Genomic DNA, 55,991 nt, shown 5'->3' with positions numbered 1-55,991 from the left:
GAAGAAGCTGAAAAGTACGGTATTGAGATGATACCTTTATGTATTAACATTGATAATGAAACGTATTTAGATCGCGTGGAATTAACGCCGACAGATTTTATTGAAAAAATGAAAAATTCAAAAGAATTACCAAAAAGCTCTCAGCCAGCTATTGGTTCTTTTGTTGAAGTATATGAACGATTGGTTAGTGAAGGGTATGACGTCATTTCGATTCATATGACTGGGGGAATGAGCGGAACTGTTCGAGCAGCTGAAAGCGCGGCTCAAATGGTAGAAGGAAACATCACCGTTGTTGATTCTATGTACATTACAAAAGCTCTTTCGTTTCAAGTCTTTGAAGCGGTGAAAATGATTGAAGATGGGCATACAGTAGAAGAAATTATCACACGCTTGGAAGAGGTGCGTCAAAATACGAATCTTTTTGTCGTAGTTGATACGCTTGAAAATTTGGTTAAAGGTGGACGTATTGGACGAGGAAAAGGATTGATCGGTTCTCTTTTAAATATTAAGCCGATTGCTTCTCTAGCTGACGGAGTATATACTCCTGTTGCTAAAGTGCGCAGCCATTCTCAAATTGTTAAGTTTTTAACGAAACAGTTCGAAGAGCATACAGAAGGAAAAAGTATTAAAGGAGTAGGGCTTGTACATGCAGATGGATTTGGACTCGCCTCTAAGTTAAAAGAATCAATTGTGAAGGCAAGGGGCTATACGCAATTTTCGATTGAAGATACGACGCCTATTATCTCGACGCATACAGGTATTGGTGCAATTGGTTTTATGTATTTTGCTGAATAAAGTGGGTTGCTTTTTGCAAGTCACTTTTTTGGCTTTCTCTTTTTTGGAAAAAGGGGAAAGAGAAGTGGACGAACGTGTGATATAATAGAATCAACTTTCTACCAGCGAATGCTGTGCTGGTTACTATTCTTTTGAATCCGGAGTATACCGATGAAAAAATATATTCGAAATTTGAGTGTGTTTAACAAAACGGTTTTATTTTCTACTTTAATTGTAGTTGCCCTTGGAGTCATTTCTTTAGCCATTAGCTATCAAGTTCAAAAAAAGATGGCAAAAGAGACACTAACGCAGCACGCGTTAATTATGGCTGATTTATGGAGGGAGTCTTTATCTAAACAAGACGTAATAGCAGCAGTGGATTCAAGGAACGGGACGATTCCTGAAAAAGACGAGCTAGAAAAGCAGTTTAGAAAGATTTATGAATTGCATCCGTCGTACTTGCAGGGATATATTATGACGACCGAAAAATTCAAGTCGCATGGAAATAAGATTATCGTAACAGCGAATAAGAAAATTAAGCAATCACTAGAGCCGTCCATGATTTATTATGGAGGAGAAGAATTTTACAAATCATTTAAGCAAGCAGAACAAGAAAAGAAGAATATCGTAACATCTACATACAAAGACGAATTCGGGACGTGGATCACCGTTTTATCGCCTATTACAAACAGCTCCGGAAAAGTCGTGGCTATGCTTGGTGTAGATATAGATGCGAGCGCTATCTATATCTACCAAAAACGTTTAATTGTGGCTTTGATCGTTGCATTTACGATTTTGTTTACCTTCATTATTGTTATTCAAGACTGGGGACTAAGGCGATTAATGTCGCCCCTAGGGGAATTAATAGAAGGAATTCAAGCAGTAAGTCAAGGTAAGTTTGATGTGAAGCTGACACATGAAAATGATTCTGAGTTAGGGAATGTACACACAAGATTTAATGAAATGACCGAGCGGCTTCAGCAGCTTTTTCAACAAGTGTCAGCAACAAAAGAACAGCTGAACGTAGAAACGAATTTCAGTCATTCAAAAGATGGAATTGCTAAAGCGATTGATGAATTAGAAGTTATTATGGAAAAAACGAGGATGCAAAAGGAATTGCAGCGAGCAGAGAAAATGAATGCAATTGGTCAATTAGCTGCTTCTGTAGCCCATGAAATTCGAAATCCTATGACGGTGGTAAAAGGGTTTTTACAGCTGTTTCAAGATAACACAAAGCTTTCAAACACTGAATTAAGTTACATTCATCTTATGATTAACGAAATGGACCGAGCGGAAGCGATTATTCATGACTATTTATCTTTAGCCAAGCCGGATGTTCATCAGCATCGTTTTATTAACTGCTTAGAGTGTGTTACAAGCTTAGTAGACTTATTATCTTCTTATGCTTTGTTAACAAACAATATACTCATAGAATTAGACGCAAAAGAAGAGATGTATGTTCGCGGCAGCCGAAACGAATTGAATCAAGTTCTGCTTAATATTATGAAAAATGGAATTGAAGCCATGAGAAATGGAGGAACGCTTCGAGTAGGGCTTTACAAGCGAGAAGGGCATGTACATATTCAAATTGAAGATACTGGTATAGGCATGACCAGTGAACAAGTGAACCGGCTGGGAACAGCGTTTTATTCTTTAAAAGAAAAAGGAACAGGGATTGGTCTGATGGTGTCTTATCAACTGGTCGAACAAATGAATGGAAGAATTGAAGTGGAAAGCATACCAGGAAAAGGTTCAACGTTTACCTTGATTTTCCCTAGCTATGACTAAACTTTAACCGTGCAGGAGGAACATATGAAAAGCTGGTCTTATAAATTGTTTTTTTTACTGCTCATTAGTTGTATGATGTTAACAGCCTGTGGTTCCAAAATAGAAAATCCGCTTAATTGGAAGATGGACTCTTTTTCTTATGTTAACCAAGATCAAAAGAAAGTAGGGCTAAGTCAGCTGAAAGGGAACGTTTGGGTAGCTAACTTTATCTTCACAAGCTGCGAAACCGTATGTCCCCCAATGACGGCTCATATGGCTAAATTACAAAAAATGGCCAAGGATGAAGGGCTGGACGTTCGCTTTGTTTCATTTAGCGTAGACCCTGAAGTGGATACTCCACTGAAAATGAAGGACTATGCGACTAAATTTGGCGCTGATTTTTCGAATTGGGATTTCTTAACGGGTTATAAACAAGCGGAAATTGAAAAGTTTGCGCTGGACCAATTTAAAACGATTGTGAAAAAGCCGCAAGAAAATCCGCAGGTTATTCACGGTACGGATTTTTTTCTAATTGACAAAGATGGAGTCGTTCAAAAATCTTATCAAGGAGTGACTGATCCTCCTTATGAAGATATGTTAAAAGATATCAAAACCCTTCAGTAAGAGCTATAAATCCGTCAAAACTATCCGCCAAACACAGCTATCTTTATAGTGATGTGTTAGCGGATATTTTTATGAAAGAAACATGCTTATCCTTTTTTTTACATATACTATATATAAGAAACGTAGTAAAATATCAACTTGACATAGTATGATAAGATATAAAGATATAGTTATTCAGAGCGGTAAGCAGTATTGCTTGTGACAGCGAGAATACAGCATAGTTAGTAGGTGTTATGATGAGAAAATGGAAAAGTATAGTGATAAGCAGTATGAGTGCGGTGGTGTTAGCGAGCTGTTCGACGACGACTTTTTTGCCAACGGACAATAAAGAAGAAGCCGTTCAGAAAGAAGTGGATTTAACACCTAAAAAGCATATTCCGAAAGGCTTTTTTCCTGTAGATTTAGATATTGTAGCCATTGGCGACTCATTAACAGAAGGAGTAGGAGATGAGTCTAAAAAAGGCGGTTATGTACCATACTTAACTAAATACCTTTCTAAACAAAATGAAGTGCAAAATGTACGAACAGAGAATTTAGGTAAAAGAGGAAACCGGACGGATCAGCTATTAGCGAGGTTAAATCAGCCGGGAGTAGCAGCTGAAGTATCAAGAGCAGACATCGTTTTCTTGACGATTGGCGGCAATGACGTGATGAAAGTGGTAAGAGATTACTTTTACAATATCTCAATTAAGACGTTTGAATCACAGCAGTCAAAATATGAAAAACGTCTAAATGACGTGTTTTCACGTATACGTAAGCTTAATCCTAATGCTCATATTTATTTAATTGGTTTTTATAATCCATTCTTTAAATCGTTAAGTGATGTGAAAGAAATTAATGTCGTTATTAATGAATGGAATGCGGCAAGCGAGAAAATTGCTTCTCAATATGATAATGTAAGTTATGTAAAAATTGATGATATTTTTTATGATTCTGACGTAAATTTATTAGGGAAAGACGAGTTTCACCCTAATAAAAAAGGGTACAAACTAATGGCTGAGCGCATTAGTAAATCAATGGAGGAAGAAGATCCTCTCGTTGGAGACCAGAAAAAGGAAACAGCAGAAGAAGTTACATCTGATGAAAAAGAGAAAAACACGAAAGAGAGTGGGAACGAGTAAGGAGATTGTTATATGAAGAAGTGGAAAACCCTATTTATCGCGTTATTAGGGATTAATGTTCTAGGGGCTATCCTTATTATTGCGTTTATTTTTCAACCGGTTGACAAGGCCAATCCAACTCCCTCTGAAAAAGTAGAAGGAGACGCAGAACTAACTATTTTGGCTAAAAAAGCGGACTTAAATGTACTGATTGATAAATATTTAAAAAAAGAGTTTAAGAATCAGCCGCTTAACTACAAAATTACTCTTACCGATGTAGTAAGAGTAGATGGTACGATTCAAGTATTCGGCGATGATATTAATATTCGAATGACATTTGATCCAATCGTACAAAAAAATGGAGATATTGTGCTTGAACAGCAGTCACTTTCTGTTGGAAAGCTGCAGCTTCCTGTCCGCACAGTGCTTCGATACGTGAATAATAACTTTGCGCTACCAGAATGGGTAACGATTGATCCAAAGAATGAATCAGTATACGTAGCGTTACAGCAGATGAAGTTAGAGAGTGATTTTGCTGTAAAAGTACAAAAGTTTGATTTAAAAAATGATGATATTCGCGTACGTTTAATTTCGCGCAGTGAATAAAAAAACCTTCCAATTTGGAAGGTTTTTTTGTTAACGATCTTGGGAAATCAGCGCTTCTAACGCAGGACGGTTCTTAGCAAATCCGACGGCATATACCGTATATGTTCGATTCGGACGAAGGTTCAGTGCCGGGATTTCGAGTACTACATTTTTGGTTCCCGCTATGCGCACACTAAGTTGAACATGCATGGGGGATAAAGGCAAATATTTTGTGACTTCTTTAAACTGCACTCCAGAAAAAATGACGTCTCCGCCTCTAGCTGCAATATCCACAGCAGGAGCATCAGGAGAAAGATGCACAAACCGAAGCTTTGTTTCTCCACTTGGTACATCCGTATTGTCATAGATAAATAATAAATCAAGCTTATTTAGCTCATCTACCGCCGCTACCGTGTAATTTTGGTTTCCTTCAAATGTAAATGATTCCGTTAAAACAGGTCTTCCCGTTTCTCCAGCGGGATAAATAGAAATTGTATATCTTCCAGGTTCTTGTAATTCAATATAATCTGTTTCTTGTTTATAAGTTAAATTGCGAATCACTCGTTTGTTGTTAATATAAATATCTACAGATGGAGAATCTGGAGAAGCGTGAAGTATACGAATTTGCGGTGGATTTACGCGTAAATTCGTATTTTCAGAAGAAGTTAAGATGGCCTGCTGGATATAGTACAAATGCTTTTGATAATAATGAATATGCTTAGATGGATCACTATACTTATAGTAGTTAGCTAGAAAATCGTATTTCATTGCTTTTTTGATATATTGATCAAAGGAATAATTAGCCATATGTTCAGCTCCCTTATTGTCGGAGTATAAAAACATTTCCATACGTAACCAAACATATGCTAAAACTCATAATTTATGCCGATCACTGATCACTCCCGAGACCTCCAAGAAGAAACAATGAGCCAAATGCCCTCTATGTGCATATACTGAATCAAATTATTGACTGAAGGCTTATTGTACGACCGAATTTAGTATAGAAAAAAGGAGTGAGAGCATGCGCGATTTTTATGCTCGGATGCTACGGTTAATTATGTTAAGTTTTTTACTGCTGCTACTTTTGATTCAATTTACAGGGCGCTCTACTTCATTTAATCACATTACCCCCGCGCTAAATAAAGTAACCGAGCGAATTGAGCTGATTACCTATGATCAATAAATGTATGTTTTCTGCGTTTCGATATGTACTTGTTCTTTATGCTATCTGCTTTACATTTTTATTTGTTAGTACAGTTCCAAGCCTATTTGGTTTCACTGTGACCGTTCAAGAAACGGATTATCACCACCTGCATCGCGGAGATATAGTTGTCTTTAGAGACGAATCATCTTCTTCAAAGAATGAACTTGTACTGGCCCATAATCAAGAGCTAGATGTACTGGTTACAGCTCAAAGAGATTCTTTGTCTGCCTCTTTTAAAGTGATTGGAAGCTACGCATACCATCTCCCGTATATAGGGGTCATTATTGAGTTTATGAAAGATTTTACTACGTTACTGGTGATGGGAAGTATTTTACTTTTGTTGTTTTCGTATACGCTGCAGCCCAAAAGGCGAATATGGCGTAAGAGAAAGTAAAAAATGGGCGAATGCACATACAGGACAATCAACTAACGCATATAAAGTACAGTGTACGAAATGAATAAAAAAAACAAGAGGAGAGATTGCTATGTATAACTACGATTGTTACGATCCATGCCATCACGGAGGCTATCACCACCTATATGATACTTGCCACTATCCAATTAGCTATCCAATTGGCGGTTATCATCATTGCGGAACGGGCCAGTCATTTGCATTGATTGTTGTGCTATTTATTTTATTAATCATCATTGGCTGCACCTGTTTTTGCTGATTAGATCTCATTTGCTCGCATGTGCGAGCTTTTTATAACAGATGGAAAAGGACAAACTTACATATAAATTGTTTAAATAATAAAAAAATTTTGCCAAATCAACATTTACCATATTATACTATAGCTAGTAACTCAATAAGCGAAGGTGAATATATGGAAAAGGAAAAAGTATTTCAACAGCTATTTTCAATGTCATTTACACCAATGCTCGTAATGAATATGGATGGAGATATTCAAATTTTAAATGAAGCGTGCTGCCACCTTTTTAAAACAACGGAGGAACGACTTCTTTCCTGTAATGTATTTGAAGAGCCAAATCGCTTTTTTATTGAAAAGCATGAAGTGGAACCGTTAAGAAAGCAAGAGGAAGAAGTTGTTTTACTTAAGAAAAAAGTAGATCAGCAGTTTCCGATGCACATCCATATTCAGCGCACGGAAGGGGATATTCCGCTCTTAGTTGTTCAGTGGAAAGAGTTTTCCTCAAGTATTGAAAAGCAAGAGGAAGTCATTCGAAAAATGAAGCAATATAAGCAGTTTGTCCAGCAAAGCCAAGATGCATTTATTGTAACAAGAGAAGGCAGAATTCAATATTTGAATCCCGCTGGTGTTAAACTTCTTGGCGGCGAGAAAAAAGAAGAGTATATCGGGCGTCCTTGGCTTCATTTTATTCACCCCGAACATTTAGAAATCGTAAAAGAACGAATGGTTCAGCTAATGAATGGAATGTCCGTGAGGCCGCGTGTTGATGTGAAACTATTGACTAAAAAAGGAGTCGTCATTATTGAATCTTCGGCAACCAAAATTAAGTTTGAAGGACAGGATGCCATTCAGTATATTATTCGCGACGTAACGGATCGAAAAAAATATGATGAAATGGCAAGCAAATCTGAAAAGCTTACAATGGTGAGCAAGTTAGCGGCAGGAGTAGCACATGAAATTCGTAATCCAATGACGGCGATTAAAGGGTTTATTCAGCTGTTAAAAGCATCGAAACAGTACAACGAAGAATACAATGATATTATGCTTGAAGAATTGAATCGCGTCGAATCCATTATTCAAGAATTTTTAACGCTGGCCAAGCCTAAAATTGAAAATTCATACCACCCCAAAAGTCTCAATCAAATCATACGTCATGTGACATTACTATTAGATACACACGCCAATTATAAAAACTGTCGTATTATTAATGAGATTAGTGATGAGATTACAATCTTTTGTGAAGAAAATGCGCTTAAACAAGTTTTTATTAATTTAATTCAAAATGCGCTTGAGTCAATGAGCAAAGGGACAGTTAAAGTCACCGTTGAGAAAAGAAATGAATACGGCATGGTCATTATCGAGGATGAAGGCTGTGGAATTGATGAGCAATCTTTAGCTCGGCTAGGTGAACCGTTTTATTCCACTAAACAAACAGGAACGGGGCTAGGGTTAATGATTAGCTACCGAATAATCGAACAGCATCAAGGGCATATTTCATTTGCGAGTAAAGTAGGAGTAGGAACAAAAGTAGAAATTGCTCTTCCGTACATTAAAGAACCAGTGAACATTTCATAGCGCTTGCTATTCGTTCACTGGTTTTTATTTGTTTGGAATAAAAACGAATGTTTTTTAAATATTTTATTTTAATGTTCGTGTATATTGTTGACTAAAGGGTTTGTTTTTGATATATTATCAAATGGCTAGAAAATAACCGAATTATAATAAAAAAAGAAAATTCGGTCAATAACTTTTATCTTTTACCCAAAGAAAAAAGATGATGGGAGAATGTACAATGAACTCAAATTATGATGTTATTGTGGTAGGGGCAGGACCCGCTGGGATTTTTACTTGCTATGAGTTAACGTTAAAATTACCGGAAGCAACTATTTTATTAATCGATAAAGGACACGATATCTATCGACGTAATTGTCCGATTCTTCAGAAAAAAATTGAAAAATGTCCGCCTGCGGTTGGCAAAAAAGAGTTTGCTGGCTGTTTGCCTGCTTGTTCTATCACAAATGGTTTCGGTGGAGCCGGCGCATATTCAGACGGGAAGTTTAATATCACCAGTGAATTTGGAGGCTGGATGACGGATTATCTGTCTGAATCACAGGTGGTAGATTTAATTAAATATGTGGATGAAATTAATTTAAAACACGGAGCAACCGATACAATTACGGATCCGTTAACTGATAAAGTTCGTGAAATTGAAAAACGCGGATACGCAGCAGGATTAAAGCTATTACGTGCCCAGGTGCGTCATTTAGGAACAGAGCAAAATTTAGAAATTTTAAAAAGCATTTATGAATACTTAAAAGAAAAAATTGATATGCAGTATAAAACGGAAGTAGCCGATTTAATAACAGAAAAAGAAGATGGTCAGCATATCGTGCGCGGTATCGAATTGAAGAATGGTGAAAGAATTACAGCTGATAAAGTGGTTGTTTCACCAGGTCGAGACGGCTCGAAGTGGATGAGTGACTTACTAAAAAAACGTCGTTTAAAAATGATTAACAATCAAGTGGACATCGGCGTTCGAGTCGAAACATCCAACGTTGTTATGGAAGAAATCAACAAGCACTTGTACGAAGGGAAATTCATTTACAATACGTCTGTAGGTACAAGAGTCAGAACGTTCTGCAGCAATCCTTCAGGACATGTGGTAGTAGAGAATCATTCAGGTATTATGTTAGCAAATGGACACGCATACAAAGATCCGAAGCTTGGAAGTCAAAATACGAACTTTGCGCTGCTTGTTTCCCATAAATTTTCGGATCCATTTGATCAGCCGAATGAATATGCGCACGAAGTATCAAGGTTAGCTAATATGCTGTCAAACGGGGGTTTAGTTGTTCAAAAGTATGGAGATATTTTAAAGGGCCGTCGTTCAACAGCGACTCGAATTAAAGAAGGCTTTTTAGAACCAACGTTAAAAGAAGCTGTACCTGGTGACTTGGGCTTAGTGCTTCCTTACAATACGATGAAAAGCTTAATTGAAATGACAGAAGCACTGGATCACGTAACGCCTGGATTAGCATCTGAACATACGCTATTTTACGGTGTGGAAGCGAAATTTTACTCCGCCCGTCCGAAGTTAAACGATAAGTTTGAAACTGAAATTTCTGGTTTATACGTGGGAGGAGACGGAGCTGGTATTACGCGAGGGCTCGCGCAGGCAAGTGCGTGCGGTGTGTGGGTAGCGCGTGACATTGTTGAAAAATTAAAGAATCGCAAAGCAAGTTCTGAACCTGTTACTGTATAAAAAAAAAGAGGCCGTCACGGCCTCTTTTTTTTTATGTGTTAAATAACGAGAGCGAATAAGTAAAAAGTAAAGAACTTGTACCGCTCCAACTCCGATAGTTTTATATGATAATTACCCGCTCCTTTTTTAAAAGATATTACGGAATCCATACTTCTATCGTGAGCAGAATTAAATAGAATAAGGCGAATTGATAATGTCCATTTCTTTCCATCAATAAATTCAGTGAAATTTTAAGAGGGTTATATCAAGCAGTACAATAAGGATAAAATCAACAGCTGGAAAGAGTTATTTTTTGATGAGTAAAATATTTATGAAAGCAGTAAAGTACGCGGTTATTAGAATAATTATTCATATTTATGAATGGTGGTTTATGAAACCACGATATTCTCATGGTTTTTTATATAGCTGAAAAATATTAATCTGAAAATTTTTAATATATTGTATATTTTGAGTGTTACCGTTCTCAATGCATGGTAAAATAAGTATGGTAGTTAGAATCATTCTAATATAATTTATTTACGGCAGGTAAATCTATGAAGCTATCGACAAAGATCATTATCGCGCTAATTGCTGGTGCTGTTGTAGGAGTGTTGATTAATGCTTTTGCTCCAAGTGCTTTTGCTCCGCTGGACAAGTACTTGTTTACACCGCTTGGCCAAATTTTCTTAAGCTTAATTAAAATGCTTGTTGTACCAATTGTGTTTTTCTCTATCACGTTAGGCGTAGCAGGTTTAGGAGATCCTAAAAAACTAGGAAGAATCGGGGCTAAAACAGTTTCCTACTTCCTAGTTACAACAACCATTGCTATTATTATTGGTTTAATTTTAGCGTATGCAATTAAACCGGGTACGTTTGGATCTTTTGATACAAAAAACGCTTCTTTTGAAGCCGAAAAAGCACCGCCGGTTGGAGAGACATTCTTAAATATGATTCCAGTCAACCCAATTCAAGCGATGGCTGAAGGGAATATGCTTCAACTTATCGTTTTCTCTATCTTTATCGGTTTTGGTATTACGATGCTTGGAAGTAAAACAAAAGGGCTTTACAATTTACTCGAGCAAGGCAATGAATTGATGATGTATCTTGTAAATCTAGTGATGAAGTTTGCTCCTTACGGAACATTTGGGCTTCTTGCAACCGCGGTTGGAAGTCAAGGCTGGGAGGCAATTAAAGCGATGGGGCTGTACATGATTGTAGTCGTGCTCGCGCTGTTTATCCATTCGATCGTAACATATGGGGGATCAGTCGCGCTTATGGCCAGACGTAACCCTATTGAATTTTTTAAAGGTTTTGCTCCTGCGATGACAGTTGGATTCAGTACATCAAGCAGTAATGCAACGCTTCCGATTTCAATGAATGTGGCTCAAAAAAATCTTCGTGTCCCGGAGTCCATCAGCAGTTTTGTTCAGCCGTTAGGTGCTACCATTAACATGGATGGAACGGCAATTATGCAAGGTGTAGCGACTATTTTTATTGCACAAGTATACGGCGTTGACCTGTCGCTAGGTGCTCTTGTGACGGTTGTATTGACAGCGGTGCTTGCTAGTATTGGTACAGCAGGTGTGCCGGGAGTTGGTCTCATTATGCTAGCAATGGTACTGAGTTCGGTTGGACTGCCTGTAGCAGGTATCGGATTAATTATTGGAATTGATCGCTTGCTTGATATGCTTCGTACATCTGTAAATATTACGGGAGACGCTGCGTGTGCCGTTATTGTGGCTGAGTCAGAAGCAAAGCGTATCGATAAATCTGTAACGCAATCAGCTTAATAAGCGCAAAAGCTCTAGCTATATGCTAGGGCTTTTTTTATTGGCAAGAAACTCTTCGTTTCAGCATACAGTTTAATAAGAGTGTATGTTTGAAAGGAGAGTGCGGAAATGAATAAAACTCATGTAATAAAGCCGCTGCTCGACGATGACTACCCAGTTATTTCATATGGAAAAGGAATTTATTTGTACGACCAAGATGGAAAAAGGTACATAGATGCTTCGTCGGGGGCAGTTACAGCAAGTATCGGACACGGCGTAAAAGAAATTATTGATGCGATGACCGATCAGGCACAGAAAGTTGCGTTTGTATATCGGTCGCAGTTTACAAGTGACTCAACAGAAGCCTTAGCTAAGAAACTATGTGAATTAAGCAGCAATCATTTCCAGTGGAGTTTTTTTGTTAACAGCGGGACAGAAGCGACTGAAACGGCTATGAAAACGGCAATTCAGCATTTTCAAGAGCAAGGAAAGCCAACCAAAACAAAGGTTTTGTCACGCTGGATGAGCTATCACGGTATTACAATAGGAGCTCTGTCTATGTCAGGGCACGTTGGAAGACGAAAACGCTTCTCATCTTTGCTTGAAGATTATCCTTCGGTTTCACCTCCTTATTGCTATCGATGTCCGTTTCATCAAACCTATCCATCCTGTAATCTTGCTTGTGCACACGAATTGGAAACAGTTATCAAACGAACTGGCCCTGAACATATTGCTGGTTTTATTACAGAGCCCATTGTAGGAGCAGCCGGAGCAGCGCTTACACCTCCTCCCGGTTATTATGAAGTGATAAGAGAAATTTGTGATAAATATGATGTGTTATGGATTGCGGATGAAGTCATGACTGGGGTTGGGCGTACAGGCGTGATGTTTGCGTATGAGCACTGGGGAGTTAAACCAGACATCATGACGCTTGGAAAAGGAGTGGGAGCAGGATATACACCAATAGCCGTTACGTTGGCTAGCAGCAAAACGATTGAACCTATTATGAACGGATCCAAATTAATTATGAGCGGACATACGCTAAGCGCTAATCCGCTGTCATCGGCTGTAGGGCTAGCTGTTTTAACCTATATTGAAAAGCATGATCTCGTTCAAGAAGCAGCGCTGAAAGGAGACTACTTAGTAGAAAAATTGAAGAAGCTTCAGCTTCTTTATCCTATCATTGGTGATATACGCGGCAAAGGCTTACTAATTGGTCTTGAGCTTGTGCAAAATCCAAAAACGAAGGAGCCTTTTTCATCCTCGGAAAATATGACGGCACGCCTAATAAGTAAAGCCCAAAAAAATGGTCTTCTTCTTTACCCTTCACAAGCAGGAACAGACGGAGTCGAAGGAGACGGCATTATTATTGCCCCACCATTTACAATTACTCATCGTCAGCTTGATGAAACGGTCGATCTGCTTTCAAAAACATTGCATGAAGTACAAAATGAAAAACAGAGAAATGAGGTGAAATAAGTGACAAAGGTCGAAAACTCATTTCAAAAGATTACAACTGTGGAACAAGCGATTGGATATGTCGATCATGCTGCTACGCTAATGATAGGAGGGTTTGGAGGAGTAGGCAGCCCGCCTTCTCTCATTGACGGTCTGATTGAAAGCGGAAAATCAAATTTTACATTGATATGTAATGATTCAGGCTTTCCTCATATTGGCGCCGGAAAATTGGTAAGCCAAGGAAAAATTCAAAAGCTGATCGCTTCTCATATTGGGTCGAACCCAGTGGCTGGGACGCTCATGACAGAAGAAAAGCTAAAAGTTGAGTTTTCTCCTCAAGGAACGCTTGCTGAACGTATTCGAGCGGGAGGAGTTGGACTTGGAGGAATACTGGTTGATGTAGGAATAGAAAATGACATTATTCAATTTGGAAAAGAAAAAGTAGAAGTAGACGGCAAGACATTTTTAGTGGAAAAGCCGCTCACAGCCGACGTTGCTTTTGTGTATGCAAAAAAAGCCGATCCATTCGGCAACTTGCTTTATGATAAAAGCGCTCGAAACACTAATCCGTTAATGGCAATGGCAGGTCGTATAACTATCGCTGAAGTGGATGAAATTGTTCCTCTTGGCGACATTGACCCAGAGAACGTGATGACGTCAGGTGTATTTGTGGATTATATTGTTCCTTCAAAAGGAGTGAATTGGAAATGGGTTTGGGAATAGATATGCGTCATCGTATTGCAAAACGTGCTGCGGCTGAAATCAAAAACGGCATGATTGTTAATTTAGGGATTGGCATTCCTTCTCTTATTCCTAATTATGTACCAAGTACTGTTCATGTGATGTTTCATGCTGAAAACGGAATTTTAGGGTTAGGATCTTCGCCTCCTTTAGGTGAAGAAGATGAGAATGTCTGCAATGCAGCAGGCTATCCAACAACTACCGTTCAAGGGGCTTCATACTGTGACAGTGCTACAGCCTTCGCGATGATTCGAAAAGGGTACGTCGATATGACCATTCTTGGTGCGTTAGAAGTGAGTGAAAAAGGGGATTTAGCTAATTGGATTGTGCCAGGTAAGCGAGTTCCTGGGATGGGAGGAGCGATGGAATTAGCTCAAAAAGCGAAAAAAGTCATTGTGCTAATGAATCATACGAGCAAGACAGGAGAACCGAAGCTGGTTAAGACGTGCTCTTTACCTCTGACTGCTTCGGGCTGCGTGGGATTAGTTATTACAGATCGGGCGGTTTTTAAAGTGGAAAAAGATGCGCTTCTTCTAACAGAGTTAATGTCTCCTTATACCGTAGAGGATATTTTGAGTTCAACAGAAGCGACAGTTCGCCTGAGTGATCAATTGATTACGATACCATAAGGAGGACCATTACATGAACATACAGCAATCTATTCATAACTGGATGACAGAGCATCGTCAAAGTGCAGTGCGTTTACTCAAGCGTTTCGTAGAAGAAGCAAGCGTACAAGGTTCTGAAAAGCATGCGCAGGCAATTGTCATTGAACGCCTTCGACAGTTGCAGTTAGATATTGATATATGGGAACCGGACGAAAAAATACTTCGTAGCCATGAAGCTTTTGCCTCCAACCGTTCTACTTTTCGAGACAGTCCGAATGTGGTAGGCGTGTTAAAAGGGAAAGGCGGAGGGAAATCCATCATTTTGAATGGGCACATTGATGTAGTGCCACCCGGAGATCTTTCACAGTGGACGGAAGACCCTTATACGGCTGTTGTAAAAGATGGAAACTTATATGGGCGCGGAGCAACGGATATGAAAGGAGGAAATGTGTCGTTACTTTTAGCTATTCAAGCGTTGAAAGAGCTAGATATTTCACTAAAAGGAGATGTTATTTTTCAAAGCGTAGTAGAAGAGGAAAGCGGAGGTGCAGGAACACTTTCCTGCGTACTTAGAGGGTATAAAGCAGATGGTGCCATTATTCCGGAACCAACCAACATGAAGATCTTTCCTAAGCAGCAAGGCTCCATGTGGTTTCGAGTGACCGTGCATGGAGTAGCAGCACATGGAGGGACTCGGTATGAAGGCGTGAGTGCGATTGAAAAAGCGGCTGTTGTGCTTAAACATATTGAGGGTCTTGAAAAAGAGAGAAACAGTCGAATTACAGATCCGCTCTATAATAAAATTCCCATTCCCGTGCCGATTAATATCGGAAATATACAAGGAGGAACGTGGCCTTCTTCAGTCGCTGATCAAGTAATATTAGAAGGCAGGATAGGAGTTGCTCCGCATGAAAAAATGAAAAATGTCAGAGCAGAAATGAAAGCCTGGCTTGAACTTTTGCCTCAGTGTGATGAGTGGTTTGCTGAGCATCCTGTCGACCTGGAATGGTTTGGGGCCCACTGGCTTCCCGGTGAAATTGAATTGGAGCATCCGCTTATGACCTCTCTTTCGTCCTCTTTTTATCAAGTGAAACAGAAACAGCCGATCATTGAAGCATCTCCTTGGGGAACGGACGGAGGGATACTGTCACAAGTAGGGGATATTCCAACAGTTGTTTTTGGACCGGGAGTAACAGAAGTGGCCCACTTTCCGAATGAGTATATTTGTATTCAAACGATGCTTGACGCAGCAGAAATTATTGCTCTCACGGTAGCAGACTGGTGCAGTATTGCGGACTAAGCTAAAAAGGGAGAGGATACAAACAAATGGCGAAACAAGAAAATATTTGTCAACCAACCTTTGCTATGACTCTTTTTTTAGATGAATGTAACAAGCGTCTGAGAATAGATGATTACCGGGGAAATATGAACGATATTTACAGCTATATATATAAAGAAGTTGATAAGGCAACGTACGAAAAGTGGATTATAAAAGCACGTGCTGAACATCTGTTGGACTGGATGAGCTTGGGATTTTCTTTAGAAGCAACTGTTCCCTACTATTTTAACGGAAGCGACGCGTATCTTTTATGCTACTATACGTCTCAATCCCGCCGAGACAGCGGGGAGACGTTAAAAGAAACAGAGCTGCTTCAAGATGTTTTGAATTTGCCGACATCTGATTATTCTCCTTTATCAAATCAACTGATCATGCGCCGAGCCATTTCATCTGACGCTAAACAACTTTCTCAGCTCTATCGTCAAATCTTCACAGTGTATCCTACTCCCCTTTACGAAGAAGAGTATCTCTCTAGTTTGCTTCAAGAAGATAGTTTGTTTTATATCATAGTTGACAAGAACGATATCGTTAGCGCTGCTTCTGCTGAAATTGACTATGTTTATCATAATGCTGAACTAACGGATTGTGCGACTCTCCCTGCTTACCGAAAGTATGGATTCATGAAGCATTTATTAAGCGCACTAGAGGCGGAGCTAAAACAGCGGCATATTTTTTGTGCATACACAATAGCGAGAGCGCTTTCATTTGGAATGAATGCCGCTTTTCATCAGCTTGGGTATATCTATACGGGACGATTAACGAATAATTGCTACATTTATAAATCGTTAGAAGATATGAACGTATGGGTGAAGGATCTGTCAAAAAGTAAAGGGTGAGAAATAATTAACCAATTTATGGGCTGTAACATATAACAATAGTAAATCTTCATAAAGGAGCGATTGTATGTTATATGATTTATATAAGCCGTCCCGACATTGGAAAGATATTGAGTTATGGAAAGATGTTCCTGAAGAAAAATGGAATGACTGGATTTGGCAATTAACAAACACAATTCGAACGTTAGATGATTTAAAAAAGGTTATTAACTTAACTCCTGAAGAAGAAGAAGGAGTACGCATTTCAACCAAAACAATTCCGCTCAATATTACGCCTTACTATGCATCTTTAATGAATCCAGATGATCCTCGCTGCCCCGTCCGTATGCAGTCTGTTCCGGTTGGCAAAGAACTTCATAAAACAAAATACGATCTAGAAGATCCCCTAGATGAAGACGAAGATTCTCCCGTGCCAGGGTTGACTCATCGCTATCCTGATCGCGTTTTGTTCTTAGTTACCAATCAATGCTCCATGTACTGCAGATACTGTACTCGAAGAAGGTTTTCAGGACAAATCGGAATGGGCGTTCCAAAAAAGCAGTTAGATGCTGCGATTGCTTATATCGCCAAAACACCCGAAGTACGAGATGTACTCATTTCAGGCGGTGATGGCTTGCTGATTAATGACAACATTTTAGAATATATTTTGAAGAATTTACGAGCTATTCCCCATGTGGAAATTATTCGAATTGGCACAAGAGCACCCGTTGTGTTTCCGCAGCGAATAACGGAAAATTTATGTGCCATTTTAAGAAAATATCATCCAGTATGGTTAAATACTCACTTTAATACATCCATTGAAATTACGGAAGAGACAAAAAAAGCATGTGAAATGCTTGTCGATGCAGGCGTTCCAGTTGGCAATCAAGCCGTTATTTTAGCTGGGATTAATGACAGCGTAGCTATCATGAAAAAGCTTATGCACGACTTAGTGAAAATACGCGTTCGTCCTTACTATATTTATCAATGTGATTTATCAGAAGGAATTGGGCATTTCCGTGCACCTGTTTCCAAAGGGCTTGAAATTATGGAAGGGCTGCGAGGTCACACGTCTGGCTATGCTGTTCCAACGTTTGTTATTGATGCGCCAGGAGGAGGAGGAAAGATTGCGGTTCAGCCAAACTATATTATTAGTCAAAGCGCAAGTAAAGTTGTTCTGCGAAACTTTGAAGGAGTGATTACGACGTATCCGGAGCCAGAAAGCTATGTGCCTGGGGGTGCAGATGATTATTTTCGAGCTGTTTATCCAGCATCGGATACTAAAGATTCTTCCATCGGCATCTCGGGTCTTATGAATGATGCTCAATTCAACCTTGTACCGGAAGGGTTAGGGAGAGTAAAAAGACGTAAAACATATGAAAGTGACAGTGCTCACGAAAGCCTAAAAGACAAACGTGAAAAAAGAGATGAATTAAAAGATAAAAAGTTTAAAGCACAATTGAAAAAAGACGGTAAAAGCGACGATGCTCCATCATCTTAAGGAGGTCCTGTAATATGACTGTTCAATGCGCATGGTGCGAAGAAGAAAAAGCGGTAGAAACAACCAATACCGCATACTGGGAATTGCCAGACGGAACGAGAAGTATTGAAATTACTCATATGCCATGTATCAGCTGTTCAGGTTGCGGGATGTCATATCAAGAAGAAGAGATCATAGAAGAAGTGGAAACACAGCTGCTTCTTGTCGATACAAAAAAACTTGATGAATCCATTCGGTATGATGAGCTATTGAAAGTGCCGAGATTATTAAAGCGCAACTACTTTAAATTCTAAAAAGCCGCCCCTTATTTTGTAAGGGGCGGCTTTGCTTATTGATAAGCCTTTGTTCCAGCAGTGCGCAGGCTGTAGGCGTGTTTTAAAGCCACTGTAACAGGACGGAAAGTTGGAAGTTCGACTTCGTCTATTTTTGAAACGGGCAAGAGACCAACAGATGTGCTCGTAATAAAAACTTCATCAGCGTCTTTTAAAAAGGAAGGAGTCATATTTTGTTCTCGGATTTGAATGGCTTGTTCCTGCGCACATTCGAGTACGTTAGCGCGCGTAATACCGGATAGAATTTTTCTTGTGGCAGGAGTCGTGAACAAGACGTTGTCTTTTATCGCAAATACATTGCTGCTCGACCCTTCGGTTATGTATCCGTCTTTTACTAAAATAGCTTCTTTACATCCTTTAGAAGCCGCAGCTTGTTTGGCCAGAAGGTTAGGAAGTAAGTTCAATGATTTGATATAGCAATTAGCCCATCGCTCGTCTTCCAAAAGAAGCGTAGAAATGCCTTTTTCATAGGCTTCTTCAGGTGTTTGGCGAGGGTGGCGTATTGTGAGTGCTAATTGTGCAGGTACATCGGGAAATAAATGATTTCGAGGAGCAATCCCGCGCGTAACTTGAATATAAATATCAGCGTCTTTTAACGTTGATTTTTCCATTGCTTGGTGAATGATGTCCTTTAGCTCTTGTCTTGAAACCGGCAGTTCGATAAAGATTGCCTTTGCACTTCTTTCTAAGCGGTCTAAGTGACGTTCAATCGAAAACGGAACTCCTTTGTATACGCGAATAAATTCATAAACACCGTCTCCGAACTGGTGACCGCGTTCATCAATTGGAATAACAGCCTCATTAATATCTCTAAACTCTCCAGCATAATATGCTAATTCCATCTTGAAAAACTCCCTTCCTTTAGATATTAAAACGTTAACATAAAATTCAGCAAAATGAAATTATTTACTTGGTTTCTTCGAAGAAAATGAAAAAAGTCATACTCCTTTAGGAGTATGACTTTTATGAAAACGTACGTTTGAATGCTAGTGAAAATTTCTGAATGGCTTTTTTAGGTGTAACAAACTGAACAATGAGCTTGGTACCGGTGATGAACCAATCGACAATACGGCTGCCGAGAAGCATCGTTACTAAAATGGACAGGGCGATTAAGACGATAATACCCCATGATGTTGGCTCTAGACTTTTTGAGAAGTCAGTTGTAAAGAACCATTTTAAAATGAAGCCGTGCAATAAATACACGTATAGGGATCGCTGTCCAATGCTTGTTAAAGCAAAACCGCGCGTTGGAATTAAAGCCATAAAGGCAAAAGATACAAGAAAAGCAATTCCATAGTGAGAAACGCGCATTAAAAATTCGGCCACATTGTCGTACGTGTTCGTTCCATACAGCATATCTGTGTAAGCCGTGTCGTCTAAGAAAGAATAGCTTCCGATTAATGTCACTAGTAATACGATGGATGCAATGATTCGATTTCGCGCTGTCAAAAGATTTGTAAAAGGCTCTTGTCGCTGTGACAAATAGTAGCCTAAAAGGAAAAACGGGAAGAAGACAAACATTCGGCTAATGCTTAGAATTTTATCAAATCCGTCAATATCAATGAAGCCCATTGCAAGTCCAAGCGAAATAGAGACAGTTAAGCTAATCCACATCGGGAATTTCGCAAAGAAAGGAAGCATTAATTTCCAAAAAATTAAGCTCAGTAGAAACCACATTGCCCATCTAGGAACCAAATATTGAAGCGTGTACGTTTCATCTGTATAAAGCACACTATAATAAAGGGTATAGATAGTTTGGAAAGCTAAGTAAGGAAGAGCCACCTTTGTAAATATTTTTTTGTAATAGCCTTTTTTATGAAAATTTTTTGAGAAATAACCTGCTAGTAAAATAAAGACAGGCATATGGAAAATAAAGATAAAGTGATAAATGGACAGCATTCCGCTGCTATCTGTTCGGTACGGAGAAATCATGTGTCCAAATACAACTAAAAAAATTAATACAAATTTAGCATTATCAAAGTAAGCATTTCGAGTATTCATAGTATTATTTTTCCTCAACATATGCTGATGTAAACCTCCCACCAACAAGATTTATTTAAATGGCGATTATTGTTAGAATAACCTTTCACTACGGAATTAAAACATGAATTCTTCTTTTTTGCAATTACATAAAGGCTTGAGAAACCTGTCGAATCAACGCTTTTGTTATAAAAACGATGTGTTTTTGTTACAAATGTCTTTTTGAAAAAAGAAAAATATTGATATAACAATATTTATTCGTTACGCTAATAGTGAAATTTGTTTTGCAACTGTAACATGAATTTAATATTTTTTGTCCGGTAAACCACTTATATTGCAGTGTTCGACATCTACATAACACAGAAGAAAGTTGTAGATTTCTTGAAAAAATGATAGAAAAGATACACATACCGCTGGAGGGGGAGTACGATGAAATCCTTTTATCACTATATAATGAAATTCCGATCAAATAAAAAACATGATCGAATGGGAGAGTTTGCGCGAAGTGCTTATGATGATCACAGCTTCCCGAAATCTTCAACAAATTATGACGAACTGAGTTCTTATTTAGAGCTCAACGGACATTATTTATCAAGTATGACCGTATTTGATGAAGCATGGGAGCTTTATCAAAATAATGCGTGAGAAATAAAAAAGCAGGCTGATGGATATCCATCAGCCTGCTTTTTTATTTTCTTTAGCTCATGCAATAAGCAGGGGTGAAAATGATAGAGGGCAATAGATAATAAAGGCTTGGTTCTAAAGATGTTATACTTCCCCTTTTTTAGTTACTGCATATAATATTGTAACTTTTCAGTAGGTGTATGTTTACTAAGGAGGTGCGACGATGGCAGGGAAGAAAAAACCTAAATACGGAATTGGTGAAACAGTCGTTGTAACAATATACGGGACCGTTGGCACTATAACCGATATAAAAGTAATGGATGGGATTTTTGTATACGAAATCAACCATAGTGAAGGTCTTTTTTTAGAAGATACAATTGAGCTTCTAGAAGAATATGAAGGTCAAATATTAGTACAGGAAAGAGTAGAGCTTGAATATAAATTTTTCTTCGGCGATATCGTCCAGGTTTTTAATTATGGAAAAGAGTTATTTAAAATCATTGGTATTCGAACAGAAATATGGCGTTATAAAGAGGATTCATGGGAAGATATTGTCTATGAATTGTCACGTGTAACAGATGGAGAATGGCTTGAGGCTAGTGAAGAAGAACTCATTCTCGTAACTCCTCATGAGGAAACAGAAAATTATGCTCAAAGTGTTGATATGTTGTATTTAGGTAAAGAAATTAAAAAGACGGAGTTGCTACCAAAGATGAAAAAACAAAACGGTTCTGAAAAAGAAGAAGTGAGGTTAACTAAAGAAAAGCATGAGATTATAAACGGTCTTTTAGATGTGTACAATGATTATAAATTTTTGTATGAGCTTTTTGAAGATGAAGAATACGCTGAAGTCATGAACTTAGTGCTGAAACATTTAAAAAAGATAGCAAAATCCGAACAAGGAAAATAGCAGGTAGATGCCTAATAAATAAAAGATAGCCGAGATAGATCATCACATCTCTCTTAGCTATCTTTTATTGTGTATACGGCGATGGTAATGAAAAAAGAATGGGGATAATTACCTTTCTATTTAAACTGCTGAAATTTTAGACATACTATTGCTGAATTGTTCATAAATGTGTATAAGGTAAAACTTCAAGCAGAAGATGGAGTGAACCTATTTTTAAGAAAAATAAGGTACGCTAATCCGTTCAAACGGGATAAGGAGTGATATTGTGAAAGAAATCGAAGTGGTCATTGATACGGAAGAAATTGCGGAGTTCTTTTACAATGAACTAGTCAAGCGAGGCTATGTTCCCGCTGAAGAAGAGCTAGGCGAATTAGCGGATATAACTTTTGATTATCTCATTGATAAATGTATTATTGATGAGCAAGATGAAGAATAAAAAGATAGATACATCTGTAACGACGGGGAAACTCGTCGTTTTGTTTATGAGACAGCGGCTATGAAAAAGGGTTAGCAGCTTTAATAGCGGATTGCACTTTTATATGATGCTGAATGGGAATTTTTTTAACTGAAGAAGCGGGAATAGACTCAAGGAGAGAAAATATGCTTTCGTCTTCAAACCACTCATCTTTTCTTAAAAAAAGGTGTACGCGGTCTCCCCAGCTCATATTTAAAGTCGGGCTATACAGCTTTTTGGAATGAGTTCGATTCTTTGTAAATATATCCGTATTATAATCGCTTCGAGACCCTGTGTGGGGGTGTTTAAGGCTAAATGTATAGATAGAATCATGCAAGTTTGAATAAAAAAGAAGAACGTATAAAGTTTTTCCCACTTCAATCCGTTTTAAGACAGACTCGAAATGATACACTTTTGTTCCACATAAATCAATGTTATTACCTGAATAATAGGGAAAGACGATTTGAGTCATACCGAGAAAGTTTTGAGTGTGAAACTGCCAAGAGTGAAGAACATCCCGCTGAAACTCTTTTTTAAAGAGAACATTTTTTTCGATATGATACTGTTCGTTCACAATCAGGGCTATTGATAAGAGCGTTTTGTTTCTATGCTGCCAAAAGTCATTCCAAACAGTTTTCATAAAAAAAGATATGTGAAAAGCGGGTAGTAAATGAAACAGATTGCTGTTTTGCTCTTTGCTTTTTTCATAGAGTAACAGCTGAGCGTAAGCATCATGAAAAATGGCGGAATTGGAATGTTCTAAAAACAAGAAGTACGCGTGCTGTTTTTCTGGAGAAAGCAGGGATTTTATTAAGGTAGTGGAGAGATCTGTCATGTAATAGCCGCCGTTCCGTGAAACCAAGTGTGCTAAAAAAGCCCAGTGAATTTCGGGGTGTTTTTGATAATAGTCTAAATAAGCTTGGGTACGTGTAACATTGTTTTGATTAGCTTTTTTTACTTTTTTTCGAATCTCTTGAATCAATTTTACGTCTTCTCCGATAAAAGACAGCGGGAGGGTAGCAGGAGGTTTGAGCTGCATCATCTGCTGCAGGCGAAGAACATCCTCCAATTTAATGAGAGAATTTGTGTCAGTAGAAGTCATGTTAAGCCTCCTTTGAAACGTTTAACTATATAAAAAAAGGGTAAGGGATTTTTTGAAACCTTTATAACATTTCGTACGTATAAAGGGTAACAAATGTTAAGAAAAGAGGTTTTCTTTATGTTCAGAAAAATTTTTGAATCATTAACTGGATCTAAACATCGACGCTACAGCAGCAGCGATCGACACTATCGACGTCCTCGTCACTACAGCAGCAGTGATCAGCATTACAGACGTCCTCGTCACCATAGCAGCAGTAGCGATTATAAACGAAGCAAATATTATGACAGCCACAGTCATTCAAAATATGGCCACCACCACTACAAGCGCAAACGTAAAAGTGGAAGCTTCTTCTCAAGCTTTTTCTCAAGTTGATTTATGATGAAAAATCGAATGTTCAAACACCTTCATCGCTGGTTAGTTGACCGCCCTTTTAAAAAAGGAAAAGTCATTTGCGGGCGCTATGAAATCATAGATGTACTGGGAATGGGAAGCTATGGTATAACATATGTTGCTAACGATATTGTGCAACAAAAAGAGGTAGTAGTAAAACAGCTCCGTAAAACAAAGCAGCGCACGTCTCAGGGGCTGAAGTCTTATCATTATGAAGCGAAACTGCTGTCTCAATTAAATCATCCTCAAATTCCTTCACTGTATGAAGCTATCGAAACAGATGAAGGCTGTTTCTTAGTGATGGAATTGATTCAAGGGAAAACGTTTGAAGGTTTAATTTTTGAAGAGAAGTGCGTGTATACGGAAGAACAAGCGCTTGACATTTTACTTAATATTCTAGACGTAGTTTCTGCTATTCATGAGCAAGGAATCATTCACCGTGATCTTCGTATTCCAAATATTATTGATGTTAACGGAACCATCTATGTTATTGACTTTGGTCTTGCTAGATTTTTAGGGGACCATGAAGAAACAAGCACCCTTATAGAAGAACAGCAGTTTATGAGACAAACATCCGCTGCAAGCGATATCTATGCACTTGGTCATTTTCTTTTATTTTTATTATACTCTGGTTATGAGCCGACGGAAAAACAAGAAAGAAGCTGGGAACAAGAGCTAAGTTTGTCGACACCTATTAAGATCATCATTCAAAAAATGCTGAGAGCAGATGAATCGTATGAAAGCATTAAAAGTTTACAAAAAGATATTTATGACTATATAAATAGTAAGAACTCAGGGAGGGGAAAGTATGGCGCTATTTAATAAAGCGTTAGCCCGCATTGGAATTGGTGCAGCGCGAGTGGACGCTAAGCTTGTCAATGATGAATTTCGTGCTGGTGAAAAGATTGAAGGGATTGTTGAAGTGTACGGAGGCAATGTTGAGCAGAAAATTGACAGCATCTATCTGCGTCTATTCACAACTTATGTAAAAGAAAGAGACGATAAAAAATACAAGCAGGATATTGAGCTCAATACGTTTAAGATTAACGACCCGTTCACAATTCAACCAGCTGAAACGAAATCTATTCCTTTTACCTTTCAGCTGCCTGATGATACGCCTGTTACATTAGGGAGAACCCGGGTTTGGGTGGCGACGAGCCTCGATATTAAAGATGCCGTTGATCCGTCAGATATTGATCATGTAAAAGTGCTTCCTAACCTTATGGTAACAAGCGCAATTGAAGCTATGGAACAGCTTGGCTTTCGCTTGCGCCAAGTCGAGTGCGAAGAAGCCCCTCGCCGGATGAGAAAAAGACTTCCTTTTGTTCAAGAATTTGAATTTGTTCCAAGCGGTGGATTGTACGCTGGGAAAGTAGATGAAATTGAAATCATCGTACAGCCGAGCGGCTTACATGACTACGATTTATTTATAGAAGTAGATCGACGTGCCAGAGGGTTTGGCGGCTTTCTATCTGAAATGCTGGATGCAGATGAGTCGCTCGTTCATGTTCATGTTTCTGAAAAAGAAATTCCTCAGTTAAAAAATATATTAACCAATATTATTTCACGCTATAGCTAACGTGCATAGCTCTCCTTTATTTTTCGTATATTAAAGACAGTAAAAAGAAAGGAGAGAGGTATATGCCGCAATCAAAGCAAACGAAAAAAATAAATGCAAAAGAGGAATTTTCGGCTGAATTTGTCGTTCATCAAGCTCCTAAGCCGGAAGACTATATTCAGCCAAAACGTGTGAATAAGTAAAGCATGTAGAACGCTACATGCTTTTTCTTTTAATAGGTTGGAGGAAATAAAAAATGGTAAATCGCACTACAAAATATTCTCTATTTATTGTATCGCTTTTAGCTTTCTTTTTACTCATTTTATTTACGTTTAATACACCTTGGGTGAAACAGCTTGACTTTAATGTACTTCATACCATTGAAGGATGGAGGACGGACACGTTAACACCCATCATCATATTTATAACAACCGTAGGATCTTGGTATGTCACTGCGCCAATATGGTTTGCAATTATAGTATTTCTTCTTTATAAACGAAAAGGGTTGCTCGCTTTATATATCACGCTCGTTTTTTGGGGAGTTCGCGCTTTAAATTGGGGATTGAAGGAGATTTTTGCAAGACCAAGACCTGATTGGAGTCAAGTCGTTCCCGCCTCTCACTATAGTTTTCCGAGCGGACATGCCATGAACTCAATGGCGTTTTACAGCGGAGTACTTTTGTTAATATGGATGTATACAAGAAGCAGGGCTGTTAAAACGGCAGCTGCATGCGTAATAGCTATTGTTATTTTATTAATTGGATTTAGCCGTTTGTATTTAGGCGTACACTTTTTAACGGATATACTAGCAGGATATTGTTTAGGACTTGCTTGGTCCTTAGGAGTCTATCTCCTTTCTAAACGCCTATATAACCAAAAATAGGAGCAATGGTTACATTTTTTTCGTTAATATTTCATTTTGTTTAAGTAGGCCTATTGATTCATCCATTCAAAAACAACTAATGATAAAATGGGAAACAAATATTTTATGTACATGTTTAATAAGAAAAAACTAGTAATTTCGACAAAAAACGTTTTGATTCGATAAAGGATTTTCGGATTTTATCACTAATTATATAAGAATACATGACGTAAAAGAGTAAATACTTGCTTTTGGGTGGAGGGAAGAATGTTGAGTGTGTGGACCACAATAAAAAAACAATTTAATATTAGCACAGAATATGATGTAACCATTATGCAAACAGAAGAAAAAGGCGAAAAGCGCGGATATAAGCCTGTCCATCGTCTAACGATTACAGCATTCGATCATCAAGACGCAGCAACACAAGTATTTCAAATGTTTAATATTGCTGATAATTTGCCAAAAGATTGTGATGCGAGGTTTATCAGCACAGGCGATATTTTGTTAATTGATGAAGGTACTCGAGGAAAGTATTACTACAAGTTATGGACAGACGGCTGGCAAAAAGTGAACCGCCTGCACGTACGCTAAACATAAGGTAAAAGCGACCTATCTGGCCGCTTTTTATTTATATGTTGACCCTTAGTAATCACGAGTATGATGGCCAGGGCCATTTTTTCGGTTTGTTGCTGAATATTCATCTCCATGGGCTTCATGTTCTGCTATAATTGCTTCTTTTGGAATATGATTATTCTTTTTAGGCGAATTAATTCGATTGCGATGTTTTTTTCCCATACATATCACCTCAGCTAACGTTAGTAAATCCCTTGCGCTATTAGCGTACCCTTATATAAAAAGACATACTACGCCATTTTTTGGGCTGTATGTCTTTTTATTTTTGACGCATAATGTTAGAAGTAAATAGACAAGCAAGGGATACAATATGGTATAGTGAAAGCGTAAGATTTTTTACATATAGGAGGTACGAAATGAGCGTACATATTGGGGCAAAACAAGGTGATATTGCAGAAACGATTTTACTTCCAGGTGATCCACTTCGTGCAAAATACATTGCAGAAACGTTTTTAGAAGATGTAACTTGCTATAACGAAGTGCGCGGTATGCTTGGATTCACAGGAACATATAAAGGAAAGCGCGTTTCTGTTCAAGGAACAGGAATGGGTGTACCATCAATTGCTATTTATGTAAATGAACTAATGAATGAATATGGTGTTCAAAACCTAATTCGCGTTGGTACATGCGGAGCAATTCAAAAAGATGTAAAAGTACGTGACGTTATTTTAGCCATGTCTTCGTCAAGTGATTCACAAATGAACCGCGTTAAATTTGGTCCTATTGACTATGCACCGACAGCTAACTTTGATTTATTAAAGCGCGCTTACGATGCAGGTGTTGAAAAAGGCCTTCAGTTAAAAGTAGGAAGTGTATTTACATCTGATCAATTTTACAATGAAGACGGCCAGCTAGAAAAATTGGCAGCTCACGGCGTATTGGCAGTTGAAATGGAAACAACGGCTTTGTATACCCTAGCCGCTAAATACGGCCGTAATGCTTTATCGGTTTTAACAGTAAGTGATCACATTTTTACTGGTGAAGAAACAACGTCAGAAGAGCGTCAAACGACGTTTAACGATATGATTGTTGTTGCGCTTGAAGCAGCAATTAATGAATGAACATAATTTCATTTCGTTTATTTGCTGAATGGCAGCGAAATGCTGCGGCGTAACAAATAAAAAGGCGAGAAGCAATCAAGCTTCTCGCCTTTTTATTTGTGAAAATTAATTGTTTCCAAACGGGAAATTGTATGGTACGATTTGATACGTTAAAAACGGCTTTGATTTTCGTGAAAGTCGAAAATTGTATAAAAAATTCATAAGAGGTGATCAACCATCATGATGGCAAGTATTAAACAGCAGTGGTTTTCAAACGTTCGAGCAGATATTTTGTCTGGGATGACAGTTGCTCTTGCGCTTATTCCAGAAGCCCTTGCTTTTTCCATTATCGCCGGTGTCGATCCCATGGTTGGCCTGTATGCATCTTTTTGTATGGCAATTGTGATTGCTTTTACAGGCGGAAGACCAGCTATGATTTCAGCTGCAACAGGAGCAATGTCTTTATTGATGATTGACTTAGTCAAAGATCACGGCATTGAGTATTTATTTGCAGCTACTGTTTTAACCGGAATTATTCAAATTTTACTTGGTGTTTTGAAAGTAGGAAGGTTTTTATCATTTCTTCCTCAAACAGTTATGATTGGATTTGTAAATGCGCTAGGTATTTTAATTTTTACAGCACAGCTTCCCCATTTTCAAGGAGCAAATTGGATGATGTACGCAATGGTAGCCGGAACGCTGCTCATCGTCTATTTGTTTCCGCTCATGACCAAAGCAATACCATCTCCGCTTGTTGCCATTGTCTTGATGACGATTGTAGCGATTGTCTTTCATTTAGATTTAAAAACGGTAGGAGATATGGGGAATATTACGCGTTCGCTTCCGGTTCTTCACTTTCCAAAGGTTGATTTATCAGTGGAGACACTGCTTATCATTTTACCTTATTCGCTTCCTTTAGCGATTGTAGGCCTACTTGAATCTATGCTAACGGCAACGGTGCTGGACGAAATTACAGATACGCCTTCGAATAAAAATAAAGAAGCGCGCGGTCAAGGCATCGCTAATATTGTAACAGGTTTCTTTGGAGGAATGGCTGGCTGTGCCATGATTGGACAATCTATGATTAATGTAAAATCAGGGGGACGTGGAAGGCTATCTACCTTAGTGGCCGGAGTCTTTTTATTGTTCTTAATTATGGTGCTTGGCGATGTTGTTAAACAGATTCCAATGGCTGCTCTTGTAGGCGTTATGTTTATGGTAGCTGCCGGTACATTTGATTGGCAGTCCCTTAAAGACTTAACGAAATATCCACTATCGGATGCCATTGTAATGGTTGTTACGGTGGTTATCGTATTGTTTACACATAACTTAGCATTAGGAGTAATGGTAGGTATTGTTTTAAGTACGATTGTATTTGGCTGGAAGATGGCTAAAATCAAAACAACTTCACAAACAGAAGGCAATATGAAGCAATACAGGGTTTCAGGGCAATTATTTTTTGCTACCATCAGCTTCTTCATGGATGAATTTCAGTATGAAACAGACCCGGATACCATCATTATTGATTTTAGTTCTTCTCATATATGGGATCAATCGGCCGTGATCGGCATCTCAAAAATTATCGATAAATATGAGCGATTGAATAAAAAGGTTATTGTAAAAGGATTAAATGAAGACAGTAAAAAAATTGTAAGGCAAATTGGCATAACGTCGCTGTCGAACAAATAAAAGGTGTGCAGTAGCACACCTTTTTTACTTGTTTCGTTTTAGTAGCTGTATGAGCCAGGTGGAAAAAGAAGTTGTAGATGAGGGTACGGATGTCTGTTTTAACAAAATAGCATAGGCTTTGCGCCGATATTGGTAATCAAGCATGCATATCCACTCCTTTTAAAACAGGATTTGGAAACGTTTTCTTCATTGTAGCATGCTTAATAGGGAGATAAAAGAAAAAAGAGAGACCATCGTCTCTCTTTAATCATTTCCAAACATATAGCGTTTATGATGCCATGAGATTCCAAACATCAGACCCATTGCAAACATGTTCCCCATCAGTGAACTACCTCCATATGAAATAAAAGGAAGTGGAATTCCGGTAATAGGCAAGACTTGAATGGTCATACCGATATTTTGAAATACGTGGAACGTAAGCATTGAAATAACGCCTACACATAAGTAAGAATTGAATTCATTTTTTGTTTCAAGGCCTAGCTTGATCAAGTAATAAACGAGTACGAAGAAAAGACTAATAACAATGCTGGCGCCTATAAAGCCAAACTCTTCTCCAATAACCGCAAAAATAAAGTCGGTCTGTCCCTCTGGCAAATAGACAACTCCATTTCCGATTCCTTTACCGTTTACCATTCCTGATCCAATTGCATCTAACGATTTCTTTAAATGATAGCCCTCTCCCGAACTATATGACTCAGGATCAAGCCAAGAATAAATACGTCCAAATTGGTATTGCTTAACCCCTAGATACTTTTCTAATAGGTTAGGTGCATAAACAACAAGTCCCAAAATGACAGAACCAACCGCCGTAATACCTAAAAATGCAGGCGCGATGATTTTCCAGCTTACGCCTGAAACAAATACAAGTCCGATCGTGATTGCTAAGAACACAAGAGCGGTACCTAAGTCAGGCTGCTGCATAATTAATAATAAAGGTAAAGCAAGTACAGCACCCAGTTTACCAAGCAGTAAAAAGTCTTCTCTTACTGTCCGGATACGATATTTTTCATTGTGTTTAACAATGACCGTACTCAGTGTGATAATCAAAAACACTTTCATAAACTCTGATGGCTGTAACGAAAAGCCGGGAAGTGTGAACCAACTTTTTGCCCCGTTAATTTCTCTGGCAATGCTTGACGGAGCCACTAGTAAAAGAAGTAATAAAAAGTTCCCAAATCCATAAAAAACCCACGTTAGCTTTTGAAGCTGATCGGAGTCAAAACGCATGATAAACCCTATAATCACCATTCCGATTATATAAAACACAACTTGTTGCGCTACGAAGTTCTTATCATACTGCCCAATTTTTTCAGCACTATGGATTGCCACAACGCTTACGCAAAACAATAGGAAGATTAGGAAAGCCAAGTTCCAGTCAAATCTACTAACATTTCTTTGATTTTCACCCATATTATTCACCTGTCACTATTAAATCTCATTCTTTCTTTATGATAAAAGAAAAATGTTGGTTTTTAATGCAAAGTCGATTAATGAAGAGTCGCACTAACCCCACTTTGCAGTTTTTGCTTTGAATATAGACTTGCTAAAAGTAAGAAAAGATATGTCGCAAGCTGCGTTACCATACAGCCTTTTATTATACATGAATTATTCTATAACATAAATAGGAGAAATGATAACAATTTCTTTTTTTCTAAAAACTCTATTTGCAGGGATTTATTCAATTCATCTTCTTTATCTCCTTAAAGGTTAATATGAAAACATATTATAGGAATTCATCTTTTTTTGCACGTGAAAAGATAAAGAAACGTGTATATATATAACGAAAGAAAGGGCAAATAGTTTCATATGAACGACTGAAAAATTCTAAACTGCGAGGACTAAATCTAGCAAGCTATACATATGAATAATAGTAAAGATAAGAGAAAGTGCTCTATACTATCTTTTTCTACATGCAGACATTCAACTTCTTAGCACTCCCACGAGTAAACAGTTGAGACAAGAATACAGTTATATTCTACTTTCTTGCTGATGAACGAATGTATAGAAGGTATACGGATAGATTAACGAATAAGAGACACAGGATATTAGGAAAATAATAGATAGAGATTAATAGAATCATAACGTAGAGAGGTGTGTTTATGATTATAGGGGCAAGTGTGATAGCATTTTTATTATTATGGTGGACAATTTTTTATAGCGGGCGCTACTATCATTATGTTTCAGAGCCTGTTGGCAAAAGAATTTCCCTTCACGTAGGAATACATGTCACCTTAGTGGTTGGAGTGAATGCATGTCTCTGGCTTGAGCAGCCGCTGCTTTTTTCTAGCATTTTAGCAGGGTGTGCAGGACTAGGAGCTGGATGGTTTGTAGGGATTCCTTTTTCGGTAAAAAGTATTTTAAGCGGAATAATGGGGGGCATAGGAACAGGTGTTAGTTTTTATATCTCTATGAGCATGTGGATGGATCAATTTAACTGGCTATCTTTTTTATTGATAGGAACGAGCGTTATTTTTAGCGGAAGCTCGTTATTTCAAGTGTTAAAATCGATTCCGTCATTTGAAAAGGTACTGGTAAAAATGTGGGTTCAACATCCTTTTCTAATAGCTCCTATTTTGATTACCGTATTTTGGCTGTATAATTTTATTGAAAAATATTTCCCGCAAGCAGATCCAACACGCAAGTAGTTTCCGTGTTGGATTTATTATTTCCTCCGGTAAGGCTCCCCTTTGAGCTCATCAAGTTTGACACGTACAATTAGTCTATAGAAGGTAAAAGTAGACATTCACCTATCTTCATTATGATGCATATTGTAACGTAGCAAGCATTATAAAGGGGGAGTGCGTATGTATCCATATCAATACGATCCACGTTTTCAAAATTTGTTTCCACCTGGAGGAGGTCAAGGGTTTCCATCGTTTCCACCTGGAGGAGGCCAAGGATTTCCGCCACCGCCACCTGGAGGAGGAGGCCAAGGATTTCCGCCACCGCCACCTGGAGGAGGAGGTCAAGGGTTTCCACCGCCACCACCTGGAGGAGGGGGCCAAGGGTTTCCCCCGCAGGGAGGAGCGCAGCCGCCTTCAAGTCCACCGCCAGCTTTTACACCTACACCAAAGCTAGGTTCAGGAGGTCCATCGCTTTATGCTGTTGATCCAGGCGCTATTTCAGGATGCTTATACCGATATACCTATATATGGCCGAGAAATGGTCGACCTTACTGGTTTTACCCAACCTTTGTAGGCAGACGCTCAGTTGCAGGATATCGCTGGACAGGATCTTTCTGGGTGTATGCTGGGGTAGATGTAAATCAAATTCGAGAATTTCAATGTGTATAAAACTCCGCTTGCGGAGTTTTTTTGTGCGAAAAGGTTGACGCATAAAAAATGGCGTTATATAATAAATCTCGAATTAAAGATAATTTGTTTAGTAATATCTCGAACTAATGATAATAGACACTTTTTAGGAGATGACATTTATGGCAAATGTATTATATGTAAAAGTAAATCCGCAGGTTGATGAAGCATCATTTTCAACTCGTTTAGCACAGGTTTTCTTAGATGAGTATAAAACAGCAAACCCGACTGATACAGTGACAACGCTTGATCTGTATAAAGAAACAGTTCCATTCATTGATGGAGATGTTTTAGCGGCATGGGGAAAAGCTGGAGCTGGTGAAGAATTATCAACCGTTGAATTAGAAAAAGTAACGCGTATGGGTGAATTAGTAGAGCAGTTTTTACAAGCTGACAAAGTTATTTTCTCAGCTCCAATGTGGAACTTAAGCTTCCCTCCACTAATGAAAGCATATATTGATAACATTTTAATTGCAGGAAAAACGTTTAAATATACTGAAAATGGTCCAGTAGGATTAGCTTCAGATAAAAAAGTAGTATTACTAGAAGCTCGTGGAGGAGTGTATTCAGAAGGCCCTGCGGCAGAGCTAGAATTTACTCAAAGCTATTTACGTACAGTGATGAGCTTTATTGGTGTTCAAGATTTCCAACTGGTTGTTGCAGAAGGCATGGCTTACACACCAGCAGAAGCAGACAATATTCTAGCAAAAGCATCTGAAAAAGCAAAAGAAGTTGCATCAACGTTCTAATGTCAAAAGCCCTTTAAAAGGGCTTTTTTTAGGTTTAAAATTCAATATCCCGCCTTCGGAAAATATGTAAAGGGTTACATAAAATGCAGCGTAGAGAACGTACTTCTTATAAAAACGATTATACATTTTTATTTACAAGACAAAAAAAGCATGGTTAAATAATGACCATGTTAACGTAACATCGGGATAGGGGAAGTTTTTCTGCAGAATCATTGGGGTATGCTACAAGTACAATCTAAAAAAGGGTGATTGAGATGTTTAAAAAATTATTTGGTAATAAGACAAAATCAAAAGAAACAACCGTTCTAGCTCCGCTTTCAGGTAATATCCTGCCAATAAGCGAAGTGCCAGATCCAGTGTTCGCACAGAAGATGATGGGAGACGGTTTTGCAATCGAACCTTCAGAAGGACAAGTTGTTTCACCTGTTGCTGGGGAAGTCGTTCAGCTTTTCCATACAAAACACGCGGTAGGCTTAAAAACAGAAGCCGGTACGGAAGTATTAATACATATCGGCCTTGAAACAGTGGCAATGGAAGGCGAAGGATTCGAAGCTCACGTGGCACAAGGTGACAAAGTAAGTGTAGGAACACCTCTTATCACATTTGATTTAGCGCTTATTCAAGAAAAAGCGAAAAGCATTATCACACCAATCGTTATTACAAACAGTGATGCAAGTGAAAGTTTCGAAATTTTGGCTCAAGGGACGGTTCAAAAAGGCGAAACGGCTTGTGCAAAAGTAACGATGAAGTAATAAGCAAGGCCTTTTCCTTTAAGAAAGGAGAGCGCATTTGAAGATTTTAAAAGTGTTAAATAACAACGCCGTTGTCTTTAAGGAAGGCGGAGTTGAAAAAATTGCGATGGGTCCCGGTATTGCTTTTCAAAAAGGTAAAAATGATCTTATTAATGCTGCAAAAGTGGAGAAAGTCTTTGTCATGAAAGAAGAACAGGAAAAGTTTCAGGAACTATTAAAAAACCTTCCTGAAGAGCATATTCAAGTGGCGGAAGAAATCATTTCTTATGCTGAGCAGCAGCTTTCTGCTACGTTAAGTCATCATGTGCATATTGCTTTGAGCGATCATTTATCTTTTGCTGTTGAAAGGATAGCCCGCGGTATTTCCATCCAAAATAAATTGCTTAATGAAATTAAATCTCTCTATCAGCCTGAGTATGCAATAGGAGTATGGGCTCTTCAGCATATCAAAAAGAGATTAGATATCACGATGCCGGTTGACGAAGCGGGATATATTGCGCTTCATATTCATACGGCGAAACTGAATTCACCGGGAATGCAGCAGCTCATGATGAATACAACGATTATTAATGAAATGGTTACGATTATAAAAAAAGAGCTGAATACGGAGATTGATGAAAACAGCATGTCCTATCAGCGGCTGCTGACTCACTTGCGCTTTGCGTTAAACCGTTTAGCGCAAAATGAACCTTTTCATGAAATGGATGAAGAGATGCTCGACGTATTAAAAGTCAAATATAAAAAATCGTATCAGTGTGCTGAAACGATAAAGCAATTTGTCAAAGATGAGTACGAAATTAATTTTCCAGAAGCGGAGTTAGGATACATTACGCTTCACATTTGCCGAATAGAGCAAAGAATATAGAAAAAAACATTGACGAATATTGTTGCTTTGAGTACAATGAAAGCGTATTAATTGAATAATCGGGATTGTGACTGGTAAAGCAGGCAAGACCTAGAATGCGCATGAAGGACAAGTGTGTCTTTTATAAGCGTGTTTTAGGTCTTGCTTTTTTTATGACATACAAAAAGGAGGAAGTAAGATGGACGTAAAAGAAATTGCTAAAAAACTTGTTCCGCTTTTAGGAGGAAAAGAAAATATTGCTAGTGCGCAGCACTGTGCTACGCGTTTGCGCCTAGTTATTCGAGATGAAAGCAAAATCGATCAAAAAGGTTTAGATGAAATAGAAGATGTAAAAGGGGCTTTTTCAAATTCAGGACAGTTTCAAATCATTTTTGGAACCGGTCTCGTTAATAAAATCCACGCTGCTTTTGTGAAAGAATTAGGTGCTGACGAGGCTGCTGCCCCAGTGGATCATCAAGAAGAAATGAAAAAGAAAATGAACCCATTTGCCCGTTTTGCCCGCATGCTTTCCAATATTTTTGTTCCGATTATTCCAGCCATTGTAGCCAGTGGTTTACTAATGGGACTGCTCGGGATGATGAAAGCGTTCCACTGGGTCTCAAAAGATAGCGCGTTGTTTGTGTTGTTGGATATGTTCTCAGGCGCAGCATTTATCATTTTACCGATTTTAATCGGGTTTTCAGCTGCAAAAGAATTTGGTTCAAATCCTTATCTGGGAGCGGTTATCGGCGGGATCTTAACGCATCCGATGTTATTAAATCCGTGGACATTAGCAGATGCTAAGCCAGAATATATGGATTTGTTTGGCTTAAGTATTCCGCTGATTGGCTATCAAGGTACGGTCGTTCCGATTTTATTGGCTATCTACGTCATGAGCAAAATTGAAAAGGGACTCCGGAAAATTGTGCCGAATTCGGTTGATTTACTTGTTACGCCTTTTTTAACTGTTATTATCACAGGCTTTGTGTCACTTGTGTTTATTGGTCCTTTCGGTCGCTATATTGGAGATTTAATCTCGATCAGCCTTCAGTCTCTATACGATGTAGCCGGAGTGTTTGCAGGAATTTTGTTTGGTGGCTTATATTCCACCATTGTATTAACAGGCTTGCAGCACAGTTTTCATGCTATTGAAGCAGGACTGCTTGCTAATCCGAAGATTGGCGTTAACTTCTTACTTCCTATTTGGGCCTGCGCGAATGTGGCGCAAGGAGGAGCAGGGCTGGCTGTTTACTTTAAGACGAAAAATGCCAAAACGAAAAAAATTGCGATTCCAGCGGCTATTTCTTCCTTCTTAGGAATTACAGAACCGATTATTTTCGGCGTCAACTTAAGACTTCGCAAGCCATTTATTGCGGCGGCTATAGGCGGAGCAGCCGGAGGAGGCTATGTTGTACTTATGCACGTAGTAGCCAATGCCTACGGACTCACAGGTATTCCAATGATGGCCATTGCTGCACCGCTTGGTATGAGCAATTTAATTCACTATATAATCGGCATGATTATTTCTGTAGGTGTAGCATTCGGCGTTACGTGGTTCATGAAACTAAAAGAAGACTGAGAAGCAGCGGTAAGCATACGAGAATAAAGAATGGTATTAGATTTGCTCATCATATTTTATGGTGAGCAAATTTTGTGTCGTAAATATGAAACTTTTTAAAAAGTAATACGTAGAACAGTCAAAGAGATAAGTTGATGTTGTGTAACAGGAACGTAAATGCTACACTACATATATTGGATTGTACTATTATAGTCAGAAAGAGAGCTGGCACATGGAATTTTATCACGATCTTTTTCTATATGCGCCGTATTTATCTGCTTTCGTTTTATACATCCTTTGTTATTATATGCTTCGTGAAGCTAGGTTTACGGCTTTTCATGCGGAACCTGTCACCGACCATGTGAATGCAGGGATTGACCCTTCAGTATTAACAATATGGAAAAGACGAAATGTATTTATACATGTGTATAGAAAAACACCAGTTAAAGAGAAGAATAATGATGAAGAAGATCCTTTCCTTCTGAAAAACACTTCATACATTTAGTCATTATTAGGAGGAAAGAATATGAAAAGAAATAAAAAATTATTATTGCTTGGTTTAATGGGAGCGCTTCTTTTAGCTCTAGCCGGCTGTAGCAGTACAAAAACACCGGTCACGGCTACAAGCGGCGGCTTCTGGGATCATTATTTTGTTTACCCTTTATCTATGGCATTAACGAAAATTGCTGAGTGGGCAGGCGGAAGCTATGGTCTGTCTATTATTATTGCGACGGTTATCATTCGTTTAGTTCTATTGCCACTTATTTTAAAACAGCAAAAGAGCACGATGGCTATGCAAGCACTTCGTCCAGAGATGGAAAAGATTCAAAAGAAATATGCTGGTAAAAAAGATCCTGAAACACAGCAAAAGCAGCAAAAAGAAATGATGCAGCTTTACCAAACGCATAAAATTAATCCGGTTGGCGGATGTTTGCCAATCTTTATTCAAATGCCTATTATTATCGCATTTTATAATGCCATTGCACGAACGCATGAAATTGCGCAGCATTCATTCTTATGGGTAAGTTTAGGAAAGCCAGATCCTTACTTCATTTTACCGGTAGTTGCAGCGATTACGACATTCTTACAAATTCGTGTAAGTATGACGGATGAAATTCAACCTCCAATGAAAATGATGATGAACATTATGCCAATCTTCATCTTAGTAGCGGGAATTTCACTTCCATCTGCTCTTGCATTATATTGGGTAATTGGTAACTTATTCGGAATTGGACAAGGTTACTACTTGAAAAAACGTATGAGTTTATTAAAAGAAAAAGATGCGGCTAATAATACAGCACAAGCTAAAACAAAGCCATCACCAAAATCTAAGTCAAAATCATAATATACAAAAAGCGCAGCTATTCGCTGCGCTTTTTTATTTTTTTAAAAGAGGCTGGGACAAAAGTAGTTTAGCCGAAGTGAAAAACGAACCATTAATCAAAATATTTGATTAGTGGTTTGTTTTTTTTGTTATGGTGAACGGAGATTTCATTTATTTCGTTGCTTCTAGCAGTTGATTGGAGGGCTAGACGAAGTCTTGCACGGAAATCAACTGCGGTGTCACAAGAGGTTCAGCTCATGTATCCCATTTGTTCGTCTTTCGATTAAATTCATTTCGTTATGTCTTAACCTCTTTTATTTTTTCAAAAATGTGATGAGATGAGGAGATTTGTGTAACGCTATAAAAAAAGACAGGAGTGAACATGGTGAAAAAAATAGCGTTATGTCTGCTTTTTCTTATGTTGTTCCCTATGCAAATAAATGCTGCCAATACAGTGAAAGTCAGTTTTATACGGCAAGGAAACCTATGGGTATATGATAACGGTACCGAAAGGCAGTTATCCTATGCCCGTCATGCCTCTATGCCTCAATGGTCATCACATGGAGATATAGTTGCTTATGCAGAAAATGATTCTTTAATGATTGCACCGTTAAAAGGAAAGCCGCTACTTGTTGAACATGATGTGACTCATTATCAATGGTCACCGGTTGCTGAGGAACTTGCGTATATTTCGAATGGAATCTTAGTATATTACAACGTTAAAACGCATGAAAAGAAGCGTGTAGCCGTAGGAGTTGATCAGTTTTCATGGTTTCCAGAAGGAGATCGATTTTTAATTACGTCAGCTGCTGCGCTGGCGCCGACGGGATGGGGACCGGTAAAGCTATATACAGTGAGCAAATATGCAGGGTTAGACGTAAAAAAAGTGGAGGCTTTTACGACGCTGCCAGCAGAAAATGATTCATTTTTTGCCTATACAACAAGCAGCTTCAAATGGTCTCCTAACGGTCAATGGATTAGTTTTATTGCTATTCCAACGGCTTCGATGTCTGCAGATGCAAATAAGCTGTGCATCATTACAAAAGAAGGGAAAGCTTTTCAAGTAGTGGGAGATATGCTTAATGTACCCAATTGGTTTAAGTGGAGTAATGAAGAGCCAGTACTGGCATTTATTAATGGGGAAGGAAGGTTTGCCACTGAAAATAAAAAGTTCACTTTAAAAGAGATGCCGGTTTTTAAAGAACATGTGTTTACTCCAAAAGGCTTCGCAGATTGGGATTTTACTTGGACAGAAAAAGATAACATCATCATTTCACGTGTGCCCGAAGCAGGGTGGTCGAATGATGAAAAAAAGAGGCCACTGCCTTTTTTGTATAGCATGAACGTAAAGACCAATAAGCAAAGTCAGTTCACATTTCCACAAAAAGGATTAGGAGATTATGCGCCTGTTTATCATAAAGCAACGAATCAAACGATGTGGATTCGTACAAATCGAAAACAAACAAATCTTTTAACACGCGTAAAAGACACGAAAAATGATAAGGTACTTATTTCAGGCTTAGACCTGCCGGAAAATTATTATGAGCTGTATCGGTGGAATGAAGTATTTAGCGTGTATAACCCTTAATAGCTAATTAAAACATAAGAAACTAAGGTGAAAAAATGAATATACGATTGTTGGTAAAAGAAGACGCTGACGTGTACTTTGAACTCCGTCTTCGTGCTTTAAAAGATCATCCCGAAAGTTTTATTTTAAGTTATGAAGAAGAATATGAAAAAGAAATTGCTGACATCCGAAATTATTTTCCAAGCAGTCAATCAGAATTTGTAGTAGGAGCTTTTATAGAAAAACAGCTTGTGGGGATCGTAGGGTTTCAGCAGCAAAAGCCTTTAAAAGTTCAGCATAAAGGAGATATTTGGGGGATGTACGTAGCCCCTGAAGCAAGGGGGAAAGGTCTTGGAAAGAAGCTGTTAAAAACCGCTGTTGAACAAGCTTTTTCAAAAACAAATGTTTTGCAAATCTACCTAGCCGTCGCTGCTAAAAATGAAGGAGCAAAAGTCCTATACAAAAGCCTCGGTTTTACTTCTTATGCGTATGAAAAAAGAGCTCTTCAAGTAGATGGTGAATTTATCGATGAAGAGCATATGGTATTGTGTATGAAAAGCCTTTGATCATATCAAAGGCTTTTTTGTGCGGGAAAAATTTAGCTGAAACGTATAGAGATGGAAGCACATTTCCCATAAATATGCTATGATTTAACATATAGGATTATGGAGAGGCGAGGCAGCAGATGGAAAAACTGATTGAATTAAAAAATGTTGCAAAAGTATACAAAAAACATACCGTATTAGAAAACATTCACACGACCCTTTATAAAGGAGAGACTGTCGCGATTGTTGGAAAAAACGGTGCGGGAAAAAGTACGTTTTTAAAGCTAATTGGCGGATTATCTAAACCGACTAAAGGGACAATTCACCTTCATAAAGAAACCGGTACGCCTGGATTTGTGGTGGAACAATTTCCTCAGGAGCTGCGTTTTACGCTAGCAGGTTATCTGCAGCACATGGGGCGAATTCAAGGATTGTCTAAGAAAAAGCGCAGCTCTAGAATTGAAGAACTGCTCGAAACTTTCGAAATGGTAGAGTTTAGACATGAAGAAATCATTTCTTTTTCAAAAGGAATGAAGCAAAAAGTCAACATGATGCAAGCACTGCTGAGTTCTTCTAAGCTGCTATTGCTTGATGAACCTCTATCAGGATTAGATGCTCGTGCTCAGCTAGAAGTAGAACGGATTTTTACAAAGCTCAAAGAACGAGGGATGACCATTGTATTTACGTGTCATGAAGAAAGGCTCATTCATGCTGTAGCCGATCGTGTTATCACCATTGGCTCACAGCGCATTTTAAAAAATGAGCGCGTTCAACTCATTGAGCATTTAACGGTTATTGAGGCAAATGTCATTCTCAATAAGCCGCTTCGTTTATTAAAAGAAAAGTGCACGAAAATTGAACAGCACGGAAACTACTGGATTTTTTATATAGATAAAAAATATGTAAATGAGTTTCTTGCAGAATTGCTTGCTGTTCAAGCTGAAGTTGTAAAGCTATATCATATGGAAAGGGAAGAAATTTAAGATGGGTGCATTGATTCGCTATCATTTTATTACATACATTAAATCGTATCGATATATTCCGCCGCTTGCACTTTATATTATTTCGCTGTGTATGAACTATACATATAGACCGAACCCGGTGCTTGATAGCTTTTTTAATACGGCACTTTTCCTCTTTTTTCTAACCACTTGGTTTACGATGTCGCTGTTTCACGCAGAAGATTCCAGTCAAGAAGTTATTACAAAACTTCATGTAGGGAAAAAGAACAAGTACTTTATGAGCAAGCTTATTACCTGTATGCTGCTGTTTACGTTTTTATCAGCGGTTTCTATTGCTTATCCCGTGCTGCTTGATATGTTTGAAGTGGATATATCCACTAAGCAAATGGTGTTTGGGTTTATTATTCACTGGACGTTTAGTTTGCTTGGTATGAGCATAGGTCTTGTTTTTACAAGAGATGTTGTAAGAGAAGGCAGCTTATCATGGTTTGGACCTCTATTTATTTTAATCGTTACGCTTGCAGCGGCAGGCGTCTCATTTCCGTATCAAGGAGGCGGACTGCTGCTGTATGTATTGCCACCCGTATCTGCAATCATTCAATTTATTAACGAAGGATTAAACAAATTTTTGGTGTTTGGCTGGGCTTTGCTTTATGCCATAGCATTAATTAGCCTGTACTTGTGGAGAGCGAATAGAAGAGATGTATAAAGAATAAACACTTGCCGCGGCAAGTGTTTATTTATTATGAAGCACGTTATAAAGACGATCCGGGTAATTAGTAAACATACCGGTTACGCCCCACTCGATAAGCGTTCTCATTTGTTTTTCGTCATTTACTGTATAAGGATGAACGTCTAAATCGTACGAGCGAGCTTTTTGTACATATGGTTTTGTCAGCGTGTTTGCGTTCGGACCGATGCCGTTCGCGTACGTTTTGATTTGTCTGAACTGCTGATCTGTTAACATATTGGTTTGCTTAGAACGAATCAGTTGAATTAGTTTCATAGTAGGTCGGTATCGATGGACGGTTTTTAAGCTTTCAGGACTAAATGATTGTACAATGACGTGATTGGTATGAATGTTGTACTTAGCCATCAACGTCAACAATTCCTTTTCCATACCTGGATATTCATGAGGAGATTTTGTTTCAATATAATAGTTTGTTCGATTGCCAAACGTACGGAATATTTCTTCTAAAGTTGGAATGACGGCTTTTTTATTACCTTTTCCTGCGTTCAAACGCTGAAGCTGCTTCACTGTATATTGTTTTACATATCCTGTTCCATTTGTCGTTCGGTCAACTTTGTAGTCATGAATTGCTACAAGCTGCTGATCTTTAGACATGTGAAGATCAAGTTCAATGTAATCCGCTTTTTGCTGGACGGCCGCGAGATAAGATTGCATCGTATGCTCTGGCTCATACCCTGATGCGCCTCGATGAGCAATAATGGCTACTTTTTCTGCTTGAATAGAAGCTGCCTGCGTATGTATAAACATAAAAATGCCGCATAAACAAAGAGTGAGTGAGCTTACAAACCACCATTTTCGTCTCATATCAAAACTCCTTTTTATTGAGGGGTCATGCATTAGTTTACTAGTGAGATGTTGTGTTCATATTAAGGCTGTGTAAATATTTAAATAAAACGAACCAGTATGTAATTAAAAGTAATAAACGCCGATGTTTAGTGAGAAACATCGGCTGTTTTTTCCGGGCGAAGGCTTGTATAAATAACGAGCCTTCGCTCATGAGTTTTCTGTTTATGATCAAACGTTCCCGTACAGGTGATTAAATTAAGCTGGTGTTGAAAAGTTGGACCGAAAATCTCTCTGATAGGAGCAGAATCTCGGGGATAAGAAGCTTTATTGGTAACAACAAAGGTCAGCTGATCCCCTTGCTGATCGGTTACAAAAATTTCATCTCCTTTTGTGAGCTTGTCGAGATGATAGAAGATAGCGGGTCCTTTTTGATCATCAACATGTCCTGCAATGACCGCATTTCCTTCCTCTCCGGGTCTTGCTCCAAGCTTAAACCAAGCTACATCATGACCATTATCAGGAACGCTCATTTCACCTTGGTTAGTAAGGCCCATTCCTTTTATGAAAGCCTTAATATGAAGCTTCGGAATAATAAGCTGAGATGGAAGAGGCGTAGAAGCGTTTCCTGAAGATTTCAAGGATTGAGCCGATTTTGTTTCAGCCATCTTCACAACAAAATCCGTCGAGCCGTTTGCAATTGCTGGTTGGGCAAACCAGCTGCTCATGAATAGTATAAAAGAAAAGGTGAAAACCCCTCCTATCCATTTCATTCGCTTTCGTATCCTCTGTGACGACGAACAACAAATATAGCGACCGCTCCAATTCCTAATAAAGTAAGAACTGGCACAATTGAATTATAATTATCCTGTGAAGCACCGCCCATACCTGTTTTTGGCATTTCGGAAGGCATAGCCGTATTATCTTTTAATAAAAGCGTTTCAAGACTGTCGGCTTTGTTAATAGCGAGCACTGTGTAGACCGTGTTAGCTTCTAAATTAAGGTTTGGAATGTCCAGTACTTTTTTATTGTCTTGACTAGTTGCGATGGTTAAATCATAGGTTCCGGCATCTACTTCAGAATAATTTGTCATTTGTTTAAAGGCAGTGTCTTTAAACAAAGTAGGGCCGTGATTAATACCTACATTAACAGCGGGAGCATCTGGAGAAAAGTGAGCAATTCGAATTTTACTCTTTCCTTTAGCTACGTTCATATCATCTTGAGCTACTTTTAATTCTAAGTGTGCAACTTGGTTAATAGCAGCAAGAGTATAGGCCTTGTTTGCTTCGACGGTTACATTAGTGGAAATGACAGGTTTTTCTTTTCCTTTTGTACCTATGGCGTATACCTCTATTTTATGAGACCCCGCAGGTACTTTAAGGTAATCTGTCACATCTTTAAACGATGCGCCGACTACGATGCTTTGATTGTCCACATATATATCTACTTCAGGTGCATCAGGTGACGCATGCACAACTCGTATCATCGCCTCCTGCACAGCTGCAGAAGTGAAATTATCTGAAAAAGCTAGCAATAAAACTGCGAGTAAAGAAGCAGCAATAATCTTTACACGGTTCATAACGTTTTACTCTCCTTTTAATCTAAGTTTGTCCTGTTAGTCCCGTATGAAAAGTGGTGGGCATGCATTCACTTTTGAACATGATCGGGCATTTATTCACTTGTTATCATCTACAATTTTATCCAATATATGCATAATTTATTTCATTAGATAAAATTTTGTAAAAGAGCAGGTAAATAGTTTGAATTTTGTGATAATATTAAAAGAGAGGGTTTGGTTAGTAGTTGATGTCTCTATCATAAAAGGAGGGGAAGTTATGTGCTGCAAACGAATCATGAAATAAAAAAGGTTGTTCATCGTTCGCTATCAGCTAAAATGATTGTAAAGCGCATGCTGTTTATTTTAGTGGGAGCCCTTTTAATGGCCGTCGGGCTAGAATTTTTTCTTGTCCCTAATGAGGTTATTGACGGTGGAATTGTAGGTATATCTATTATTTTATCCCACTTAACGGATGTTCAAATCGGCTTTTATATCTTCGTATTAAATCTTCCATTCTTTTTTATTGGCTACAAGCAAATTGGAAAAACATTTGCGCTATCTACGCTTTTAGGTGTTATCATTCTATCCATTGCTACCTCTATTTTTCACGACTTACCGGTCTTAACAGGTGATCCTCTTTTAGCCACTGTGTTTGGCGGAATTGTTCTCGGTGTGGGAGTAGGAATTGTTATTCGGTACGGAGGTTCGCTAGACGGCACCGAGATATTAGCTATTTTATTTAATAAGCGTACGCCTTTCTCTGTAGGTGAGACGATTATGTTTTTTAATTTATTTATTTTGGGAAGTGCCGGTTTTGTATTTGGCTGGGATCGCGCTATGTATTCTTTAATGGCTTACTTCATTGCTTTTAAAACGATTGATATTGTGATTCAAGGGTTAGATGAGTCTAAGTCAGCTTGGATTATCAGTGAACAATATGAACAAATTGGCGAAGCAATTCTTGCTCGTTTAGGGAGAGGCGTCACGTATTTAAATGGGGAAGGGGCGTATACGGGAGATGATAAAAAAGTAATTTTTTGTGTTATTACCAGGCTTGAAGAAGCAAAGCTAAAAGCGATTATCGATGAGATAGATCCATCTGCTTTTTTTGCTGTAGCAGCTATTGCTGAAGTTAGAGGAGGGAGGTTTAAGAAACGAGATATTCATTAGTGAAGGTTGTCTGCTAATGAGGCTGTCCCGTTATTACATGCAGCAGCCTTTTTAATTTTCTCTCTTTGTTTCGAGTATATGGAATGGTTTATGTCACTTCTGCTGCGTCCTGCTTTGGGCATATCGAACCTCTCTTTTTTCTTGTATATCTTTAAAACAAACATGTAAAATGTCTAAAAGATATAAAAAGAGTACATAGTAAAAAAACAGAAAGAGGGAGTGACATGAAAAAAACGTTAAAAACATTAGGAGTCGGTCTTGCTGTTCTTGTTGCAGTAACCGTGGCTTTTTTTGTCATATGGTCAGGTTTTGATTATGAACCTTCAAAGCAGCTTCACTCACTAGTAGATGAGAAAAAAGTAGTGAAGAAAGACGATTATTACGTATTCAAGCCTCAAACGAACAAAGAGATAAAAGCCGGCTATATTATTTATCAAGGTGCTAAAGTAGAGCCGTTAGCATATGGCTATTATGCTCAGCAAATTGCAAATGAAGGATATCTTGTTGCTGTTGTAGATTCTCCGTTTAATATGAGTTTTTTTAGTCAAAACAAAGCAACGGATATTGTGAAGAGCTACCCGAAGATTTCCGCATGGTTTATCGGAGGGCATTCCCTTGGAGGAGTGAGTGCAGCCTCTTATGCGTATGATCATCAAGATTCAATAAAAGGCTTAGTTCTTTTAGCATCGTATCCGATGAATAAAAATAATTTTTCAACTTCCACTTATCCTATTTTGTCTTTAACCGGTGAGAAAGATGGTTTGTCGACGCCTGAAAAAATTAAAGAAACCAAGCATTTACTTTCAAAAAATACGGAGCTGGTCCAAGTAAAAGGAGCTAATCACGCACAGTTTGGAATGTACGGGAAACAAAAAGGCGACAACAAAGCCAGTATTTCCACTAAAGAGCAGCAGGATGAGCTAGTAAAAAGAACGGTCAAGTGGTTAAACAGTCAAATGAAAAAGTCCGTCAGTAACTAACTGACGGACTTTTTTTTCTTTTTTTGGAAATAACGCTTGAAAAAATAACCAGTCAGTTATATAGTTAGTTACATGAGTAATGAACCACTTAAGTGAGGTAGTCAAAATGAAACAATCATTAGATCATCAGCGACCAATTTTCCAACAAATCAAAGAAACCATCGAAGAGAATATTTTGAATGATGCTTTTCCAGAAGAAGAAAGAGTACCGTCTACGAATGAATTTGCCAAAATGTATCGCATTAACCCTGCAACGGCAGCTAAAGGAATTAATCAGCTAGTTGACCACGGAATATTGTATAAAAAGAGAGGGATAGGGATGTTTGTATGTGCGGGCGCCAAAGAAGTATTGCTTACACAAAGAAAAGAAGAATTTTATAACCGTTTTATCGTTCCCCTGAAAAAAGAAGCACAGCATTTGGGGATTACGGTAAACGAGCTAAAAGAGCTGTTAGACAAGGGGGAAATAAAATGAATATAGAAGCGCAGCTGTTAAATAAATGCTATGGGTCTAAACAAGTGTTAAAAGACATTTCACTTACGCTAGCACAAAATAAAATATACGGGTTGCTAGGTAGAAACGGAGCCGGCAAAACGACTCTGATGCAAATTGTAGCAGGACATATTCCAGTTACGACAGGAGAGGTAAAAGTGGGAAATCAATCTCCATTTGAAAACCGCTCTGTTTTGCAAAACATCTGCTTAATTAACGAAAGCGGAAATTTCAAAAAAACATTAAAAGTCAAAGACGTGCTAAAAATTGCGTCACTTTTTTATCCTTACTGGAGTGAAGAAGCTGCTGAGAGGCTTATGGAAGAGTTCGATTTAGATTGTAATATGAAAGTGAAAGCATTATCTAAAGGTATGGAATCAGCATTAGGAATTATTGTTGGGCTATCTTCTCGAACGAGCATCACAATCTTTGATGAACCTTATATTGGACTTGATGCTGCGATGCGAGCGCGTTTTTATGAGCTTTTATTGGATGAATATGAAGAATATCCACGCACGTTCATTATTTCAACGCATTTAATTGATGAGGTAAGTAATTTATTTGAAGAAGTACTCATTATGCAAAAAGGAAAGCTGATTCTTCAGGATACGGCAGAAAATTTGCAGCAGCGCTGCGTAAGTGTGAAAGGACCTAAAAGTCAAATTGAAGAATATGAAAAAGGAAAGCAAGTAATCCATGAACAAGTATTCGGAGGAGAGAAAAAAATAGTGCTCTTTAATGAAGATATTTATGCTGAAGAGCTTGTCGACAGTTCATTTCATGTAGAAGCTGTTCACATACAGGATATTATGATTTATCTTACAGCAAATCGTGGAGGTGTAGCATAATGAAAGGACAGTTTGCCGCCATTAGTTATTCGCTCTACGTTGAACTAAAGTATTTAATGATTCGCTTTTGGACGATTCTGTTAGCTTTTGTTGTAGTAGATATTTTAGTGTTCAGTCAGGTGAATGAGCATCTTCTATTAGTAACAAGTATGCCGCAGTACATCTTTTCAGGTATTGTAAGTTTTATTATCATTCGAAAAAGTTTCTCCTTTTGCTTAAAGTTAGGAGCTACTCGTAAAGCATATCTTTTAACGATGACCTGTGTTTTTGCTTTATTTGCAATTGTAATGTCCCTTATCAATGTTGTCATCATGAGCATTTCAATAAAGGTGATTAATAGTTTCAATTTAATGAATGTTCAGCTTTATTATGCGAGCGATTTTATCTTTCATGACCCTACTGTCGCTGTTCACTTTTTAACGGACGCTGTATTTATCTTTTTTATTACAGCAGCATCGTGTTTGCTCGGCAGTATCGTTTACAAATTCGGGCAAACAGGAGGGATGATCACCGGTGCTGTTTTAATTTTACTGTTTACGATTCCAGTGACAAAAGAACCGGTTATTCATTTTATAAAAAGCCTTTCGAACGGGTCGCTGTTACTTACATTCGGAACAATGGTTATCGTAAGCTTCTTATTCTTTCTTATCAACTGGCTGTTTTTAAAAAAAGCGTCTCCTGTCCATCAAGCCTAATAAAAAAGCAATCATTCCTTTACTGAATGATTGCTTTTTTTATTGTACTTTTTTAGAGCAAGCTGCATCAATATCTAGAATCCAGTCGTGAAACTTTTGCTGAAGAAGTTGAAGAGAAGACTGATTGTTCGATACAATGTCCAGTCCGCGCTCGTCGTATAGGTGGAAGATGGTTTCTTTATTCAAATTCACAATATAACACTCTTCTTCAATAGCCGGATGAATATGAAGATCGCGGTTGGCAATTGATTGCAAAAGAAGCTTTTCTTTCACATCATTTGTTTTACAGGCAATAATATACTCAGCGTTATTTAATAATGCTACGGATTGAACTTCTTGTTTCTTCAGGCGAGAGCGAATGAATTTTTTAATAGCTGTTTCTTTTTTCTTTTTTAAAAGTAAATCATCCTGTGCAGCATTCGCTTTGAAAACAAGTAACAGCTCATCATTTTTTTCATGGAGTGTCTCAAAAATTTCATAAGCGCGTGCGTACACATTTTTCATGTATTCTCGTTCCCATACGCCTTTTTGATTGGTAAGGGTAAAGCGGATACCTGCGGGCGCGTTATAAAAAAGAGGTCTTTTCATTTGAACATTTGGAAACATTGTTGTTAAGTATGATTGAAGCCGCATTGTAGTCATACGCAACACCTCATTTAGTTTAGTCCTGACTTAATATGTTGAGTTTAGTCTATCACGTGATTAGCTAAATTTGTAAAGAAGTAATGTTATTTAATCAAAAGGTAACCAAACTGTTATATTTTGTTGATTTTGCATTATTTCTTTACACAACCTTTGCGGATGAACAGGTTTTTTCATACGCCTGTCGTATTACTTAACGTAGTAAAGACGTGAAGAAAGGATGACATACGGTGAAAAAACAGCTTGTTCTTATTTCAATTATTACAGCTGCTTTCTTTGTGCTCATTTTTCACAAAACGATCTTTCAAGAAGGTAATCCTCTCCCCATTGCATGGAGTATTGTAAAATTAAAATCTTCGGGTGAAGATGTTGTTCAAATATCCGATAAGCCTAAAAGGTATCTCATTCATTCAAATGACTACTTAACGTTTATTAAACAAATGAAAAAGAAGAAAGTGAATTTTCAATATCAAGATAATAAAAAATTTTATTTTAATAACGACAATGAACGCCAGCTGTTCGTCAGCAAAAACTATACCGATAAGTTCACGATTATGGAACTAAAGAAAAAAGAGCTCACTGAAGCTGGCGTTGAGTAATAAGAGCTAATCTCTGCCCTGTGTCCCAAAATCTTTAATTTGAACCTGAACATGATAGTCGATGGTCGACTGGCTAAAAATTTCATCCCATTCATGCTGATGTTTTTTCCAAAAATGAGGATGATGAATTCGCACGTAATCATGCAGGTCAATCACATCAGCTTTGTAGTTGTTTTGCAATAAGCGGAGTGTTTTTTCTGCGTCTTTTCGAATGATTTTTTCTATTTTTTTTTCGGTGTTCTTTACATTAGAGGCGGCAAGAGCCTGTTTTGAAGTCTCCCAATCTTCTGATAGCCTGCCGCTTGTTTGAACGTTGATGTCAAAATGAACGGAGTGATTTGAATCAATGCGGGCCTTCACATCTTGCTGAACATCTCCAATTTCATAGGAAAATGGGTATGATCTGTGTTTGCCATAAATAATTCCGCCTTTAATATTCCCCGTTAACCACGTTAAACCCTCCACTTGGTGCTGAGTTAAGGTGAATTTTGCTTTTTTATCTTTTATGATTGCCGCGCCGTCTATTTCAACGCTATTTTTTATTTTAGAAAGCCGCTGTATTAAAAAGCTTTGATCGGTTTTTAACTTAGCCGATAGCTCTCCCATTGTTAGGGGATTTAGAATTTTATTCGTTTTGAATTTATTGTAAACAAGCTCGTAAATTAAGTTTACAGGCGGTACAGACATTCCTTGAATCGTTAAAACGTTTTTAGCATCGCCTTTTGTAACAAACGCAAGGCTGCTGCGCCGTATTTCATTGTCACGGACAAACTGATTGATAAGCGCATCAAGAGGGATGGTCTTGCTCGCTTTTTCTCCTATTAAAAGTGCTCGCTGATGCTGGCTGTATATAGGATCAGATTTCAGCGAAATATTTCGCGTAATTTCATGAATTGTAGGACCAGCTGTTGTAATGTTTTTGTATGGAATGGAAGAAGACATATTTCCGGATTCCGTTTCGGTTAACGTTTGATGAGTCAGCACAAGCTGGTTTTTTCCTGTTTTTGGTTCGATTTTCGATGTAATATCCATTGCCACTCCTATAACAAGAGCAAGTTGTTCAATGTTTCGATGATTTGTGCAGCCGCACAATAAAAAAATGGCCATTATGACAGGAAGACATTTTTTCGTCATTTGAACACAACCTTTTTTATTTTCATTAACATGCTGAAAAAAAGAGGGATAACTAAAAATGTCACTAAAAATGCCCAGCCTAGAACAGTTGAATAATTCGACACGTCGCTTGCTGTTTTGGGCGCTAAAGAGCTCATAAATAGAACGGGCACAAGAAAGATAATATTAGTAGTTGATCGGTTTTTGAAAATTTTTTTAAATCCTGAAACAGCTAAAAAGAAATACATTACAAAGGTTAAAAAAAACTGAAGAAGCCAGACAATAAGTAAAAATAATTCAAGCCTCTCAAAGAAAATTCCTTTTACTTCATGCGTCTGAACAAATTCAATGGTAGGCCAAACGGTTGTTTTTACTTCCGGGACGGATAACGCGCCGACAACTAATACGTAAGTGATAATATATAAAAGTAAAGGAATGGAAAATCCGATGATAGAAACTTTTCGTAAATGATTTTTGTTTTTCATATGCTTTGGAAGAAATACAATCGTTTCAATCCCTAAAAAGGAGACAGAGACGGTTGTAAAAGCAGAAAGAAGCGGACTGAAGCCATCAGCTAACACAGGCTGCAAGTTTTTTAAATCGACCATTCCAATACTAAGAAGATATAAGATAAGAAGAATAATGACCGTTACAGGGAAACATAGCGCCATTACTTTTCCGATAGAATCAATGCCGCCAGTGATTAAATAGACGCCTGTCAAAATAAACGAAAGGATAATTAACTCAATGGGCATCGTTTCCAGTAAATAAAAATGAATCATTTCTGCCATAGCTCTTACTTCAAAACTTGCTACAGATGTGAAATAAACGACTATAGTAAAATTGAATATATTTCCAATCAGCTTGCCGGTTACTTCTTGCGAGAAATCAAACATACAGCTAATCGTAAAATACTTAACCATCCAGACTAAAAAAAGAACAATTCCAATAAACAAAAGGCCGTCCATAATAAGTACAATCCATCCATCTGCATTATTTGTCTGGTTTGTAATGCTGCTTGGCAGTGTTAATAAACCGACGCCCAGCATGGTTGAAGAAATAATTGAAATGGCATAAAAGTCTGAAAGAAGCTTGCTTGATTGTGACTGTGATTGTTCCATATGGTCCTCCTTGTGTCAGTTTTATTCCGATTTATTTTTAGACTGTTTTAGACTTTTGTTTGGCAGACGAATATAAGAGTCTTTCCAGGCTTTTTTATTTAACGCAAAAAACGGTTTGAAGTAAGCCATACCAAAACTTTCGAGCTTGGTTAGATGAATGACGAGAACAAGAAAAAACATGGTAACGCCATATAACCCAAAGATTGCTGCAATCATCATAGATACGAAACGCAAAATTCGAAACGAAAGGCCAATTCCGTACTGAGGAACGGTAAAGGACGCAATTGCCGATACAGATACAACAATAATCATAACGGAGCTAACGATATGGGCTTCCACCGCTGCTTGACCAATCACAACCCCGCCTACAAGTCCAACTGTTTGTCCAACAGGAGTAGGGAGACGCAGCCCGGCTTCGCGCAATAATTCAAGCGTCACTTCCATGACCACTGCTTCGATAAAAGGAGAAAAAGGAACGTTTTCTCGTGTGGCCGCAATCGTAATAGCTAGCTCAGTCGGAAGCAGGCCTTGGTTAAACGAAACGAGTGAAATATAAATAGCTGAAAAGAATAGGGTAATAAAAATAGACAAGTACCTTAGTAATCTTAGCAATGAACCGGCTATCCATCTTTCGTAATAATCATCGGGTGATTTCATAATCATATCGAAAGTTGTAGGCACTAAAAGAGCAAAAGGAGAGCCATCTACTAAAATGGCTACTCGCCCTTCATTCACCGCAGCGAGAACACGATCCGGTCTTTCTGTATTTTGTACTTGAGGGAACGGTGAGTAAGGTGCTTCTTCTAAAAATTCTTCAATCATTCCTGAGTCTTGAATGTTATCTAAAGGAATGTCTAATAATTTCTCTCGGACTTGATTCACGATGTGAGTTTGACAGTGTTTATTATGAAAAACGATACTTGTTCGATGTTCCTTTGTATTTCCAATATAAATGTCTTCAATAACCATTTCTTCTTCGGTAGAACGCTGCCTTAAAAGACCAAGGTTTTCATCTAAGTTTTCGATAAGAGCAATTTTAGGGCCACGCACTACTTTTTCTGTTGTAGGTTCACTTAAAGAGCGCTGTTTGGTCATAGACATATTTAATGAGTATGCCGTGGTGCTTTCGCTAATAAACAGCAGGGGCTGACCTTTAAAAAAACACGAGATCGCTTGCTTGTATGTATAAACTTCTTTGTCTTTAATGACAGAAATAAACGAATCGATGTCATCGAGTGTTTGCGTTTCACTTTTTGCTTTTGTCTCAACAACATGCTGAGTAAGATTATCAAGTTTTTCTCCGTCGACTAATCCTTGGAGATAAATAATGCATATATATTTTGTGGGAGACAGCCATAATTTTTTGGAACCAACATCTGTATTTTGACCCACCAAATCTAGAAACGTTTGAACGGTGTAGTCTGCATTGGGCTGAAATTTTGAATCGAGCATAAATAAACTCACCGCCTGTTGTATTAATGAGCTTAGTGTTTACGATGTAAAAACGAGTTATGCGAAAAATGTGGAAGAATAGAAAAGATATGTTATGGTAAAGAAAAGAGGTGATGATATGCTACATTCATTTACGTTAAAAACGAATAAGCGTGACGAAATGATTGACGTTACGAGTCAGGTGCAGGCAGTACTAAGAACAGAAGGGTTAAAAGAAGGGGCTGTAGTTGTTTACTGTCCTCATACAACCGCTGGTATAACAATTAATGAAAATGCGGATCCGGATGTAAAAACCGATATGATCCGACGCTTCGATGAAGTATATCCTTGGGAACATAAGTTAGATCTTCATATGGAAGGAAATACGGCGGCGCACCTCAAAGCGAGCACGGTCGGCTCCTCTCAGCATATAATCGTTCACGATGGGCAGCTGCTGCTAGGAACGTGGCAAGGAATTTATTTTTGTGAGTTTGATGGACCGAGGACTCGTACGTATTATGTGAAAATTTTATCGGCACAATAACTTTTTTTCATACGTCATTGTCCAACTTTTTTCTGAAAATTGTTATAAAACAAAGTTAATTTAATATAAATGTTATATAACAGTTAAAGGGAGAGATTGAACAATGGAAAAGATAGGTGCAGAACAAGAAACAGTAAAAAAAGAAAATGAAAAAACAAATTTTACATGGGTGGAAGAATACCCAACCATTTTAGACATTGTCAATGAGTATTACAGTACGTGTCGATAAAATGGGGAAGGCCGGAACAAAAGTATTTCAGTTGAAAGAGGATCCGAACGATGAATCGTTCGGATTTTTTCATTGTGATGGTGAACGCAGGTTTACTGCATGTAGCTATGTCTCAATATTTTTTTATAAAAAAAGATATAATAGTAGCAATTTTCTTAAAAGGTTTAATATAATAAATATTAGGGTACTGAATTGTATGAAATAAAGATAAAACGCATCGTTTCATACTATTTCCTTTTTTACCGCTAGTATAGCCTTGAAGAAAAAGTTTCATTTGATATACTAACTATACGCTTAGTCTTTAAGATAAAGATGAAGATTCATTGTTATTGTTACACGCAGTGAATGAGCTGCCTTTGCTTGGCGAAAACGTCGTACAAACAAAGACAGATAGCGAATTGTTTTGGGTGCGTTCATTTAGTTCAAAACAGGGAGGCGATTAGTCTATGTTACTTGTACGTATGGCCATGATTGGTTTCTTTTCATTAACAGCCATATCATTGTTCTCTTTTCAGTCCGTTGAAATTATCCATGCCATTATGGACTTTTTCTCATCAGCTGATAAGTACTAAAAAACTATATCTTTTTTAAATAAAAAGAGGATAACCCTTAGGGGGCTATCCGTCAAAAACCGCCTTTTGGGCGGTTTTTTTATGCTTATAGCTGTGCTAACAAACGAACTGCATTCATTCTCTGATGACAAAGTCCACGTGTTTTTTTAAGCTCAACATTCGTTGAAATAAGTATTTACGTACTGTTCAAACTGAAGCCAATCGTCCACGCGAGGGACCTTTACTTCTTCGTTATACGGGTAGCTCATGGCAACAGCATGGCGACCTGTAGCTTGAAAAGCCTTCAAATTATGCGGTGCATCATCAAATAGCAAGTCTCCGTATATTTTATCTTTTTGGTGTGTAAACACGATATTGTATTTTCCGATAAACGGAAGGTGTTTTTCAACCCACTGCTCTTTTTCTGTATAAGCATAGGTACGGCTGCTTGTGACAATTAAAATGGCAAACCTTTCATAAAGTCGTTTAAGAACCTCAACAGCATGAGGCAGAGGTTTTAAATGTAAAAAAATCCCCGGCTGATCGAGGTAGTCATAAATTTTTGTGCCGCATTCCGGCTTTACATACTTTTCTGATTCCCAGCATTTTAACTTTTCAACCGATAAGCTGTCGCAATAATCTTTGTTATATTGGTTATGCCAATCCGTCATAAGATCACAAATGACAGAATCCATGTCAATTAAAAGGGTGTGCATTTATTCAACTTCCTTTACAGTATTCATCTACACGCTTGGTTTTGCAATGTAATGTGCTGCTTCTACTATACCAAATCTTTTACATGCAGAAAAAGAGCAAGCCGCATCAAAATCGCACAGCTTGCCCTTTTTATAGAAACTACATTCTTTTAGCACCTAAATAGCGTTTGCTCCAATAGCTCTCTTTCAGAGAAGAGATGCTCACACCTTTAGATGAAGAGCAGTGAAGAAACTGGTTATTTCCTAAATAAATTCCTGCATGAGAAGGCCCTTTTGTATAGGTTTGAAAGAACACAATATCTCCAGCTTTTGGACTTGAGACGCGCGTTCCTTTTTGATAAATTTGAGCTACTGTTCGAGGAAGTTGAACCCCGCCGCCATGTTTGAACGCATAGCCAATAAAAC

General features: G+C 38.1%; 65 protein-coding genes (2 of these 65 only partly in view). 50 read left to right on the top strand and 15 right to left on the bottom strand.

Annotated elements, in window-relative coordinates; all coding sequences use genetic code 11:
- The 5 genes from ACFX4N_RS14845 to ACFX4N_RS14825 all read left to right on the top strand — a co-directional run.
- A protein-coding gene (locus tag ACFX4N_RS14845; protein ID WP_013058742.1) for a DegV family protein crosses the window boundary here: on the top strand, positions 1-795 show its 3' portion. The gene continues 48 nt to the left of window position 1, outside the view; 795 of the gene's 843 nt are visible here — the last part of the coding sequence; its start codon lies beyond the left edge, outside the window; its stop codon occupies positions 793-795.
- A 150-nt stretch (positions 796-945) separates the two neighbouring features.
- The gene (locus ACFX4N_RS14840) at positions 946-2,562 is read left to right on the top strand and encodes an ATP-binding protein (protein WP_013058741.1); all 1,617 of its coding nucleotides are present in this window, start codon (positions 946-948) and stop codon (positions 2,560-2,562) included.
- A gap of 24 nt (positions 2,563-2,586) precedes the next feature.
- Positions 2,587-3,165, top strand: coding sequence for an SCO family protein (locus tag ACFX4N_RS14835; protein WP_029323951.1), 579 nt, complete (start codon positions 2,587-2,589; stop codon positions 3,163-3,165).
- 236 nt (positions 3,166-3,401) lie between these two features.
- A complete protein-coding gene (locus ACFX4N_RS14830) occupies positions 3,402-4,286 on the top strand; it encodes an SGNH/GDSL hydrolase family protein (protein ID WP_014458541.1) in 885 nt (294 codons plus the stop codon).
- A 12-nt stretch (positions 4,287-4,298) separates the two neighbouring features.
- On the top strand, positions 4,299-4,871 hold the full coding sequence (locus tag ACFX4N_RS14825) for a YpmS family protein (RefSeq protein WP_013058738.1): 573 nt from the start codon (positions 4,299-4,301) through the stop codon (positions 4,869-4,871).
- A 30-nt stretch (positions 4,872-4,901) separates the two neighbouring features.
- On the opposite strand, the gene ACFX4N_RS14820 is transcribed toward ACFX4N_RS14825, so the two are convergent.
- A complete protein-coding gene (locus ACFX4N_RS14820) occupies positions 4,902-5,657 on the bottom strand; it encodes a DUF4397 domain-containing protein (RefSeq protein ID WP_014458542.1) in 756 nt (251 codons plus the stop codon).
- Between the two features lie 214 nt (positions 5,658-5,871).
- Between ACFX4N_RS14820 and ACFX4N_RS14815 the strand changes: the two genes are divergently transcribed.
- The 13 genes from ACFX4N_RS14815 to ACFX4N_RS14755 all read left to right on the top strand — a co-directional run bounded on the left by ACFX4N_RS14815 (position 5,872) and on the right by ACFX4N_RS14755 (position 18,469).
- A complete protein-coding gene (locus ACFX4N_RS14815; protein WP_013058736.1) occupies positions 5,872-6,033 on the top strand; it encodes a hypothetical protein in 162 nt (53 codons plus the stop codon).
- Positions 6,023-6,448, top strand: coding sequence for a hypothetical protein (locus ACFX4N_RS14810; RefSeq protein WP_013058735.1), 426 nt, complete (start codon positions 6,023-6,025; stop codon positions 6,446-6,448). Before ACFX4N_RS14815 ends, ACFX4N_RS14810 begins: the two co-directional genes overlap by 11 nt.
- A 91-nt stretch (positions 6,449-6,539) precedes the next feature.
- The gene (locus tag ACFX4N_RS14805; protein WP_075419415.1) at positions 6,540-6,725 is read left to right on the top strand and encodes a YjcZ family sporulation protein; all 186 of its coding nucleotides are present in this window, start codon (positions 6,540-6,542) and stop codon (positions 6,723-6,725) included.
- A 153-nt stretch (positions 6,726-6,878) separates the two neighbouring features.
- Positions 6,879-8,279 carry an ATP-binding protein gene (locus ACFX4N_RS14800; RefSeq protein WP_013058734.1) on the top strand — a complete coding sequence of 467 codons (1,401 nt, stop codon included), beginning with the start codon at positions 6,879-6,881 and terminating at the stop codon, positions 8,277-8,279.
- A 217-nt stretch (positions 8,280-8,496) separates the two neighbouring features.
- Positions 8,497-9,966 carry an NAD(P)/FAD-dependent oxidoreductase gene (locus ACFX4N_RS14795; protein ID WP_013084690.1) on the top strand — a complete coding sequence of 490 codons (1,470 nt, stop codon included), beginning with the start codon at positions 8,497-8,499 and terminating at the stop codon, positions 9,964-9,966.
- A 533-nt stretch (positions 9,967-10,499) separates the two neighbouring features.
- The gene (locus ACFX4N_RS14790; RefSeq protein ID WP_013058732.1) at positions 10,500-11,735 is read left to right on the top strand and encodes a dicarboxylate/amino acid:cation symporter; all 1,236 of its coding nucleotides are present in this window, start codon (positions 10,500-10,502) and stop codon (positions 11,733-11,735) included.
- Between the two features lie 108 nt (positions 11,736-11,843).
- A complete protein-coding gene (locus ACFX4N_RS14785) occupies positions 11,844-13,193 on the top strand; it encodes an aspartate aminotransferase family protein (RefSeq protein WP_029323944.1) in 1,350 nt (449 codons plus the stop codon).
- The gene (locus ACFX4N_RS14780; protein ID WP_013058730.1) at positions 13,194-13,895 is read left to right on the top strand and encodes a CoA transferase subunit A; all 702 of its coding nucleotides are present in this window, start codon (positions 13,194-13,196) and stop codon (positions 13,893-13,895) included.
- A complete protein-coding gene (locus ACFX4N_RS14775) occupies positions 13,880-14,542 on the top strand; it encodes a 3-oxoacid CoA-transferase subunit B (RefSeq protein ID WP_013058729.1) in 663 nt (220 codons plus the stop codon). The genes ACFX4N_RS14780 and ACFX4N_RS14775 overlap by 16 nt, the downstream gene beginning before the upstream one ends.
- A 13-nt stretch (positions 14,543-14,555) precedes the next feature.
- Positions 14,556-15,821 (top strand): peptidase, encoded by a 1,266-nt coding sequence (locus ACFX4N_RS14770; protein ID WP_013058728.1) that lies wholly within the window; start codon positions 14,556-14,558, stop codon positions 15,819-15,821.
- Positions 15,822-15,847: 26 nt separating this feature from the next.
- Positions 15,848-16,696, top strand: a complete 849-nt coding sequence (gene ablB, locus ACFX4N_RS14765) for a putative beta-lysine N-acetyltransferase (protein ID WP_029323939.1) — start codon at positions 15,848-15,850, stop codon at positions 16,694-16,696.
- Positions 16,697-16,763: 67 nt separating this feature from the next.
- Positions 16,764-18,176 carry a lysine 2,3-aminomutase gene (gene kamA / locus ACFX4N_RS14760; RefSeq protein WP_013058726.1) on the top strand — a complete coding sequence of 471 codons (1,413 nt, stop codon included), beginning with the start codon at positions 16,764-16,766 and terminating at the stop codon, positions 18,174-18,176.
- Between the two features lie 14 nt (positions 18,177-18,190).
- Positions 18,191-18,469, top strand: coding sequence for a YokU family protein (locus ACFX4N_RS14755; protein ID WP_013058725.1), 279 nt, complete (start codon positions 18,191-18,193; stop codon positions 18,467-18,469).
- A gap of 35 nt (positions 18,470-18,504) precedes the next feature.
- On the opposite strand, the gene dat is transcribed toward ACFX4N_RS14755, so the two are convergent.
- Both dat and ACFX4N_RS14745 read right to left on the bottom strand, forming a co-directional pair.
- Positions 18,505-19,350 carry a D-amino-acid transaminase gene (dat, locus tag ACFX4N_RS14750; protein WP_013084681.1) on the bottom strand — a complete coding sequence of 282 codons (846 nt, stop codon included), beginning with the start codon at positions 19,348-19,350 and terminating at the stop codon, positions 18,505-18,507.
- Between the two features lie 121 nt (positions 19,351-19,471).
- On the bottom strand, positions 19,472-20,509 hold the full coding sequence (locus ACFX4N_RS14745; RefSeq protein WP_013058723.1) for an acyltransferase family protein: 1,038 nt from the start codon (positions 20,507-20,509) through the stop codon (positions 19,472-19,474).
- Positions 20,510-20,917: 408 nt separating this feature from the next.
- On the opposite strand from ACFX4N_RS14745, the gene ACFX4N_RS14740 reads away from it, so the two are divergent.
- The 3 genes from ACFX4N_RS14740 to ACFX4N_RS14730 all read left to right on the top strand — a co-directional run bounded on the left by ACFX4N_RS14740 (position 20,918) and on the right by ACFX4N_RS14730 (position 22,458).
- Positions 20,918-21,133, top strand: a complete 216-nt coding sequence (locus ACFX4N_RS14740; protein ID WP_029323935.1) for a YozE family protein — start codon at positions 20,918-20,920, stop codon at positions 21,131-21,133.
- Between the two features lie 202 nt (positions 21,134-21,335).
- On the top strand, positions 21,336-22,022 hold the full coding sequence (locus ACFX4N_RS14735) for a hypothetical protein (RefSeq protein WP_013058721.1): 687 nt from the start codon (positions 21,336-21,338) through the stop codon (positions 22,020-22,022).
- Between the two features lie 265 nt (positions 22,023-22,287).
- Positions 22,288-22,458 (top strand): YozD family protein, encoded by a 171-nt coding sequence (locus ACFX4N_RS14730; protein ID WP_013058720.1) that lies wholly within the window; start codon positions 22,288-22,290, stop codon positions 22,456-22,458.
- Positions 22,459-22,516: 58 nt separating this feature from the next.
- Here the strand turns inward: ACFX4N_RS14730 and ACFX4N_RS14725 are convergent, their stop codons facing one another.
- Complete coding sequence (locus ACFX4N_RS14725; RefSeq protein WP_013058719.1) at positions 22,517-23,578, bottom strand: DUF2515 family protein; 1,062 nt, start codon at positions 23,576-23,578, stop codon at positions 22,517-22,519.
- Positions 23,579-23,695: 117 nt separating this feature from the next.
- On the opposite strand from ACFX4N_RS14725, the gene ACFX4N_RS14720 reads away from it, so the two are divergent.
- The 5 genes from ACFX4N_RS14720 (at position 23,696) to ACFX4N_RS14700 (ending at position 26,979) form a co-directional block, all read left to right on the top strand.
- A complete protein-coding gene (locus ACFX4N_RS14720) occupies positions 23,696-23,950 on the top strand; it encodes a hypothetical protein (RefSeq protein WP_078082119.1) in 255 nt (84 codons plus the stop codon).
- A gap of 3 nt (positions 23,951-23,953) precedes the next feature.
- Positions 23,954-24,790 (top strand): serine/threonine protein kinase, encoded by an 837-nt coding sequence (locus ACFX4N_RS14715; RefSeq protein ID WP_013058717.1) that lies wholly within the window; start codon positions 23,954-23,956, stop codon positions 24,788-24,790.
- Positions 24,777-25,547: a sporulation protein gene (locus ACFX4N_RS14710; RefSeq protein WP_029323933.1), complete on the top strand. Its 771-nt coding sequence runs from the start codon at positions 24,777-24,779 to the stop codon at positions 25,545-25,547. Before ACFX4N_RS14715 ends, ACFX4N_RS14710 begins: the two co-directional genes overlap by 14 nt.
- Before the next feature lie 235 nt (positions 25,548-25,782).
- Positions 25,783-26,409 (top strand): phosphatase PAP2 family protein, encoded by a 627-nt coding sequence (locus ACFX4N_RS14705; protein ID WP_013058714.1) that lies wholly within the window; start codon positions 25,783-25,785, stop codon positions 26,407-26,409.
- Positions 26,410-26,655: 246 nt separating this feature from the next.
- Positions 26,656-26,979: a hypothetical protein gene (locus ACFX4N_RS14700; RefSeq protein ID WP_013058713.1), complete on the top strand. Its 324-nt coding sequence runs from the start codon at positions 26,656-26,658 to the stop codon at positions 26,977-26,979.
- Between the two features lie 51 nt (positions 26,980-27,030).
- On the opposite strand, the gene ACFX4N_RS14695 is transcribed toward ACFX4N_RS14700, so the two are convergent.
- The gene (locus ACFX4N_RS14695) at positions 27,031-27,183 is read right to left on the bottom strand and encodes a hypothetical protein (RefSeq protein ID WP_013058712.1); all 153 of its coding nucleotides are present in this window, start codon (positions 27,181-27,183) and stop codon (positions 27,031-27,033) included.
- A gap of 194 nt (positions 27,184-27,377) precedes the next feature.
- Here ACFX4N_RS14695 and deoD point away from each other — a divergent pair, with 194 nt between their 5' ends.
- Together deoD and ACFX4N_RS14685 are read left to right on the top strand one after the other, a co-directional pair.
- Positions 27,378-28,082, top strand: coding sequence for a purine-nucleoside phosphorylase (gene deoD / locus ACFX4N_RS14690; protein ID WP_013058711.1), 705 nt, complete (start codon positions 27,378-27,380; stop codon positions 28,080-28,082).
- A gap of 219 nt (positions 28,083-28,301) precedes the next feature.
- Positions 28,302-29,750, top strand: coding sequence for a SulP family inorganic anion transporter (locus tag ACFX4N_RS14685; RefSeq protein ID WP_013058710.1), 1,449 nt, complete (start codon positions 28,302-28,304; stop codon positions 29,748-29,750).
- Positions 29,751-29,993: 243 nt separating this feature from the next.
- Here ACFX4N_RS14685 and ACFX4N_RS14680 read toward each other — a convergent pair whose 3' ends face one another.
- Positions 29,994-31,160 (bottom strand): FtsW/RodA/SpoVE family cell cycle protein, encoded by a 1,167-nt coding sequence (locus ACFX4N_RS14680; protein WP_029323930.1) that lies wholly within the window; start codon positions 31,158-31,160, stop codon positions 29,994-29,996.
- A gap of 689 nt (positions 31,161-31,849) precedes the next feature.
- On the opposite strand from ACFX4N_RS14680, the gene ACFX4N_RS14675 reads away from it, so the two are divergent.
- From ACFX4N_RS14675 to ACFX4N_RS14615, 13 genes are all read left to right on the top strand, one after another.
- Entirely contained in the window at positions 31,850-32,395 is a 546-nt protein-coding gene (locus ACFX4N_RS14675; RefSeq protein ID WP_013058708.1) for a hypothetical protein, read from the top strand.
- 159 nt (positions 32,396-32,554) lie between these two features.
- A complete protein-coding gene (locus tag ACFX4N_RS14670; protein WP_013058707.1) occupies positions 32,555-33,043 on the top strand; it encodes a hypothetical protein in 489 nt (162 codons plus the stop codon).
- Between the two features lie 140 nt (positions 33,044-33,183).
- Positions 33,184-33,810, top strand: a complete 627-nt coding sequence (locus tag ACFX4N_RS14665; RefSeq protein ID WP_013058706.1) for an FMN-dependent NADH-azoreductase — start codon at positions 33,184-33,186, stop codon at positions 33,808-33,810.
- Positions 33,811-34,064: 254 nt separating this feature from the next.
- A complete protein-coding gene (locus ACFX4N_RS14660; protein WP_013084668.1) occupies positions 34,065-34,562 on the top strand; it encodes a PTS sugar transporter subunit IIA in 498 nt (165 codons plus the stop codon).
- A 37-nt stretch (positions 34,563-34,599) separates the two neighbouring features.
- Entirely contained in the window at positions 34,600-35,427 is an 828-nt protein-coding gene (locus tag ACFX4N_RS14655; RefSeq protein ID WP_013058704.1) for a PRD domain-containing protein, read from the top strand.
- 178 nt (positions 35,428-35,605) lie between these two features.
- The gene (locus tag ACFX4N_RS14650; RefSeq protein ID WP_013058703.1) at positions 35,606-36,985 is read left to right on the top strand and encodes a sucrose-specific PTS transporter subunit IIBC; all 1,380 of its coding nucleotides are present in this window, start codon (positions 35,606-35,608) and stop codon (positions 36,983-36,985) included.
- 211 nt (positions 36,986-37,196) lie between these two features.
- Complete coding sequence (locus ACFX4N_RS14645; protein ID WP_013058702.1) at positions 37,197-37,469, top strand: hypothetical protein; 273 nt, start codon at positions 37,197-37,199, stop codon at positions 37,467-37,469.
- 21 nt (positions 37,470-37,490) lie between these two features.
- Positions 37,491-38,309 (top strand): membrane protein insertase YidC, encoded by an 819-nt coding sequence (yidC, locus tag ACFX4N_RS14640; protein ID WP_013058701.1) that lies wholly within the window; start codon positions 37,491-37,493, stop codon positions 38,307-38,309.
- Positions 38,310-38,480: 171 nt separating this feature from the next.
- Positions 38,481-38,630, top strand: a complete 150-nt coding sequence (locus ACFX4N_RS14635) for a hypothetical protein (protein ID WP_377261844.1) — start codon at positions 38,481-38,483, stop codon at positions 38,628-38,630.
- A gap of 40 nt (positions 38,631-38,670) precedes the next feature.
- Positions 38,671-39,876 carry a TolB family protein gene (locus ACFX4N_RS14630; RefSeq protein ID WP_057273897.1) on the top strand — a complete coding sequence of 402 codons (1,206 nt, stop codon included), beginning with the start codon at positions 38,671-38,673 and terminating at the stop codon, positions 39,874-39,876.
- Positions 39,877-39,911: 35 nt separating this feature from the next.
- Positions 39,912-40,421, top strand: coding sequence for a GNAT family N-acetyltransferase (locus tag ACFX4N_RS14625; RefSeq protein WP_057273896.1), 510 nt, complete (start codon positions 39,912-39,914; stop codon positions 40,419-40,421).
- Positions 40,422-40,540: 119 nt separating this feature from the next.
- Entirely contained in the window at positions 40,541-41,383 is an 843-nt protein-coding gene (locus ACFX4N_RS14620) for an ATP-binding cassette domain-containing protein (protein WP_013058698.1), read from the top strand.
- A 1-nt stretch (position 41,384) separates the two neighbouring features.
- Entirely contained in the window at positions 41,385-42,071 is a 687-nt protein-coding gene (locus ACFX4N_RS14615; RefSeq protein WP_057273894.1) for a hypothetical protein, read from the top strand.
- 27 nt (positions 42,072-42,098) lie between these two features.
- Here ACFX4N_RS14615 and ACFX4N_RS14610 read toward each other — a convergent pair whose 3' ends face one another.
- From ACFX4N_RS14610 to ACFX4N_RS14600, 3 genes are all read right to left on the bottom strand, one after another.
- Entirely contained in the window at positions 42,099-42,917 is an 819-nt protein-coding gene (locus ACFX4N_RS14610; RefSeq protein ID WP_013058696.1) for a glycerophosphodiester phosphodiesterase family protein, read from the bottom strand.
- 128 nt (positions 42,918-43,045) lie between these two features.
- Entirely contained in the window at positions 43,046-43,624 is a 579-nt protein-coding gene (locus tag ACFX4N_RS14605) for a class F sortase (RefSeq protein WP_225518831.1), read from the bottom strand.
- Between the two features lie 41 nt (positions 43,625-43,665).
- The gene (locus ACFX4N_RS14600) at positions 43,666-44,475 is read right to left on the bottom strand and encodes a DUF4397 domain-containing protein (protein WP_013058694.1); all 810 of its coding nucleotides are present in this window, start codon (positions 44,473-44,475) and stop codon (positions 43,666-43,668) included.
- Positions 44,476-44,733: 258 nt separating this feature from the next.
- Between ACFX4N_RS14600 and ACFX4N_RS14595 the strand changes: the two genes are divergently transcribed.
- From ACFX4N_RS14595 to ACFX4N_RS14575, 5 genes are all read left to right on the top strand, one after another.
- Positions 44,734-45,624, top strand: coding sequence for a YitT family protein (locus tag ACFX4N_RS14595; protein ID WP_013058693.1), 891 nt, complete (start codon positions 44,734-44,736; stop codon positions 45,622-45,624).
- A gap of 224 nt (positions 45,625-45,848) precedes the next feature.
- Positions 45,849-46,604: an alpha/beta family hydrolase gene (locus ACFX4N_RS14590; RefSeq protein ID WP_057273892.1), complete on the top strand. Its 756-nt coding sequence runs from the start codon at positions 45,849-45,851 to the stop codon at positions 46,602-46,604.
- A 106-nt stretch (positions 46,605-46,710) separates the two neighbouring features.
- The gene (locus tag ACFX4N_RS14585; RefSeq protein ID WP_013058691.1) at positions 46,711-47,079 is read left to right on the top strand and encodes a GntR family transcriptional regulator; all 369 of its coding nucleotides are present in this window, start codon (positions 46,711-46,713) and stop codon (positions 47,077-47,079) included.
- Entirely contained in the window at positions 47,076-47,945 is an 870-nt protein-coding gene (locus ACFX4N_RS14580) for an ABC transporter ATP-binding protein (protein WP_029323912.1), read from the top strand. Before ACFX4N_RS14585 ends, ACFX4N_RS14580 begins: the two co-directional genes overlap by 4 nt.
- A complete protein-coding gene (locus tag ACFX4N_RS14575) occupies positions 47,945-48,640 on the top strand; it encodes a hypothetical protein (protein WP_029323910.1) in 696 nt (231 codons plus the stop codon). Before ACFX4N_RS14580 ends, ACFX4N_RS14575 begins: the two co-directional genes overlap by 1 nt.
- A 39-nt stretch (positions 48,641-48,679) precedes the next feature.
- On the opposite strand, the gene ACFX4N_RS14570 is transcribed toward ACFX4N_RS14575, so the two are convergent.
- A complete protein-coding gene (locus ACFX4N_RS14570) occupies positions 48,680-49,282 on the bottom strand; it encodes a DUF3885 domain-containing protein (protein ID WP_013058688.1) in 603 nt (200 codons plus the stop codon).
- A 230-nt stretch (positions 49,283-49,512) separates the two neighbouring features.
- On the opposite strand from ACFX4N_RS14570, the gene ACFX4N_RS14565 reads away from it, so the two are divergent.
- Complete coding sequence (locus ACFX4N_RS14565; RefSeq protein ID WP_013058687.1) at positions 49,513-49,881, top strand: hypothetical protein; 369 nt, start codon at positions 49,513-49,515, stop codon at positions 49,879-49,881.
- Positions 49,882-49,887: 6 nt separating this feature from the next.
- Here the strand turns inward: ACFX4N_RS14565 and ACFX4N_RS14560 are convergent, their stop codons facing one another.
- Genes ACFX4N_RS14560 through ACFX4N_RS14550 form a run of 3 tightly spaced genes read right to left on the bottom strand, consistent with a single transcriptional unit; the run spans position 49,888 to position 53,567 of the window.
- Positions 49,888-51,015 carry a Ger(x)C family spore germination protein gene (locus ACFX4N_RS14560; RefSeq protein ID WP_013058686.1) on the bottom strand — a complete coding sequence of 376 codons (1,128 nt, stop codon included), beginning with the start codon at positions 51,013-51,015 and terminating at the stop codon, positions 49,888-49,890.
- Positions 51,012-52,115 carry a GerAB/ArcD/ProY family transporter gene (locus tag ACFX4N_RS14555; protein WP_057273890.1) on the bottom strand — a complete coding sequence of 368 codons (1,104 nt, stop codon included), beginning with the start codon at positions 52,113-52,115 and terminating at the stop codon, positions 51,012-51,014. The genes ACFX4N_RS14560 and ACFX4N_RS14555 overlap by 4 nt, the downstream gene beginning before the upstream one ends.
- A gap of 21 nt (positions 52,116-52,136) precedes the next feature.
- A complete protein-coding gene (locus tag ACFX4N_RS14550) occupies positions 52,137-53,567 on the bottom strand; it encodes a spore germination protein (RefSeq protein WP_029323899.1) in 1,431 nt (476 codons plus the stop codon).
- A gap of 118 nt (positions 53,568-53,685) precedes the next feature.
- On the opposite strand from ACFX4N_RS14550, the gene ACFX4N_RS14545 reads away from it, so the two are divergent.
- From ACFX4N_RS14545 to ACFX4N_RS14535, 3 genes are all read left to right on the top strand, one after another.
- On the top strand, positions 53,686-54,090 hold the full coding sequence (locus ACFX4N_RS14545; protein WP_013058683.1) for a secondary thiamine-phosphate synthase enzyme YjbQ: 405 nt from the start codon (positions 53,686-53,688) through the stop codon (positions 54,088-54,090).
- Between the two features lie 103 nt (positions 54,091-54,193).
- The gene (locus ACFX4N_RS14540; RefSeq protein ID WP_016765283.1) at positions 54,194-54,319 is read left to right on the top strand and encodes a hypothetical protein; all 126 of its coding nucleotides are present in this window, start codon (positions 54,194-54,196) and stop codon (positions 54,317-54,319) included.
- A gap of 446 nt (positions 54,320-54,765) precedes the next feature.
- Entirely contained in the window at positions 54,766-54,891 is a 126-nt protein-coding gene (locus ACFX4N_RS14535) for a hypothetical protein (protein WP_013058681.1), read from the top strand.
- A 152-nt stretch (positions 54,892-55,043) separates the two neighbouring features.
- On the opposite strand, the gene ACFX4N_RS14530 is transcribed toward ACFX4N_RS14535, so the two are convergent.
- Together ACFX4N_RS14530 and ACFX4N_RS14525 are read right to left on the bottom strand one after the other, a co-directional pair.
- Positions 55,044-55,586: a 5' nucleotidase, NT5C type gene (locus tag ACFX4N_RS14530; RefSeq protein WP_274588721.1), complete on the bottom strand. Its 543-nt coding sequence runs from the start codon at positions 55,584-55,586 to the stop codon at positions 55,044-55,046.
- A gap of 139 nt (positions 55,587-55,725) precedes the next feature.
- Positions 55,726-55,991, bottom strand: partial view of a C40 family peptidase gene (locus ACFX4N_RS14525; RefSeq protein ID WP_013058679.1) — the final stretch only. It continues 412 nt past the right edge of the window; 266 of the gene's 678 nt are visible here — the last part of the coding sequence; its start codon lies beyond the right edge, outside the window; the stop codon is at positions 55,726-55,728.

The organism is Priestia sp. YIM B13551 (genome assembly GCF_042787905.1).
Lineage (GTDB): Bacteria > Bacillota > Bacilli > Bacillales > Bacillaceae_H > Priestia.
The sequence above is the reverse complement of the archived record's forward strand: the minus strand, read 5'-3'. Positions and strand labels throughout refer to the sequence as shown.

Excerpts from the sequence above, each read along its gene's own strand:
- ACFX4N_RS14610 (WP_013058696.1), bottom strand. The coding sequence starts at position 42,917 with ATGAGACGAAAATGGTGGTTTGTAAGCTCACTCACTCTTTGTTTATGC.
- ACFX4N_RS14835 (WP_029323951.1), top strand. The coding sequence starts at position 2,587 with ATGAAAAGCTGGTCTTATAAATTGTTTTTTTTACTGCTCATTAGTTGT.
- ACFX4N_RS14695 (WP_013058712.1), bottom strand. The coding sequence starts at position 27,183 with ATGGGAAAAAAACATCGCAATCGAATTAATTCGCCTAAAAAGAATAAT.
- ACFX4N_RS14550 (WP_029323899.1), bottom strand. The coding sequence starts at position 53,567 with ATGCTCGATTCAAAATTTCAGCCCAATGCAGACTACACCGTTCAAACG.
- ACFX4N_RS14680 (WP_029323930.1), bottom strand. The coding sequence starts at position 31,160 with ATGGGTGAAAATCAAAGAAATGTTAGTAGATTTGACTGGAACTTGGCT.
- ACFX4N_RS14665 (WP_013058706.1), top strand. The coding sequence starts at position 33,184 with ATGGCAAATGTATTATATGTAAAAGTAAATCCGCAGGTTGATGAAGCA.
- ACFX4N_RS14560 (WP_013058686.1), bottom strand. The coding sequence starts at position 51,015 with ATGACGAAAAAATGTCTTCCTGTCATAATGGCCATTTTTTTATTGTGC.
- ACFX4N_RS14585 (WP_013058691.1), top strand. The coding sequence starts at position 46,711 with ATGAAACAATCATTAGATCATCAGCGACCAATTTTCCAACAAATCAAA.
- ACFX4N_RS14840 (WP_013058741.1), top strand. The coding sequence starts at position 946 with ATGAAAAAATATATTCGAAATTTGAGTGTGTTTAACAAAACGGTTTTA.
- ACFX4N_RS14725 (WP_013058719.1), bottom strand. The coding sequence starts at position 23,578 with ATGACTTCTACTGACACAAATTCTCTCATTAAATTGGAGGATGTTCTT.
- ACFX4N_RS14570 (WP_013058688.1), bottom strand. The coding sequence starts at position 49,282 with ATGACTACAATGCGGCTTCAATCATACTTAACAACAATGTTTCCAAAT.
- ACFX4N_RS14805 (WP_075419415.1), top strand. The coding sequence starts at position 6,540 with ATGTATAACTACGATTGTTACGATCCATGCCATCACGGAGGCTATCAC.
- ACFX4N_RS14700 (WP_013058713.1), top strand. The coding sequence starts at position 26,656 with ATGTTGAGTGTGTGGACCACAATAAAAAAACAATTTAATATTAGCACA.
- ACFX4N_RS14720 (WP_078082119.1), top strand. The coding sequence starts at position 23,696 with ATGTTCAGAAAAATTTTTGAATCATTAACTGGATCTAAACATCGACGC.
- ACFX4N_RS14615 (WP_057273894.1), top strand. The coding sequence starts at position 41,385 with ATGGGTGCATTGATTCGCTATCATTTTATTACATACATTAAATCGTAT.
- ACFX4N_RS14740 (WP_029323935.1), top strand. The coding sequence starts at position 20,918 with ATGAAATCCTTTTATCACTATATAATGAAATTCCGATCAAATAAAAAA.
- ACFX4N_RS14590 (WP_057273892.1), top strand. The coding sequence starts at position 45,849 with ATGAAAAAAACGTTAAAAACATTAGGAGTCGGTCTTGCTGTTCTTGTT.
- ACFX4N_RS14645 (WP_013058702.1), top strand. The coding sequence starts at position 37,197 with ATGGAATTTTATCACGATCTTTTTCTATATGCGCCGTATTTATCTGCT.
- ACFX4N_RS14535 (WP_013058681.1), top strand. The coding sequence starts at position 54,766 with ATGTTACTTGTACGTATGGCCATGATTGGTTTCTTTTCATTAACAGCC.
- ACFX4N_RS14735 (WP_013058721.1), top strand. The coding sequence starts at position 21,336 with ATGGCAGGGAAGAAAAAACCTAAATACGGAATTGGTGAAACAGTCGTT.
- ACFX4N_RS14675 (WP_013058708.1), top strand. The coding sequence starts at position 31,850 with ATGATTATAGGGGCAAGTGTGATAGCATTTTTATTATTATGGTGGACA.
- ACFX4N_RS14670 (WP_013058707.1), top strand. The coding sequence starts at position 32,555 with ATGTATCCATATCAATACGATCCACGTTTTCAAAATTTGTTTCCACCT.
- deoD (WP_013058711.1), top strand. The coding sequence starts at position 27,378 with ATGAGCGTACATATTGGGGCAAAACAAGGTGATATTGCAGAAACGATT.
- ACFX4N_RS14715 (WP_013058717.1), top strand. The coding sequence starts at position 23,954 with ATGATGAAAAATCGAATGTTCAAACACCTTCATCGCTGGTTAGTTGAC.
- ACFX4N_RS14815 (WP_013058736.1), top strand. The coding sequence starts at position 5,872 with ATGCGCGATTTTTATGCTCGGATGCTACGGTTAATTATGTTAAGTTTT.
- ACFX4N_RS14710 (WP_029323933.1), top strand. The coding sequence starts at position 24,777 with ATGGCGCTATTTAATAAAGCGTTAGCCCGCATTGGAATTGGTGCAGCG.
- ACFX4N_RS14755 (WP_013058725.1), top strand. The coding sequence starts at position 18,191 with ATGACTGTTCAATGCGCATGGTGCGAAGAAGAAAAAGCGGTAGAAACA.
- ACFX4N_RS14660 (WP_013084668.1), top strand. The coding sequence starts at position 34,065 with ATGTTTAAAAAATTATTTGGTAATAAGACAAAATCAAAAGAAACAACC.
- ACFX4N_RS14790 (WP_013058732.1), top strand. The coding sequence starts at position 10,500 with ATGAAGCTATCGACAAAGATCATTATCGCGCTAATTGCTGGTGCTGTT.
- ACFX4N_RS14775 (WP_013058729.1), top strand. The coding sequence starts at position 13,880 with ATGGGTTTGGGAATAGATATGCGTCATCGTATTGCAAAACGTGCTGCG.
- ACFX4N_RS14785 (WP_029323944.1), top strand. The coding sequence starts at position 11,844 with ATGAATAAAACTCATGTAATAAAGCCGCTGCTCGACGATGACTACCCA.
- ACFX4N_RS14605 (WP_225518831.1), bottom strand. The coding sequence starts at position 43,624 with ATGAGCAGCTGGTTTGCCCAACCAGCAATTGCAAACGGCTCGACGGAT.
- ACFX4N_RS14745 (WP_013058723.1), bottom strand. The coding sequence starts at position 20,509 with ATGAATACTCGAAATGCTTACTTTGATAATGCTAAATTTGTATTAATT.
- yidC (WP_013058701.1), top strand. The coding sequence starts at position 37,491 with ATGAAAAGAAATAAAAAATTATTATTGCTTGGTTTAATGGGAGCGCTT.
- ACFX4N_RS14820 (WP_014458542.1), bottom strand. The coding sequence starts at position 5,657 with ATGGCTAATTATTCCTTTGATCAATATATCAAAAAAGCAATGAAATAC.
- ACFX4N_RS14630 (WP_057273897.1), top strand. The coding sequence starts at position 38,671 with ATGGTGAAAAAAATAGCGTTATGTCTGCTTTTTCTTATGTTGTTCCCT.
- ACFX4N_RS14770 (WP_013058728.1), top strand. The coding sequence starts at position 14,556 with ATGAACATACAGCAATCTATTCATAACTGGATGACAGAGCATCGTCAA.
- ACFX4N_RS14555 (WP_057273890.1), bottom strand. The coding sequence starts at position 52,115 with ATGGAACAATCACAGTCACAATCAAGCAAGCTTCTTTCAGACTTTTAT.
- ACFX4N_RS14705 (WP_013058714.1), top strand. The coding sequence starts at position 25,783 with ATGGTAAATCGCACTACAAAATATTCTCTATTTATTGTATCGCTTTTA.
- ACFX4N_RS14625 (WP_057273896.1), top strand. The coding sequence starts at position 39,912 with ATGAATATACGATTGTTGGTAAAAGAAGACGCTGACGTGTACTTTGAA.
- ACFX4N_RS14800 (WP_013058734.1), top strand. The coding sequence starts at position 6,879 with ATGGAAAAGGAAAAAGTATTTCAACAGCTATTTTCAATGTCATTTACA.
- kamA (WP_013058726.1), top strand. The coding sequence starts at position 16,764 with ATGTTATATGATTTATATAAGCCGTCCCGACATTGGAAAGATATTGAG.
- ACFX4N_RS14685 (WP_013058710.1), top strand. The coding sequence starts at position 28,302 with ATGATGGCAAGTATTAAACAGCAGTGGTTTTCAAACGTTCGAGCAGAT.
- ACFX4N_RS14540 (WP_016765283.1), top strand. The coding sequence starts at position 54,194 with ATGGAAAAGATAGGTGCAGAACAAGAAACAGTAAAAAAAGAAAATGAA.
- dat (WP_013084681.1), bottom strand. The coding sequence starts at position 19,350 with ATGGAATTAGCATATTATGCTGGAGAGTTTAGAGATATTAATGAGGCT.
- ablB (WP_029323939.1), top strand. The coding sequence starts at position 15,848 with ATGGCGAAACAAGAAAATATTTGTCAACCAACCTTTGCTATGACTCTT.
- ACFX4N_RS14530 (WP_274588721.1), bottom strand. The coding sequence starts at position 55,586 with ATGCACACCCTTTTAATTGACATGGATTCTGTCATTTGTGATCTTATG.
- ACFX4N_RS14810 (WP_013058735.1), top strand. The coding sequence starts at position 6,023 with ATGATCAATAAATGTATGTTTTCTGCGTTTCGATATGTACTTGTTCTT.
- ACFX4N_RS14580 (WP_029323912.1), top strand. The coding sequence starts at position 47,076 with ATGAATATAGAAGCGCAGCTGTTAAATAAATGCTATGGGTCTAAACAA.
- ACFX4N_RS14600 (WP_013058694.1), bottom strand. The coding sequence starts at position 44,475 with ATGAACCGTGTAAAGATTATTGCTGCTTCTTTACTCGCAGTTTTATTG.
- ACFX4N_RS14825 (WP_013058738.1), top strand. The coding sequence starts at position 4,299 with ATGAAGAAGTGGAAAACCCTATTTATCGCGTTATTAGGGATTAATGTT.
- ACFX4N_RS14795 (WP_013084690.1), top strand. The coding sequence starts at position 8,497 with ATGAACTCAAATTATGATGTTATTGTGGTAGGGGCAGGACCCGCTGGG.
- ACFX4N_RS14545 (WP_013058683.1), top strand. The coding sequence starts at position 53,686 with ATGCTACATTCATTTACGTTAAAAACGAATAAGCGTGACGAAATGATT.
- ACFX4N_RS14650 (WP_013058703.1), top strand. The coding sequence starts at position 35,606 with ATGGACGTAAAAGAAATTGCTAAAAAACTTGTTCCGCTTTTAGGAGGA.
- ACFX4N_RS14620 (WP_013058698.1), top strand. The coding sequence starts at position 40,541 with ATGGAAAAACTGATTGAATTAAAAAATGTTGCAAAAGTATACAAAAAA.
- ACFX4N_RS14575 (WP_029323910.1), top strand. The coding sequence starts at position 47,945 with ATGAAAGGACAGTTTGCCGCCATTAGTTATTCGCTCTACGTTGAACTA.
- ACFX4N_RS14830 (WP_014458541.1), top strand. The coding sequence starts at position 3,402 with ATGAGAAAATGGAAAAGTATAGTGATAAGCAGTATGAGTGCGGTGGTG.